The sequence below is a fragment of the Natronorubrum halobium genome (assembly GCF_051351675.1).
Classification (GTDB): Archaea; Halobacteriota; Halobacteria; order Halobacteriales; family Natrialbaceae; genus Natronorubrum.
Window position 1 is genome coordinate 4556505 of record NZ_CP195595.1, and the last position, 54844, is coordinate 4611348.

At 65.0% G+C, this 54844-nt stretch carries 55 protein-coding genes and 1 tRNA gene (2 of these 56 only partly in view); 19 read left to right on the forward strand and 37 right to left on the reverse strand.

From position 1 onward, the window contains the following. Positions 1-415 carry the 3' portion of a YihY/virulence factor BrkB family protein gene (locus ACSFC7_RS22800; protein ID WP_436345192.1) on the forward strand. Its footprint begins 410 nt before the window's first position, so only the last 415 of its 825 coding nucleotides appear in the window; its start codon lies beyond the left edge, outside the window; its stop codon occupies positions 413-415. A 28-nt stretch (positions 416-443) separates the two neighbouring features. Here the strand turns inward: ACSFC7_RS22800 and ACSFC7_RS22805 are convergent, their stop codons facing one another. The 3 genes from ACSFC7_RS22805 to mutS form a co-directional block, all read right to left on the reverse strand. After that, the gene (locus ACSFC7_RS22805) at positions 444-1502 is read right to left on the reverse strand and encodes a hypothetical protein (RefSeq protein ID WP_436345194.1); all 1059 of its coding nucleotides are present in this window, start codon (positions 1500-1502) and stop codon (positions 444-446) included. Continuing rightward, a complete protein-coding gene (locus ACSFC7_RS22810; protein ID WP_436345196.1) occupies positions 1432-2142 on the reverse strand; it encodes a GAF domain-containing protein in 711 nt (236 codons plus the stop codon). The genes ACSFC7_RS22805 and ACSFC7_RS22810 overlap by 71 nt, the downstream gene beginning before the upstream one ends. Positions 2143-2216: 74 nt before the next feature. Then, on the reverse strand, positions 2217-4922 hold the full coding sequence (gene mutS / locus ACSFC7_RS22815) for a DNA mismatch repair protein MutS (protein ID WP_436345198.1): 2706 nt from the start codon (positions 4920-4922) through the stop codon (positions 2217-2219). Positions 4923-5062: 140 nt separating this feature from the next. Here mutS and ACSFC7_RS22820 point away from each other — a divergent pair, with 140 nt between their 5' ends. Further along, the gene (locus ACSFC7_RS22820) at positions 5063-5824 is read left to right on the forward strand and encodes a universal stress protein (protein ID WP_436345200.1); all 762 of its coding nucleotides are present in this window, start codon (positions 5063-5065) and stop codon (positions 5822-5824) included. A 98-nt stretch (positions 5825-5922) separates the two neighbouring features. Here ACSFC7_RS22820 and ACSFC7_RS22825 read toward each other — a convergent pair whose 3' ends face one another. From ACSFC7_RS22825 to ACSFC7_RS22840, 4 genes are all read right to left on the reverse strand, one after another. Further along, positions 5923-7539 (reverse strand): PQQ-binding-like beta-propeller repeat protein, encoded by a 1617-nt coding sequence (locus tag ACSFC7_RS22825; protein ID WP_436345202.1) that lies wholly within the window; start codon positions 7537-7539, stop codon positions 5923-5925. Positions 7540-7680: 141 nt separating this feature from the next. Continuing rightward, a complete protein-coding gene (locus ACSFC7_RS22830) occupies positions 7681-8439 on the reverse strand; it encodes a universal stress protein (protein ID WP_436345204.1) in 759 nt (252 codons plus the stop codon). Then, complete coding sequence (locus tag ACSFC7_RS22835) at positions 8436-9857, reverse strand: APC family permease (protein WP_436345206.1); 1422 nt, start codon at positions 9855-9857, stop codon at positions 8436-8438. The genes ACSFC7_RS22830 and ACSFC7_RS22835 overlap by 4 nt, the downstream gene beginning before the upstream one ends. A 76-nt stretch (positions 9858-9933) precedes the next feature. Further along, positions 9934-10263, reverse strand: a complete 330-nt coding sequence (locus ACSFC7_RS22840) for a tRNA-binding protein (RefSeq protein WP_436345207.1) — start codon at positions 10261-10263, stop codon at positions 9934-9936. 188 nt (positions 10264-10451) lie between these two features. On the opposite strand from ACSFC7_RS22840, the gene ACSFC7_RS22845 reads away from it, so the two are divergent. Further along, positions 10452-11687, forward strand: coding sequence for a cation:proton antiporter (locus tag ACSFC7_RS22845; protein WP_436345209.1), 1236 nt, complete (start codon positions 10452-10454; stop codon positions 11685-11687). A gap of 40 nt (positions 11688-11727) precedes the next feature. Here the strand turns inward: ACSFC7_RS22845 and ACSFC7_RS22850 are convergent, their stop codons facing one another. Together ACSFC7_RS22850 and thiD are read right to left on the reverse strand one after the other, a co-directional pair. Then, entirely contained in the window at positions 11728-12699 is a 972-nt protein-coding gene (locus ACSFC7_RS22850) for a TIGR03560 family F420-dependent LLM class oxidoreductase (RefSeq protein WP_436345211.1), read from the reverse strand. Then, positions 12696-14087, reverse strand: a complete 1392-nt coding sequence (gene thiD, locus ACSFC7_RS22855) for a bifunctional hydroxymethylpyrimidine kinase/phosphomethylpyrimidine kinase (protein WP_436345213.1) — start codon at positions 14085-14087, stop codon at positions 12696-12698. Before thiD ends, ACSFC7_RS22850 begins: the two co-directional genes overlap by 4 nt. A 381-nt stretch (positions 14088-14468) precedes the next feature. On the opposite strand from thiD, the gene ACSFC7_RS22860 reads away from it, so the two are divergent. Next, positions 14469-16040 (forward strand): sensor histidine kinase, encoded by a 1572-nt coding sequence (locus ACSFC7_RS22860; protein ID WP_436345215.1) that lies wholly within the window; start codon positions 14469-14471, stop codon positions 16038-16040. 526 nt (positions 16041-16566) lie between these two features. Here the strand turns inward: ACSFC7_RS22860 and ACSFC7_RS22865 are convergent. Both ACSFC7_RS22865 and ACSFC7_RS22870 read right to left on the reverse strand, forming a co-directional pair. Next, positions 16567-17601: an AIR synthase family protein gene (locus tag ACSFC7_RS22865; protein ID WP_436345217.1), complete on the reverse strand. Its 1035-nt coding sequence runs from the start codon at positions 17599-17601 to the stop codon at positions 16567-16569. Between the two features lie 150 nt (positions 17602-17751). Next, the gene (locus ACSFC7_RS22870; RefSeq protein WP_436345219.1) at positions 17752-18267 is read right to left on the reverse strand and encodes an N-acetyltransferase family protein; all 516 of its coding nucleotides are present in this window, start codon (positions 18265-18267) and stop codon (positions 17752-17754) included. Between the two features lie 606 nt (positions 18268-18873). On the opposite strand from ACSFC7_RS22870, the gene ACSFC7_RS22875 reads away from it, so the two are divergent. The 4 genes from ACSFC7_RS22875 to ACSFC7_RS22890 all read left to right on the forward strand — a co-directional run bounded on the left by ACSFC7_RS22875 (position 18874) and on the right by ACSFC7_RS22890 (position 22095). Beyond that, positions 18874-19977, forward strand: a complete 1104-nt coding sequence (locus ACSFC7_RS22875) for a putative sulfate/molybdate transporter (protein ID WP_436345220.1) — start codon at positions 18874-18876, stop codon at positions 19975-19977. Positions 19978-20303: 326 nt separating this feature from the next. Further along, positions 20304-20429 (forward strand): hypothetical protein, encoded by a 126-nt coding sequence (locus tag ACSFC7_RS22880; protein WP_436345222.1) that lies wholly within the window; start codon positions 20304-20306, stop codon positions 20427-20429. Beyond that, on the forward strand, positions 20422-20895 hold the full coding sequence (locus ACSFC7_RS22885; protein ID WP_436345223.1) for a DUF7384 family protein: 474 nt from the start codon (positions 20422-20424) through the stop codon (positions 20893-20895). Before ACSFC7_RS22880 ends, ACSFC7_RS22885 begins: the two co-directional genes overlap by 8 nt. 78 nt (positions 20896-20973) lie before the next feature. Beyond that, a complete protein-coding gene (locus ACSFC7_RS22890) occupies positions 20974-22095 on the forward strand; it encodes a guanosine monophosphate reductase (RefSeq protein WP_436345225.1) in 1122 nt (373 codons plus the stop codon). Between the two features lie 78 nt (positions 22096-22173). On the opposite strand, the gene arsM is transcribed toward ACSFC7_RS22890, so the two are convergent. From arsM to ACSFC7_RS22920, 6 genes are all read right to left on the reverse strand, one after another. Beyond that, a complete protein-coding gene (gene arsM, locus ACSFC7_RS22895; protein ID WP_436345227.1) occupies positions 22174-23085 on the reverse strand; it encodes an arsenite methyltransferase in 912 nt (303 codons plus the stop codon). A 34-nt stretch (positions 23086-23119) separates the two neighbouring features. Next, on the reverse strand, positions 23120-23509 hold the full coding sequence (locus ACSFC7_RS22900) for an ArsR/SmtB family transcription factor (RefSeq protein ID WP_436345229.1): 390 nt from the start codon (positions 23507-23509) through the stop codon (positions 23120-23122). A gap of 208 nt (positions 23510-23717) precedes the next feature. After that, entirely contained in the window at positions 23718-24269 is a 552-nt protein-coding gene (locus tag ACSFC7_RS22905; protein WP_436345230.1) for an XTP/dITP diphosphatase, read from the reverse strand. Between the two features lie 354 nt (positions 24270-24623). After that, complete coding sequence (locus ACSFC7_RS22910) at positions 24624-24908, reverse strand: DUF5808 domain-containing protein (protein WP_436345232.1); 285 nt, start codon at positions 24906-24908, stop codon at positions 24624-24626. A 101-nt stretch (positions 24909-25009) separates the two neighbouring features. Continuing rightward, entirely contained in the window at positions 25010-25657 is a 648-nt protein-coding gene (locus tag ACSFC7_RS22915) for a pyrrolidone-carboxylate peptidase (RefSeq protein ID WP_436345234.1), read from the reverse strand. Positions 25658-25769: 112 nt separating this feature from the next. Next, the gene (locus ACSFC7_RS22920) at positions 25770-26426 is read right to left on the reverse strand and encodes a helix-turn-helix domain-containing protein (protein ID WP_436345236.1); all 657 of its coding nucleotides are present in this window, start codon (positions 26424-26426) and stop codon (positions 25770-25772) included. A 97-nt stretch (positions 26427-26523) separates the two neighbouring features. Here ACSFC7_RS22920 and ACSFC7_RS22925 point away from each other — a divergent pair, with 97 nt between their 5' ends. Further along, positions 26524-26745, forward strand: coding sequence for a YgaP family membrane protein (locus ACSFC7_RS22925; protein ID WP_436345238.1), 222 nt, complete (start codon positions 26524-26526; stop codon positions 26743-26745). A gap of 49 nt (positions 26746-26794) precedes the next feature. Here ACSFC7_RS22925 and ACSFC7_RS22930 read toward each other — a convergent pair whose 3' ends face one another. The 3 genes from ACSFC7_RS22930 to ACSFC7_RS22940 all read right to left on the reverse strand — a co-directional run bounded on the left by ACSFC7_RS22930 (position 26795) and on the right by ACSFC7_RS22940 (position 29164). Beyond that, the gene (locus ACSFC7_RS22930) at positions 26795-28549 is read right to left on the reverse strand and encodes a bifunctional N(6)-L-threonylcarbamoyladenine synthase/serine/threonine protein kinase (protein WP_436345240.1); all 1755 of its coding nucleotides are present in this window, start codon (positions 28547-28549) and stop codon (positions 26795-26797) included. A 161-nt stretch (positions 28550-28710) separates the two neighbouring features. Further along, positions 28711-28845, reverse strand: a complete 135-nt coding sequence (locus ACSFC7_RS22935) for a 30S ribosomal protein S27ae (protein WP_006090065.1) — start codon at positions 28843-28845, stop codon at positions 28711-28713. Between the two features lies 1 nt (position 28846). Continuing rightward, entirely contained in the window at positions 28847-29164 is a 318-nt protein-coding gene (locus tag ACSFC7_RS22940; protein WP_436345243.1) for a 30S ribosomal protein S24e, read from the reverse strand. A 170-nt stretch (positions 29165-29334) separates the two neighbouring features. Between ACSFC7_RS22940 and ACSFC7_RS22945 the strand changes: the two genes are divergently transcribed. Together ACSFC7_RS22945 and ACSFC7_RS22950 are read left to right on the forward strand one after the other, a co-directional pair. Beyond that, positions 29335-30537 (forward strand): outer membrane protein assembly factor BamB family protein, encoded by a 1203-nt coding sequence (locus tag ACSFC7_RS22945; RefSeq protein ID WP_436345245.1) that lies wholly within the window; start codon positions 29335-29337, stop codon positions 30535-30537. Continuing rightward, entirely contained in the window at positions 30534-31445 is a 912-nt protein-coding gene (locus ACSFC7_RS22950; RefSeq protein ID WP_436345247.1) for a hypothetical protein, read from the forward strand. The genes ACSFC7_RS22945 and ACSFC7_RS22950 overlap by 4 nt, the downstream gene beginning before the upstream one ends. A 6-nt stretch (positions 31446-31451) precedes the next feature. Here the strand turns inward: ACSFC7_RS22950 and ACSFC7_RS22955 are convergent, their stop codons facing one another. Then, positions 31452-32516, reverse strand: a complete 1065-nt coding sequence (locus ACSFC7_RS22955) for a WD40/YVTN/BNR-like repeat-containing protein (RefSeq protein WP_436345249.1) — start codon at positions 32514-32516, stop codon at positions 31452-31454. Positions 32517-32739: 223 nt separating this feature from the next. Here ACSFC7_RS22955 and ACSFC7_RS22960 point away from each other — a divergent pair, with 223 nt between their 5' ends. Next, on the forward strand, positions 32740-34230 hold the full coding sequence (locus tag ACSFC7_RS22960; RefSeq protein ID WP_436345251.1) for a sensor histidine kinase: 1491 nt from the start codon (positions 32740-32742) through the stop codon (positions 34228-34230). 19 nt (positions 34231-34249) lie between these two features. Here ACSFC7_RS22960 and ACSFC7_RS22965 read toward each other — a convergent pair whose 3' ends face one another. Next, a complete protein-coding gene (locus tag ACSFC7_RS22965; RefSeq protein WP_436345253.1) occupies positions 34250-34984 on the reverse strand; it encodes a helix-turn-helix domain-containing protein in 735 nt (244 codons plus the stop codon). 476 nt (positions 34985-35460) lie between these two features. Between ACSFC7_RS22965 and ACSFC7_RS22970 the strand changes: the two genes are divergently transcribed. Next, a complete protein-coding gene (locus ACSFC7_RS22970; protein ID WP_436345254.1) occupies positions 35461-35784 on the forward strand; it encodes a hypothetical protein in 324 nt (107 codons plus the stop codon). 304 nt (positions 35785-36088) lie between these two features. After that, positions 36089-36319 carry a hypothetical protein gene (locus ACSFC7_RS22975; protein WP_436345256.1) on the forward strand — a complete coding sequence of 77 codons (231 nt, stop codon included), beginning with the start codon at positions 36089-36091 and terminating at the stop codon, positions 36317-36319. A gap of 19 nt (positions 36320-36338) precedes the next feature. Here ACSFC7_RS22975 and ACSFC7_RS22980 read toward each other — a convergent pair whose 3' ends face one another. The 3 genes from ACSFC7_RS22980 to ACSFC7_RS22990 form a co-directional block, all read right to left on the reverse strand. Then, positions 36339-37340: a hypothetical protein gene (locus tag ACSFC7_RS22980; protein ID WP_436345258.1), complete on the reverse strand. Its 1002-nt coding sequence runs from the start codon at positions 37338-37340 to the stop codon at positions 36339-36341. After that, positions 37337-37537 carry a DUF4177 domain-containing protein gene (locus tag ACSFC7_RS22985; RefSeq protein WP_436345260.1) on the reverse strand — a complete coding sequence of 67 codons (201 nt, stop codon included), beginning with the start codon at positions 37535-37537 and terminating at the stop codon, positions 37337-37339. Before ACSFC7_RS22985 ends, ACSFC7_RS22980 begins: the two co-directional genes overlap by 4 nt. A 1340-nt stretch (positions 37538-38877) precedes the next feature. Next, positions 38878-38949, reverse strand: a tRNA-Ala gene (locus ACSFC7_RS22990). A 172-nt stretch (positions 38950-39121) separates the two neighbouring features. On the opposite strand from ACSFC7_RS22990, the gene ACSFC7_RS22995 reads away from it, so the two are divergent. Continuing rightward, on the forward strand, positions 39122-40510 hold the full coding sequence (locus tag ACSFC7_RS22995; protein WP_436345262.1) for an ATP-binding protein: 1389 nt from the start codon (positions 39122-39124) through the stop codon (positions 40508-40510). Between the two features lie 57 nt (positions 40511-40567). Here the strand turns inward: ACSFC7_RS22995 and ACSFC7_RS23000 are convergent, their stop codons facing one another. The 9 genes from ACSFC7_RS23000 to ACSFC7_RS23040 form a co-directional block, all read right to left on the reverse strand. Beyond that, complete coding sequence (locus ACSFC7_RS23000; RefSeq protein ID WP_436345264.1) at positions 40568-41275, reverse strand: rhomboid family intramembrane serine protease; 708 nt, start codon at positions 41273-41275, stop codon at positions 40568-40570. A 419-nt stretch (positions 41276-41694) separates the two neighbouring features. Beyond that, the gene (rpsJ, locus tag ACSFC7_RS23005) at positions 41695-42003 is read right to left on the reverse strand and encodes a 30S ribosomal protein S10 (RefSeq protein WP_006090080.1); all 309 of its coding nucleotides are present in this window, start codon (positions 42001-42003) and stop codon (positions 41695-41697) included. Next, on the reverse strand, positions 42004-43269 hold the full coding sequence (gene tuf, locus ACSFC7_RS23010; RefSeq protein WP_436345266.1) for a translation elongation factor EF-1 subunit alpha: 1266 nt from the start codon (positions 43267-43269) through the stop codon (positions 42004-42006). Positions 43270-43564: 295 nt separating this feature from the next. After that, positions 43565-45250 carry a histidine kinase N-terminal 7TM domain-containing protein gene (locus ACSFC7_RS23015; RefSeq protein WP_436345268.1) on the reverse strand — a complete coding sequence of 562 codons (1686 nt, stop codon included), beginning with the start codon at positions 45248-45250 and terminating at the stop codon, positions 43565-43567. A gap of 563 nt (positions 45251-45813) precedes the next feature. After that, the gene (locus tag ACSFC7_RS23020; protein WP_436345270.1) at positions 45814-46761 is read right to left on the reverse strand and encodes a homoserine dehydrogenase; all 948 of its coding nucleotides are present in this window, start codon (positions 46759-46761) and stop codon (positions 45814-45816) included. Continuing rightward, positions 46758-47348 (reverse strand): amino acid-binding protein, encoded by a 591-nt coding sequence (locus ACSFC7_RS23025; RefSeq protein WP_436345271.1) that lies wholly within the window; start codon positions 47346-47348, stop codon positions 46758-46760. Before ACSFC7_RS23025 ends, ACSFC7_RS23020 begins: the two co-directional genes overlap by 4 nt. 145 nt (positions 47349-47493) lie before the next feature. Beyond that, positions 47494-47883 carry a NifU family protein gene (locus ACSFC7_RS23030; protein WP_436345273.1) on the reverse strand — a complete coding sequence of 130 codons (390 nt, stop codon included), beginning with the start codon at positions 47881-47883 and terminating at the stop codon, positions 47494-47496. 120 nt (positions 47884-48003) lie between these two features. Continuing rightward, positions 48004-49374, reverse strand: coding sequence for an LVIVD repeat-containing protein (locus ACSFC7_RS23035; RefSeq protein ID WP_436345275.1), 1371 nt, complete (start codon positions 49372-49374; stop codon positions 48004-48006). An 89-nt stretch (positions 49375-49463) separates the two neighbouring features. Next, the gene (locus ACSFC7_RS23040; RefSeq protein ID WP_436345277.1) at positions 49464-50435 is read right to left on the reverse strand and encodes an ROK family protein; all 972 of its coding nucleotides are present in this window, start codon (positions 50433-50435) and stop codon (positions 49464-49466) included. 148 nt (positions 50436-50583) lie between these two features. Between ACSFC7_RS23040 and ACSFC7_RS23045 the strand changes: the two genes are divergently transcribed. Continuing rightward, positions 50584-51003 (forward strand): hypothetical protein, encoded by a 420-nt coding sequence (locus ACSFC7_RS23045; protein WP_436345279.1) that lies wholly within the window; start codon positions 50584-50586, stop codon positions 51001-51003. A 42-nt stretch (positions 51004-51045) separates the two neighbouring features. Here the strand turns inward: ACSFC7_RS23045 and ACSFC7_RS23050 are convergent, their stop codons facing one another. After that, entirely contained in the window at positions 51046-51510 is a 465-nt protein-coding gene (locus ACSFC7_RS23050; protein ID WP_436345281.1) for a universal stress protein, read from the reverse strand. A 226-nt stretch (positions 51511-51736) separates the two neighbouring features. Beyond that, a complete protein-coding gene (locus ACSFC7_RS23055; protein ID WP_436345283.1) occupies positions 51737-52204 on the reverse strand; it encodes a universal stress protein in 468 nt (155 codons plus the stop codon). 150 nt (positions 52205-52354) lie between these two features. Between ACSFC7_RS23055 and ACSFC7_RS23060 the strand changes: the two genes are divergently transcribed. After that, a complete protein-coding gene (locus tag ACSFC7_RS23060) occupies positions 52355-53095 on the forward strand; it encodes an SDR family NAD(P)-dependent oxidoreductase (RefSeq protein WP_436345285.1) in 741 nt (246 codons plus the stop codon). Positions 53096-53319: 224 nt separating this feature from the next. On the opposite strand, the gene ACSFC7_RS23065 is transcribed toward ACSFC7_RS23060, so the two are convergent. Continuing rightward, positions 53320-53589 (reverse strand): hypothetical protein, encoded by a 270-nt coding sequence (locus ACSFC7_RS23065; protein WP_436345287.1) that lies wholly within the window; start codon positions 53587-53589, stop codon positions 53320-53322. 443 nt (positions 53590-54032) lie between these two features. Here ACSFC7_RS23065 and ACSFC7_RS23070 point away from each other — a divergent pair, with 443 nt between their 5' ends. Further along, positions 54033-54494: an MOSC domain-containing protein gene (locus ACSFC7_RS23070; protein ID WP_436345288.1), complete on the forward strand. Its 462-nt coding sequence runs from the start codon at positions 54033-54035 to the stop codon at positions 54492-54494. 102 nt (positions 54495-54596) lie between these two features. Next, positions 54597-54844, forward strand: the start of a protein-coding gene (locus ACSFC7_RS23075; RefSeq protein ID WP_436345290.1) for a YqcI/YcgG family protein. The gene runs 550 nt beyond the window's last position; the window shows 248 of its 798 coding nt (coding positions 1-248); the start codon lies at positions 54597-54599; its stop codon lies beyond the right edge, outside the window.

Consider the following 54844-nt stretch of genomic DNA (forward strand, 5'->3'; position numbering starts at 1 on the left):
TCTGGTTGCAACGGTCGGCGCCGGATTCGCCGGTGCGACGCTGGCCGCGGTCGACCACTCGTTCGTCGCGGCGCTGACGCCGCTGGCGCTGTTCGTCGCGCTCGCGGTCGCCTTCTTTCCCATGTACTACGTCTTCCCGGCTCCCGACGTCTCGGTTCGCGAAGCTCTCCCGGGGACGATCATCGCGGCGACGGGGTGGGTCCTCCTCGAGGCCGTCTTCGGCATCTACGCGGGCGTCGTCGACACCGTCGGCACGTACGAGACGCTCGGCGCGGTCATCCTGTTACTCGTCTGGCTCTACGGCAACGCCCTCGTCCTGCTGGTCGGCGCGGCGGTGAACGTCGTCGTCGGCGGTCACCACACCGGCCACGAAACCGACGACAGTCAGCACACGCCGGACACCGTTCGCGCCTGAGCGGGACACTCAGTTGGTCCGCTCGAGGCTACCGGGCCCGCTCGAGAACCGTCCGTAATTCGTTGCGATCGGCCGTTTCGCTCGTCTCGACGTAGTGTGCCGCACAGCAGTTACCGAGTGCGAGCGTCGGCCTCCAGTCCCAGTCGCGAGCGCGAGCGACGCCGAGCGCCGCACTGAACCGGTCGCCAGCGCCCGTTCGCCGACGCGGCTCGTCGACCGAGAGGTTCTCGACGACCGTCTCGCCCGCCCGCGTCGCGACCGCCGCGATATCGCTCGCGTGGAGGGCGGCGGCCGTGATCCCGGCCGTCTCCCGAACCGTCGCGAGGCGCTCGAGGGCGTCGTTGTCGTCGCGGTTGACAGTATCGCCCGACGACTCCGAGCGCTCGTCGACCGCCTCGGCCGTGTACTCGAGTTCCTCCCGGTTGATACTGTAGACGACGTCGACCGTCTCGTCGAGCCTTCCCAACGCCGCGAGGAGGTCCGCGACGGCCTCGCGGGATCTCGTACGCACCGGGCCGGGATCGAGGACGAAGACGTCGGCCGCGAGCGGGCCCGCCGCGAGCGTCGACAGCGCCTCTGTCAGCCCCTCGATCGACGCCCAATTTCCGCAACAGATCGCGTCGGCCGCGAGGGTGTCGTGCGGATCACCGCTCGGACGGGCGGCCTCAAGATCCGCGAGCGACCAGGTTTCGACGTCCGCCGACTGCTCGGAGAAGAGGAGGCCGTCGTCGTCGAACGGAAAGACGTCGATCCGTGTCGGCTCGCCCATCGACACCGTCTCGAACGGGAGATCCGCGAACACCGGGTCCTCGAGGTGGCCGAACAGCGTCGTCTCGTCGCCCAGGGCGTGGGCTTGCCGTGCCATATTCACGGCCTGCCCGCCGGGTTCTCGCGAGTCACGCTCGAGCGGAACCGGGGCGGACTCGGCGCTGGCGATTCGATTCCCGAACGTTTCGCGGTCGGTGATCCGGTCGCCCCGCTCGTCGAACGCGGTGTAGTAGGTATCGACGCTGCCGTCAGGAAGCGTCGTCACGCACCGTTCGGCGTCGTCGCTCGCGAGTCGATCTGCGAGTGCGTCGTACCCCATACCGGCTAGGCGTCGGCCGCGTGGAAAAATGGTCTCGCTGCATTCGACGCTCGGGGCATGGTTCCGTCCCCCTCGTCAACCGTCCGCTCGAGGGCGTTCGAAGTCGTCCGCCCGAGGGAGTTCGAGACGGATCGTGGTTCCCGTCGGCCCCATCTCCTCGACCGCGATCGAGCCCTGAGAGAGCTTCAGGATCCAGTAGACGTGCCACGCCGATCACGTCGCCTTCGGCCCGAAGCGTCGCATCCAGCATCGATTCCATACCCAGGGGCTCGAGATAGTCCGGCGACAGCTCCGTCGTTCTCGGGTCGTCGCGGGCGTCGACGGCGCTGATCGAGCGGTGGGAGTGAAGCGCCTCGAAGTACGCGGGGTAGTCCGCCGCGACTAACTCCATCCCCGCGGTGTGATCGTCCGTCCGCGTATCGTAGTGATCGACACAGCGGATCCGGTCGCCGTCGTCGGCGAAGAGCCAGACGCCGGCGCGAGTGGCGTCGACGATGTCGGCGGCCGTCTCCGTAATCGAGCGGACGGCCGCCTCGAAGCGCCCGTCGACGACGTCGTCGTCGGTCAAGAGGTCGAGGACGGCCTCGTGATGCCGTTGACGGGGCCGCTGTCGTCGTCCACCGTCGTCCTCGACTGTCATCGGGTCACCACCCTGTTGCGTAGGATGGAATGAAGCTTTGGGCCACCGACTGACCCGCGCGTTCGATGCGGTCGTCACTCGTCGTTCGCCTCGAGTCGCTCCTGTAACGCCTGGACTTTCGACACCAGTTCGATCGGCGGCGTCGTGTTGACGTCGAGCGTTTCGAGGTCCTCGAGCACGCGTTCGGTCTCGGGATCGAGGGTCTCACCCGTCTCGTCCGGTTCGCCGCCGTCGGAGGGAGCCTCCGACGAGGATCGACTCGCTTCGCTCGTCTCACCGCCGTCGGCGTTGGCCGGGCCGCGAAACTGGCCGTCTCCGAGGTCGAACACCGTCTGGACGGGGTCGCTCGAGCCGCCACCTTTCGCCTCGATGGCCTTCTCCTCGCGCAGACGGTCCAAGACGTCCCGCGAACGGTCGACGACGGGATCCGGAACGCCCGCGAGGTCGGCGACGTGGATCCCGTAGGAGCGATTGGTGGGACCGTCGCGCACCGTCCGGAGGAAGGTGACATCGCCGTCGCGTTCGTCGGCGGCGACGTGAACGTTGGCGACCCGGGGCAGCTTCTCGGCCAGCCCGGTCAGTTCGTGGTAGTGGGTGGCGAAGAGGGTCTTCGCCTGTACTTCGTTGTGCAAGTACTCGGTCGCGGCCCACGCTATCGAAATTCCGTCGTAGGTCGCGGTTCCCCGCCCCACTTCGTCCAGAATGACCAGCGACTCGTCGGTCGCGGTGTGGAGGATGTTCGAGAGCTCGCTCATCTCGACCATGAACGTCGACCGACCCTGCGCGAGTTCGTCGAGCGCGCCGACGCGGGTGAAGATGCCGTCGACAAGGCCGATCTCGGCGTTCTTCGCGGGAACGAAACTGCCCACCTGCGCGAGCAGGACGATACAGGCGACCTGCCGCATGTACGTCGACTTTCCGGACATGTTGGGGCCGGTCACGACGAGAAATCCGCGATCCTCATCGAGTCGAACGTCGTTGGGGACGAACTCCGTCGTCTGTTCGACGACCGGGTGGCGGCCCTGCTCGATCTCGAGGCGGTCGCCCCGATGGAGGTCCGGCTGGACCCACCGGTTCTCGGCGGCGTGGGTCGCCAGACTCGAGAGCGCGTCGACGGTCGCCAGCGCGCGCCCGACGTCCTGTAGCAGTTCGGCCCGCGCGGCAACGCCCTCGCGCAGCTCCTCGAAGAGTTCGTACTCGAGTTCGCCGCGCTGTTCCTCGAGACGCAGAATCTCGCGCTCTTTTTCCTCCAACTCCTCGGTGGTGAACCGCTTCGAGTTCTTGAGCGTCTTGATCTCCTCGTAGTGGTCGGGGACGCCGTCCGCCGCCGACTTGCCGACCTGGATGTAGTAGCCGTCGGTCTTGTTCCGATCGACCGTCACGTGACTCAGCCCGTACTGTTTCTTCTCGCGGTCGGCGAGGGTATCGAGCCACCGCTCGACCTCGTCGTGGCGCTCGATCACCTCGTCGAGTTCGTCGTCGTACCCCCGCTGGAAGAGGCCGCCCTGGGTCACCGTCGACGGCGGGTCGTCGGCGATGGCCTCCTCGAGCGTCTCCCGCAGTTCGCTGGCGGCCTCGCGGTCCGGACGGGCCGCGATCTCGGTCAGCGGCGAGTCGGCGAGATCGGGAGCGGAATCGACGGCGTCGGCCAGCGCCGGGAGCACGGCCAGCGTGTGCTGGACGGCGAGCAGATCCCGCGCGTCGGCGCTGCCGTGTGACGCTTTCGACGCCAGCCGCGCCAAATCGTAGGCGTCGCCGAGCGTCTCCCGAATCTCGTCGCGCGCCAGCGCGGCCGACGACAGCGCCGCGACGCTCTCCTGACGGCGCTCGAGCGTCTCGAGCGACCGACGCGGGCGCTGTAGCCACTCCTTCAGCAGCCGACCCCCGGCGCTGGTCTCGGTGTGGTCGATCGTATCGAACAGCGATCCCTTCCGATCGCCCTGCATCGTCTCCGTCAACTCGAGGTTGCGCTGGGTGGTCGCGTCCAGCGTGACGTGGTCGTCGCCGTGGTGGGCCTGAATGCGGGTCATCGAGGCGAGCACGCCCGTGCCGGTCTCCTCGACGTAGGAGAGGATCGCACCGGCGGCCGCGAGCGTCGACTCGCCGACCGAGAGGCGGTCGACGGTCTCCCGGCCGAACTGCTCGCGGACGGCGTGGGCCGCGCGTTTCGGGGCGAAGCTCTCCGTCTCGTGAAGCGTGAGCGCCGCGTCGACGCGTTCCCGGATCAGACTCAGGACCTCGTCGTCGGTTCGGACGGCCGGCCCGGGCAACACCTCGACGGGATCGAACCGGTACAGTTCCGTCAGCGCGTCGTCCGCGTCGTCGGCGTCGGCCACGAGGAATCGGCCCGTCGTCACGTCGGCGAACGCGAGTCCGTAGCCGCCGTCCGTGGTGCCCGCACTCGAGCCGTCGACCACGGCCGCGAGATACTGCGCGTCGGCGTCGCTGGTCTCGAGCAGCGTTCCGGGCGTCACGACGCGGACGACCTCGCGGGCGTGGCCCGACTCCGTCTCGTACTGATCGGCGACGGCGACCCGGTAGCCGCGCTCGACTAAGGCCTTGAGATACGGTGTAAGGTCTTTGAGCGGGACGCCGGCCATGGGATAGGACGAGCCGTGAGAGGATTTCTGGGAGATTTTCAGATCGAGTTCGTCGCTGACGAGTTCGGCGTCGTCGCCGAAGAACTCGTAGAAGTCGCCACACTGCATCGCCAGCACGTCGGCGTCGGTGTCCTCCTTGAGCGAGAAGAACTCCCCGACGATACCCGTCGCCTCGGTCATACGCGGTGACTATCTTTCCACCGCTAAAATCCTGCGGGTTCCGCGGTGGAACCGGTCACGCGACTCACTCGCGTCTCGCCGTCGACGTGCTGGCGGGGCTATATGAGGCTCACCGTGGTAGCACGACCCAACTGCCAGCCATGTCTTCACCCCGCGATCACCGCGTGCTGGTTCCGGTCGACGTCCTCGAGGGACAGACCGTCCCGTCGACGGTCGTCGACGCGTTCGCGTCGATCCCGATCGTCCTGCTGGGCTATCGCGAGATCCCCGACCAAACCGCGCCGGAGCAGGCACGCGAACAGTACGGCGACCGCGTGCGAGCCGAACTCGAGGAGCTCCGGACGGTGTTCGAAGACGCCGGCTGTGACGTCACGTCGCGGCTCGCCTTCACCCACGACCGACTGAAGACGTTCGAACGCGTCACGGTGGAGGAATCGTGTGACGCCGTCCTGTTGCTCAATCCGGCACCCGTCCTCGAGACGGTCCTCGTCGCGATCCGGAGCGACGTCAACGTCGACCACATCGCTCGACTGCTCCGGACGGTCCTCGACGGGACGGATCTCGAGGTGACGCTCTTTCACGTCGCCTCTGACGAGGACGGCCGGAACGCGGGACGGGAACTGCTCGAGACGGCACGTACGGCGCTGATCGACGAAGGGGTCGACGGCGGTCGCATCGAGAGCACGGTCGTCGTCGACGGCTCGCCGACGACGGCGATCCTCGAGACCGCCGCCGATCACGATCTGCTGGTCGTCGGCGAGAGTCGGCCGTCGATCCGTCGCTACGTCTTCCGGGATCGAGCCGAACGGCTGGCCAAACGGACGGTCGATCCGGTGCTCGTGATTCGAGGGGAGTACCTCGAGGCGCCGGGAGACGGGATGGATGGCGATACCGACGAGTGACGGATCGGATACCGCCACGGACGAACCGTCAGCAGCTGGTCGTACGTCCCGATTCGTCACGACCGATACCACCCCGTTGTCCGAATGACGTACCCTCGTTACTCGGCCGGGTCGTCCCCGCCAGCCCGTCGGCGCAGCCACTCGAGGCCGAGCGCACCGCCGAGTAGTCCCGCGCCGGTGGTGAAACCGGGCGTCCCGTCGCCGTCGTCCGTCTCGTCTTCGGCGTCAGTCGACCCGTCACCCGTCCCGTCTCCGTTACCGGTGTCGCCGTCGTCCCCATCAGCGCCGGTTTCGCTGTCACCTCTCCCGCCGTCGTCAGCGTCGGTTCCACTGTCGTCTTCCCCGCACGAAGATTCGGTTCCATCGTCCGGACAGTCGGGCCCGGCCTCGTCGGTGTCGCCCTGGTCCTCGTCGGTACCGTCCGCGTCTCCGTCGGTATCGTCCGTGTTGTCCGTGTCTCCGTCGGTATCGCCCGGCTCTTCGTCGGCCGTCTGGTCCCGGAGCGCGACGAGATCGCCGTCGTGATCGACGTAGATGGTCGCGCCACTGATCGCACGGATCTCTCCGACCGGCAGATCGTCCGTCGAGAGCGCCCACTTCTCGGTCCCGTCGTACTTGTCCAGGGCGACGAGTTCGCGACTGTAGTCGGCAACTTCACCCCCTGCAGAACGAGAACTGTCTTCGGGGAAGTAGACGTACACCGTCTCGCCGCTGATAACGGCCTCCCCGATATCGTAGTGAATGGATTTCTCCCAGCCGTATTCGGATCCGTCGAGTGAACTGGCGTTGATACTGTGGCTACTTCCGCCGATATAAATCTCGGTGCCGAGCGTGAGGCCCGCGTATTCCGTCCCGGCCCTCTCGATTTCCTCGCCCGTTTGCGCGTCCTGGATCGTCCGCGCGTAGTACGATACCCGGTCAAGGGCGACTGCAGTCGTCGTCGCAAGAGGTTGGCTGCCGCCTCCGGCTCCGCCGGCCCGCCAGACTTCGGCTCCCGTTTCGGGCTCGAGGGCGAGGGTAACCCCCTCGTAGTCGTCGGTAGCGTCCCCCGTTACGGCGTACACCACACCGTTCGCTGCCGCAGTGGATGCGGTAAATTCGTACGCTTCGTCGGACGACTCGGCCGTAACTGGTTCGTTGTCCCACAACACTGAGCCGTCATCGGCGTCGAGCGCGTACAACGCGCCGTCGACGACCACGTAGACCTGCCCGTACGCCACCGTTTGGTCGCTGATCGAGTCCTCGGGGTCGAAGTCGGACGTCCAGCGGACGCTCCCGTCCGACCGGTCGAGCGCCACTACTTCGTCGCCGGTGAGGTAGACGGTTTCGCCGACTACCGACGGCGCGCTCGCATCGACGCTCGAGTTCTCCCAGACGAGGGAGCCGTCCGCCGCGTCGAGGGCGACGGCGCCATCTACGGTAGTCGTATACACCGTCCCATCGGCGATAGCGACGGTACCGTCGTGATCGACGGCCCACGCGGCCTCGAACGACTCGCCGTCGAACTCGTGTCCGTCGTCGATGTACCTGGCGTGGCCGGCATCGCCGCGGTACGACGCCCAGTCTTCGTCCATCTCCGGATTGGGATCCAGCTCCGGATCCGGGAGGGCGCCGGCATCGGATTCGGACGTGGCTGCGCCGACCGACGCGAGTCCGCACCCAACTGAAAGCGCTGCACCTGCCGCAAGTACCGACCGTCGATTCCAGTTCGACATACTGTCGTCAGCACTGGATAGCACCGTTACTATCTATTCGCTATAACGAAGTTGTTCGCTGCACAACTGTTTCAGACGGGATGCGAATTCGATTCTCACTCCGAGCGAACCCACCAGCCCGTGGATCGACCCGGGAACCGCTCACGAGTCCGTGGAATCAGTGTTTTGGCCGATATCAGGCGGTTGAACGCCGCTTTCCGCCGCGTCGTTACGGTCCTCGAGGTTCCGTGCGACGAGCACCGGCGCGACCGACTCGACGGCGATTCGTTCGGCCTCCTCGCCGAGGAGGAACGATCGCAGCGACGGGGCTCGTTCGCCAACGACGATCGCGTCGTGGTCGGCTGCGGCCTCGAGGAGCGCCTCGAACGGCGGCGCGTCGGCGACCAGTTCGGTGCTGACGTCGATTTCGCGCGCCGAGAGGTCTCCGGCGGCCGACTCGAGCAACTCACGGCCGCCGGTCTCGTCGTCGGTCGCCAGAAAGAGCGTGACGCCGATATCGCGGGTGCCGACCACGTCCCCGACGAACGAGCAGATCCGATCGACGGCGACGTCGCCCGTCAGAGACACGAGAAGCCGACCGACCTGTCCGCTCGCGCCGGGAATGGCGTAGGCGTCGGCCGCCGTCTCCGCGGCGATCCGGTCGATCGTCTGCTCCCGATCGTGGGTGAAGACGAGCCGGTGATCGGCGCGACTGCCGCCGACCCGGAGCGTCGAAACGAGGTCCTCGAGCGCGCCGGTCGCTCGCTCCTCGTACTGGACTCTCGCCTGATCGGGCGGCGTCTGTTCGGGCAGGACGTGGTAGCCCAGCACGGTGACGTCGACCGCCTCGAGCAGCGTCGTCAGTCCGGGGGAGACCGATTCGCCCTCGAGGATCGCCAGCGGAACGAGTACCCGCGTCATAGTTCACCTCTCAGGGTCACGTCCCGAGCGTAATAGGCGTACCACCCGGCGGTCACGAGCATGATGCCGACGCCGACGATCTGGGAGGCTGGCTGCATGAACCCGATCAGCGCGAAGCTACAGACCGCGCCGAATGCGGGCACGACGGGGTAGCCGGGCACCCGAAAGTCGGGGTCGTACCACGCCGGTTCGTTGCGGCGCAGGGCGAGCAGCGCCACGCAGATCAGCCCGTACATCACCAGGTGCAGGAACGAGGCGACTTCGGCGAGGAGTTCCACGCGGCCCGTCGCGGTCAGCACGAGGATCGGACCGCCGGCCAACCCCAGCGCGACGTGTGGCGTGCCGTACCGGAGATTGATCCGACTCGCTCCCCGCGGGAGCAGGGCGTCCCTCGAGACGGCGTAGATGGCTCGCGACGTGCTGAGGACCGACGCGTTGGCACTGGACATCGTCGCGAGGAGGCCGCCGAAGACGATCGCGAACGCGCCGGCGGTGCCGAGGTAGTGACGACCGACCTCGACCATCGCCGTCTCGCCGAACCCCGCGAGCGCCTCGCTCCCGAACGCGCTCGTCGCGACGAAGATCGTCACGACGTAGAGAACGCCGACGACGAGCACGGAGCCGACCATCGCCAGCGGCAGGTTCCGACCGGGGCCTTTCATCTCTCCGGCGACGGTCGCGACCTGTGCGAAGCCGAGGTACGAGGTGAACACGAGCGCGGCGGTCGTCAGCACGGGCATCGCGCCGAAGGGGGTGAACTGCTCGGGGGCAGCCGACTCGCCGATCAAGCCGACCGCGTCGAGGCCGCCGTAGGCGAGGAAGACGCCGAGGATCGACAGCAGCAGGGCGACGATCCCGTTCTGGAGTTTCGCCGCGTTTTCCGTCCCCGTCACGTTGAGTACGGTAAAGCCCGCGCCGAACAGCAGCGCGATCGGGATGACGAATCCCGCTCCGATCGTGACGCCGAGTTCGGCGAGCGTGTCGACCGCGTAGTAGCCGAAACCGACGAGGTAGAAGGCCGTCGCGAACACCAGTCCGAACCACAGCGACAGTCCGACGACGGTCCCCGCGAGCGTGCCCAGTCCGCGCGAGATGAAGTAGTAGCCGCCGCCGCTTTTGGGCATCGCCGTCGCCAGTTCGGAGGTCGGCAGCGCGACTAACAGGGCGACCACGGCCCCGATGGCGAACGATCCCGCTGCCGCCGGTCCCGCCCGTCCGGCCGCCAGCCCCGGAAAGACGAAGATGCCCGCGCCGATCATCGTCCCGATCCCGATCGCCAGGCCGCCGGAGAGCCCGAGCGTTCGCTCGAGTTCGGCGTCCTCCGTGATCGTCGCCTCGTCGGTTTCGACCGTCGGTTCGACGTCCGGGGACTCTCCCGCGATGTTGGTCCCCTCCGCCGGCGGCGGTTCGCCACCCATAGTACTCGTGACGATTGCCGGACAGATATCACTACTGTCAGAGTACCCGAGTGACATCGAATCGGGACGGTCCCGATCAGAACAACAGGCCGCCGAGCGGGACGTCTTTATCCGGTTCCACGAGCACCGGATACTCCTCCTCACCGGGGACGCCGACGGTCAGCGCCTCGGATTTGAAGCCCGCGATGCGAACCGATCCGAGATTCGTCGCACAGAGGACCTGCCGCCCCTCGAGTTTCGCCGGGTCGTAGTGGTGATCTAACTGTGCGGCGGACTGTATCTCGCCGCGTTCGTCGCCCAGATCGATCCACAGCTTGGTCATCTTCGGCTTGTTCGCCTCGGGGAACGCTTCCGCCTCCAGCACCTCGCCGACGCGGATTTCGACGTCGAACGGACTTTCGACCATGCGTCTCGGTATCGCGTTCCTCGAGAATGAGCGTTCGGGTTCCGGTACCGTGACAGATCACTTGCAACGTGACATCTGCCAATCGGTTCCGCCGGGTCAGCCTCCGATACCGATACCAACCCGCGATCCGGTCGGTTACATCGGAGTAGGAACGCACTTACCGCCGGGATGTCTACTCGCAGACATCGATGGTCGAAGCTGCTGGTATCGATCTACTCAACCTTCTACTGGTCATCACCCTCGCGTGGATATTCGGGACGCTGGTCGAGCGCGTCGGCTATCCCGCACTGATGGGTGAAATCCTCGCGGGGATCGTCTTCGGCCCGGCGTTGTTGGGTCTCTTGCACCCGAGCGAAACGCTCGAGATCTTCGCGGAGTTCGGGGTCTTCCTGTTGATGATCTACGTCGGCATGGAAGTCGACATTCACGACCTGTTCGAACTCGGTCCCCAGTCGCTGATGGTCGCGTTCGGCGGCTTCGCGGTCCCGTTCGGGCTCGGGTATCTGGTCGGTGGCCTCATCGGCGTGTCAGTCGAACAGGCGCTGTTCATCGGTATCGCGATGGCAGCCACGTCGCTGGCGACGAAATCCCGAATCCTGGTCGACCTCGACGTCCTCGACACGCGGGTCGCGGGCGTTCTCCTCGGCGGTGCACTGCTGTCCGACGTGGGAGTGATGGTCGTCTTCACCGGCGTCATGGGCTTCGTCGAAACCGGCGACGTGACGCTCCTGGGTATCGGACTGGTCGCGGGAGAGGCGCTGCTGTACTTCGCCGCGGCACTCGTCTTCGGCGACCGTTTTCTGCCGTACATCTGGGTCCAGCTCGAAGACTGGATGGAGCGCCACAAGTACGTGGACAAGACGTCGGCGTTCACGGTCGCCCTCGTCGTCGCACTCGTCTTCGCGTTCTTCGCAGCGCTCGTCGACCTGCACATGATCATCGGGGGGTTCATCGCCGGGCTGTTCCTTCGGCAGGCCCAGCTCGATCCGGAAATCTACGATCACATGTACGACGTGATGTACGATCTGGCGATGGGCCTGTTCGCGCCGATCTTTTTCGTTACCGTCGCGTTCGAACTAACGCTCGACGTGTTCACGGAGAGCCTGGGGCTTCTCGCGCTGATCGTGGCGACCGCGTTCGTGAGCAAGATCCTCGGAAGCTGGCTGTTCACCCTCCCGACGAAGCTCTCCTCGAGGGAAGGGCTCGTCATCGGGTTCGGGATGAACGGACGCGGAACCGTCGAGATCGTCATCGTTTCCATCGCCCTCTCGGCGGGCGTTATCGGACAGGAACTCTTCTCGATTCTCGTCTTCACGGCGATTTTCACCACCGCGCTCGTCCCCCCGACCGTCAAGTGGGGTATCGACTGGCTCGAGGAATCGGGCGACCTCGTCATGATGAGGGTGGACTTCGAGGCCGAGTAAGCGATTCCGCTGTGCGATAGCGCGAACCCGTGTTCCGTGATTACGCCAGTTCCTCGGCCAGCAGCGCCAGACTCTCGTCCCCGTCGTCGGCCGCGTCCGGAACCGCGAGCATGACCGTCTCGATTCCGACGTCCGCGTACTCCGCTAGTCGGTCGCGCACCTCCGTCGGCGTCCCCGTCGGCGCCGTCTCGACGTAGCCCGCGAGGAAGAACTCGCGGGGCTCGGTCGGCTCGTCGGGCAGGAACGCGTCGGCGAACTGCGCTCGTTTGGCTTCCGCGGCCTCGGTCGTCTCGCCCACGAAGACGAACAGCTCGGCCGATTTTCGGATCTCGTCGTATCGCGCTTCGCTCTCGCAGTGGTCGCGCAGGACCTCGAGCTTCTCCGCGAAGCCCTCTGGTTCGAGGGTCCCGTAGTTCCAGCCGTCGGCCAGTTCGGCGGTGTATCGCAGGGTGAACTGCTCGCCGCCGCCGCCGATCCAGATCGGCGGGTGGGGGTCCTGGACCGGCTGCGGTTCGCAGAAGGCGTCCTCGAGGTCGACCGCGAGGTGTTCGCCCTCGTGGCTATAGGTCTCGTTTCTCCACAGCCCCTGAAGGATTTTGACCGTCTCGGCGAGCCGTCGGAGGCGCTCGGCCGGCGGCTCCCGGAACTCGTATCCGAAGCGATCGTACTCGGCTTCGTACCAGCCCGCGCCGAGGCCGAGTTCGAGTCGCCCGTCGCTGATCCGGTCGACCTGCGCCGCCATCTTCGCCAGCAGCGCGGGATGGCGGTAGGACTGACTCGTGACGAGCGTCCCGAGTCGTACCTCGTCGGTGGCTTCGGCGAGCGCGGCGAGCGTCGTCCAGGGCTCGTGGGTCTCCCGGCGCGAGTCGCCGATCCACGACTGGAAGTGGTCCTCGAGCCACACCGCGTCGTAGCCGCGGGACTCAGCCTCGAGTGCCGTCTCGCGAACGGTTCCGATATCCGTGCCGTACTGCGGGGGGATGATCCCGACCTCGAGATCGGCGGGACTCATGAACCCACCTCGTCCTCGAGTTCCACGTCGGTCTCGACCGCAGCCTCGAGTGCCAGCACCCGGTCCGCGAGCATCTCCGGATCGCTCGCGACGAGTTTCGTCATCGCTTCCTTCCCGACGTCGCCGCGGTCGATCACGGCTGCCGGCGGCTCCTCGCGGTTGCCGAACGCCTGTCGGGCACCCCAGCCCATCGTGTTGCCTTCGGTCTCTTCGACGTCCGCGGGCTCTTCGTCCCGGTCGTACGCCGCGAGTTGCCACTCGAGGTCCTCGAGGGCGTCCTCGACGTCCGGGCCGAAGCGGCAGTTGACCGCGAACCGGAGGTCGGGATGGAACTCGCGGGCCGACAGCAGGAATCGGGCCACGTGACTCGAGGCCCCGAATCGGACGCCGCGGTTGGGCTGGACGCCCGAGAGCGTCCGGGTAATTCGGCCCTCGACGGCCGCGGTCTCCGCGACGGACTCGGCGGCAGGCGTCGCGCCGACGACGTTCATCCCGACCTCAGGGACGAGGACGGAGACGTCGCGCTCGACGAATCGGTCGACGACTGCCTGCACTTCTTCGGCGGTGAGGTTCCGACTGGCCTCGTTTCGCAGTTCGACGAGGTGGTTGACCGCCCCGTGGCCCCGTCCCACGTCGGAGTAGTATCGCACCGCCCGCGCGAGGAAGTCCGTCGCGCCCTCGACGGCGGTCTCGAGCGGTTCTCCCTTCGCGAGGCGGGACGCGATCGCCGCGGCCAGCGTACAGCCGGAGCCGTGAGTCGCCTCGGTGCCGATCCGTGGGTGTTCGAACGCGCGGGCGCCGTCGTTCGTAACGAGCACGTCCTGAACCGTCTCGCCGGGGACGTGGCCGCCTTTGATCAGCACTGCGTCGACGCCGGTTTCGAGGATCGCCTCACCGGCTTCGCGGGCGCTCTCCTCGTCGGCGACCGTAATGTCGGTCAGTACTTCGGCCTCGTCGGCGTTCGGGGTCGCCAGTGTCGCCGCTCCCAGGAGATCCTCGTAGGCACGTTCGGCTTCGGGCTCGAGCAGGCGGTCGCCGGAGGTTGCAACCATCACCGGGTCGACGACCAGCGGGAACTCGAACGATTTCGCGCGGTCCGCGACGAACCGGACGATTTCCGTCGTCGCGAGCATTCCCGTCTTCGCGGCCCCGACGTCGAAGTCGTCCGTGATAGCCTCGAGTTGGGCTTCGATCTCCTCGAGCGGCAGAACGTGCGAGGACTCGACGCCGCGGGTGTGCTGGGCGGTGACGGCGGTGATCGCGGACGTCCCGAAGACGCCGTGGGCGGCCATCGTCACGAGATCGGCCTGAATTCCGGCGCCGCCGCCGGAGTCGCTTCCCGCAATCGTCAATCCTACCGGACGGGTCTCAGGTGCTGGCATTCTCATACCCGTAGGTATTCCCCGGTTATACAAAGTGGTCGTGGTCAGCGATCCTGAGAATCGTCGTCAGTCTGTACTACTCACCTTCGTTCCGTACCACCCTGTAAAACATCGCTGCGGTGGCGTGTGCGGGACCGCGGTGAGTAGCAAACGAACCGCAGTCCGAACCCACGCGAGGGATGAGCGAGTGAACAGCGTGAACGAGCGAATCGGTTGGGGAGGATGTGGTCTCCCTCGTTGCCAGTGTTAGCAGGACAGCAATGAGGGTGTCATAGAACGGTTCGCACACTTTCTCCGCGACTACCCGGCGAAGGATAAGTACGGAGTGTAGATCGAGCAAGACAATCTGCGTAATGATGATCCCTTTCGAAATAGTAGTAGCCTCCAATGACCGGGTCTGAGACATCGGGTGGAAGCCCTCAGCCAAGCTCTCCAAGAGGTGTCTTGGAGCGTGTAACTGATGCGGTCTTCGCACTTGACGAGGAGTGGCGATTCACATACCTCAATGACCGAGCCGAAGCTATGCTTCAGTGCGAGCAAACCGATCTCACGGGGAAGGTTGTCTGGAAGGAGTTCCCCGCGATGATCGACTCGAGGTTCCAGTGGGAGTACGAACGCGCGATGGAGACCCAGGAATCCGCCACGTTCGAGGCGTACTACTCCCCGCAGGATAGCTGGTTCGAGGTGCATGTCTATCCCTCCGAAACCGGCATTTCAGTGTACGCACGTGACGTCACCAATCCGGACGAGCGACAGCAGGAACTCGAGGAGCGCGAACAGGCCCTCCGGCGCGCCTACGAGGTGTTAGCGGACTCGAATCGGCCGCTCTCCCAGCAGATCGACTCCCTCCTCGAAGTAGTCCGGACAGCGATCGGGACGGACTACGCGACGCTCTCGCGCGTCGATACGGGCGCGGGCGAGTACCACTTCGAACACGTGGCTGTGCCGAACGGGGTCAATCTCGAACCGGGCGACACGACGCCGCTGGAGACCCTACCGAACTGTTCACACGTCGTCGAGACCGCAGAGACGCTCGTGCTACAAGATGTCGAGGCGGAGGCTCCGGAATTAGCTGATCCCGAATGGGGGATCTCCTGTTATCTCGGCTCACCGGTTATCGTGAACGGGGACGTGTACGGAACCTTCTGTTTCTACGGGATGGAGGCACGAATCGAGGAGTTCTCCGACTGGGAAGTGACGTTTATCGATCTACTCAGCAACTGGCTGAGCAACGAACTTACCCGCGAAGTGTACGAGGAGCAGCTAGAGGAGTCGAACGAGCGGCTGGAACACTTTGCCTACGCGGCCTCGCACGATCTTCAAGAGCCCCTTCGGATGGTGACGAGTTACCTGACACTTATCGAGGATCGGTATGCCGACGAACTCGACGAGGATGGGCACGAATTCCTCGAGTTCGCAGTCAACGGTGCCGAGCGGATGCGCAACATGATCGACGGTCTCCTCGAGTACTCCCGAATCGAGACGCAGGGTGACCCATTCGAACCGGTTGACCTCAATAGCGTGTTGACGGAGATTCAAACAGACCTCAAGCTGCTGATCGAGAAGAACGACGCCGAAATCACGGCAGAGGACCTCCCCCAAGTCAAGGGTGATGTGGATCAGCTCCGACAGGTGTTCCAGAATTTGCTGGACAACGCGATCGAATACAGCGGTGACGAACCGCCGCGAGTGTATGTCTCCGCCGAACGGGACGGGAATATGTGGGAGGTCTCCGTTCGCGACGAGGGAATTGGCATCTCCCCCGACGACACGGACCGCATCTTCGAGGTGTTCCAGCGACTCCACACGAACAGCGACCACTCGGGGACAGGAATTGGGCTTGCGCTCTGTGAACGCATCGTCGAGCGGCACGGCGGGGAGATCTGGGTCGAGTCCGAACCCGGGCAAGGGACGACGTTTTTATTCACCCTTCCGGTGACAGACGAACCCGGTTATTAATCACGTGTAGTGAACGGATAGTTCAGTCTAAATGAAGTGAAAGGAACACCATGCGAATCGTTTTATGACACCCTCGGACAGCAATAGTAGTATTAGGAGTGAAGATGACGAGACGTATCCTGCTAACGTGGCTGCTAGGATTCCCACGTCCTCTCCGATTTCTCCTCACGGACGCTGCGGGACGGCTTTGTCGTTATCTCACGGGTGCGACGCACCCGTTCGACTGCTCGCGGAACCTCCGGTTCCGCGCTAACGTTCACTCCCTTCGGTCGTTCGCTCATCCACCGGAGGACGCACTGTGCCTTCCGAGCAGTCGCTCGTTGCATCTGCTCACGGACGCGAAGCGCCCGTTCGCATGGTATGCGGGATCTTCGGTCCCGCACTACTCGCGACGACCTCGCGTAGGTTCGAGCTGCGATTCGCTAATCGCTCATCGCAACTCCGCACGCGCCACCGCACGGGGGTCAGACAGACAGGGTTCGAGCATCGACCGAACGCAAACCACTCGACCAGACCCGAAATCCCGTTACTCGCTCGCCGCGTCGGCCAGGTCGGCGTACGCAGCCCACGACGGGTCGACGTTCGGGTGCTCGAGTCGCTCCCCATCGACGACCACGTCGCCCTCGCCGGCCCCACCGTCGCCAGCCTCGACGCGGCCGATTTCGGCGACGACGGTGCCCCGGTCCTCGAGCGCCTCACGAACTGCGTCGACACCGGCGGGATCGACGGCGATCAACAGCGACCCGCTGCTGGTCGCCGCCCAGGGATCCATCTCGAGGGCATCACAGACCTCCCGAACGCCGGGGCGCATCGGGACGGCCTCGCGGTCGACCGCGAACCGAGCGCCCGCGCCGTCGGCCATCTCGTTGAGCGCGCCCGCGAGTCCGCCCTCGGTCACGTCGTGCATCGCCGTCACGGGACCCGCCGCGGCCGCCGTGAGGGCGTCTCGGACGCAGTAGACCTCCTCGAGTCGGTCCTGTGCGCTCGAGACGACGTCTCGGGGGAGATCCAGTTGGTCGCCGAAGAGGGTACTCAACAGCCCGACGGACTCGACGGCGGGGCCGGTCGTCAGGAGCAGTCGGTCACCCTCGCGTGCGCCGTCGGGGCGGACAATATCCGCGTGCTCGCCGACGCCCATCGCGGTCGCCGCACCGACCCAGGGATGCGAGGAATCCGAGTATCGGGCCGTGTGTCCCGTCACGACGGCCACGCCGAGGTCGGCACACTCCGCGTGAATCGTCTCCCAGACGGTCGCGAACTCGTCGTCGGTCATCGACTCGGGGAGCGTAAAACAGATCGAGAGGTGCGACGGTGCGATACCGCTGACGGCGACGTCCGCGAGCACGAGGTCGAGGGCGAACCGGCCCGCCCGCTCGAACCCCAACGCCGGGAGGATCGAGAGGGGGTCGGTCGCGGTTACCAGCGCTTGTCCGCCGATATCGAGGACGCCGAAATCGACGCCGTGGCGCGGCCCCACTGCGACGTCAGTGCGATCCGCGCCGAGGTTCGGCGCGATCTGCCGGTCGAAGAACTGCCGATCGATTTTGCCGAGGTCGCTCACGCTCGAGTAGTCCAATCGGGGCGGCTTAGGCGTGCTGATCCGACCGAGGTGATTCCGACGGGTGGGCGAATCGGAATCGCTTCGACGTGGTGATCCGCTCGGGATCGCTCAGGCGTGATGACCCGTGCGACGATCAGTCAGGCCCGAGGGTCACACCTCGAGCGCGTAGATCGCAGTCGGGTACCACTCGCCCGCGATTTCGAACTCGGCCGATCCCGTCCGTTCGAAGCCGCGAGCGTCGTAGAATCGGCGGCCGACGTCGTTCCCGTCCAGCATCTCGAGTCGCACACGGTCGATCGATGGCGGCAGGCATTCGAGTCCGCGCTCGAGCAGTGCGGTGCCGACACCCTCGCCCCAGTAGTCGGGTTCGACGTAGATCTCCTTGAGACCGGCCTCGCTCGGGCCGACGAAGGACTTGGTGTCGTCGCCCCAGCGAAAATAGCTGTAGCCGCGGGCGGCGCCGTCGGCGTCGGCGAGAACGATGCCGTCCCGATCGTCGCGCAATCGGGCAGCGTACTCCCGGACGGCCTCGTCGGGTGGATCGGGATCGAACTGCTCGAGGACGTCGGTAGGGAGCAGGTCGTCGTAGGCCGCGCGCCACGCCAGCGCGTTGATTCGAACGATGGCGCGCGCATCGGCCGGTCCCTGCAAGTGACGCAGTTGCATACTGACAATATTCCCGTGACAATCCAAAACAATTTCGTCGCCGTGGCCCCGCTGACCGTTCGCATCGGTCCGCACCACTGGCGCGGGTACGGCAGTTTCGCTCGCAACACGGTCGACGAGACCGATCCTTCGAGTCGTACCACTGCGTTCCGTCCGACGAGTCGCCGATTCTGTTATTCTATATAGCACTCAGAAGTTTACCAGTTCGGAAACGCACTCACACCGGAACCCGTCGGTTCACTCCCGCTCACGCCAACGTGGCGGGATCCAGAACTCGAGTGGCGGCCTCGAGTCTCTGCAACGGTTCGCCGCCAGAGCCGAAGCGACGGCTCTCGACGTTGATCGACAGCGGCGGTGTCGATGCCGCGGCGTTCACGGCCGGCGCTGACGGCGGTATCCACGCCTGGCGTGTACCCGCGCGTGCGAGTGGGATTCAAGGTTACCGAGACAGCCAAACCGACATCACCGTGAACCCGCCGACTTGTAGAACGCCGCCCTCGAACGACGCTCCCGATACGTAACCAGATTACCCGACGAATCCGGAGTGTCGAAACCACACGGAGTTACAGACAACAGTGAAGTGTGTCTTCACCATAGCAGACGTTGATGGCGTACTCGTCCAGTGTCGCTGCCGAATCCGACCTCGAGTTCTCCACGTCCGAACTGACGGGTGCGCTAGGTGATTCGGTTACGGTCCTGCCCTTGCTGGTTGCGCTGGCGGCGACGACGAGCGTCTCCCTGCCACACGTGCTGGTCGGCTTCGGCGTCTTCCAGATCGTCTGGGGAGTCTACTACGGGATGCCGATGTCCATCGAGCCGATGAAGGCCCTGATCGGGCTGGCGATCGTCGGCTCGCTCTCCTATCCCGAACTCGCCGCGGCCGGACTGCTCGCGGGCGGCGTCTTGCTCGCCGTCGGAAAACTGGGACTCGTCGGCCACCTCCAACGGGTAGTCGGTGAGCCGGTGATCCGCGGGATCCAGTTCGCCGTCGCCCTGCTGTTGCTCGAGGCGGCCGTCGGGCTCTCGACTGGAAACCTCCCGGTGGCTGTCGCTGGACTCGCCATCGTCGGACTGCTGGCGCTCGTCGGCTACCGAGCCGTAAGCGTCCTGCTCGTCCTCGCTATCGGCGGCATCGTAGCCGTCGCGACGACGGGCGTTCCGACACCGCGCCTCCCCGAACTCGCGCTCTTTCCCGCGGGGACGCCGACGCTGTCCGGGGCTGCGCTCGAGGGGACCGTCGCCCAGTTGGGGATGACGGTCGGCAACGCTGCCATCGCGACCGCCCTGCTCTGTGGCGATCTCTACGATCGGGACGTCTCGCCCGACACCCTCTCGACGAGCATGGGTGCGACCTGTCTCGCGGCGATCCCGATCGGCGGGGTCCCGATGTGTCACGGCAGCGGCGGGCTGGCGGGGAAGTACGCCTTCGGCGCTCGCACCGGGGGTGCGAACGTTCTTCTCGGGATCGGCTACCTCGCGCTCGCGTTCGTTGCCACCGGCGCACTGTTGGCCGCGTTCCCACTCGCCGTCCTGGGCGTCTTGCTCGTGGTGGTCGCACTCGAGTTGGCTCGAGCGGCCTTCGAACCCGTCACCGGCCATCGATCGCTCACGGTCGTCGTCGGCGTCGGGGCCGTCGGGCTGGCGGTCAACGTTGGCGTCGCGTTCGCGCTCGGTGCCGCGGTCTTCTGGGTGCTGTCCGGCCGGGACTGAGTGCCGTGATGCGTCCGGATTTCGGCATCTGCGAGGCGTTTCGCTCGTTCCTGCGTCGGTTCGGCGTCGTCAGCTCGTCGCAGCGCCGCCAGTGGTTGGCACCGCCGAGCGCGCCCGTGTAATACCGCGCTGTCAGTCGTTCTCGGACCGGACCCGCCGTATCGGGCTCCAGTGTACGGTCTGGGACGCATAGGACAGGTCTCTCGGTCATGAGTAGGCAGTATGCGTCTATCCGCTTCGCCGCCAATACACCTCTACGTGCTATACGAAATCTGCCCGACTCGAGAGACACACCCCTTTTCTCCCCGGCCGCCGAAGCGCTCGCAATGACAGCGAGCTGGGCCGACCTCTTCGAACGTGGGGCGGCGTACGATGTCGCCCTCGAGGAACTGCAGGGTGCAGCGGACGACCTGCCGACTGTGGCCGACACGACGGAGACCGACGATGGCTGAGCAACCGAATCCCGCGCGGATCGTCGCGGATGCCGAGGTGCTCGCTGCCGACCTGCTCGTCGGCGGCGACGCGCGCGACGCCCTCGATCACGTCCGCAGCCACTCCTGGGTCGACCTCGTCGCGAGCGATCCGCTGCTCGAGCGAACGGAACGACTCGTCTCGAGACTCGGCGACTCCGAGTTGGCGGCCGACCATCGGGAGCGACTCGAGGCCGATCGGGTCGCGGTCGATCACCCCGCCGGCGACCACCCGGCGCTGGCGTCGGCCTATCAGGGACGGGCGGCACACCTACTCTCGTACGACGAGGGCCTCCGATCGGCGAAGGCCGGGCTCACGCTCCGGCCCCGCATCTCCGTCAGCGTCCGCCCGCCGGACGCGTTCGCGCGGCTGTTCGATCCCGCCAGTCTCTACGCGGCGGTCGACGGCGGCGAGTATCCGGGGCCGGATCGGGATCCACGCGCCTGAGTGGGGTGCAAGTGTCGGCGACCGGACAGCGACGCGCCGAGACGCTTATCCGATAGCAGCGGTGAGTAGTGAGGGGTTATGAACGATCTTCGCACCGGGTTGAGTTACGGGGACGTGCTCCTCGTTCCGAACCGCTCGCCGGTTGATAGCCGGAGCAACGTCGACCTCTCGACGAATCTCACGCCGTCGATCGAACTGGAGACGCCGCTCGTCTCCGCTGCGATGGACACCGTCACGGAGGCCGAACTGGCGATCGAACTCTCGCGAGCCGGCGGGTTCGGCGTCCTCCATCGATTTCTCACGGCCGCGGAGCAGGCCGAACAGGTCGAACGGGTCCACGACGCCGACGAACGGGTGGGTGCCGCAGTGGGGATCGACGAGGACTACGTCGGGCGCTGCACCGATCTCGTCGACGCCGGCGTCGACGCCCTCGTCGTCGACGTGGCCCACGGCCACTTGGAACGGACGATCGAGGCCGTCGAACGGCTCCGGACCGAATTCCCGGAGACCGATCTCGTCGCCGGCAACGTCGCGACCCCCGCGGGTGTCGAGGATCTCGCGGCTGCCGGTGCCGACTGCGTGAAGGTCGGTATCGGTCCGGGTTCGCACTGTACCACGCGGAAGGTGGCCGGGACCGGCGTCCCGCAACTGACCGCGGTCGACGACTGCGCGGAGGCGGCCGAGGATCTGGACGTCACCGTCTGTGCGGACGGCGGCATCCGCACGTCCGGCGACGCGGTGAAAGCGCTGATGGCGGGGGCCGACACCGTCATGATGGGGAGTCTCTTCGCCGGGACCGAGGAGGCACCCGGCGCAGTGGTCGAGGTCGACGGAACGCGGTACAAACGCTCCCGCGGGATGGCGACCACGACCGCCGGCGAAAAACGCGACGACAAGGAAAACAACGTTCGCGCCGACGAGGGTGTCGAAGCACTGACGCCGTACAAGGGGCCGGTCGCCGACATCGTCGCGAAGTTCTGTGCCGGCATCCAGTCCGGACTCTCCTACTGTGGCGGCCACACGATCCCCGAGGCCCGCGAAAAGGCCGAGTTCATCCGGGTGGCCCCCAGCGCGAAGGAACGCGAGGGGTACCACGCGGACCACGACTGGGAGGGAGTCAGCGTCGATAGCAAAGCGATGGCCGGCAACGAACCGACGCCCGACGAGGTGGCAAACGCCACCGTGGAAGGCGACGACTGACGACCTCTGGGAAGAAACCGATCACCTCGCTGTCGATGCGTTCGACCGCGATCGAACGATCGGCCACACGGGCGTGTCTCAGGTGGGCTTTCTGGCCTCGATCCGCGCGGAGACGACCGGCAGGTCGTCGGACCACTCGCCCTCGGCGGTGATCGAGCCGTCCGCGAAGCCCACGTCGGCGAGCCACGCTTCCAGTTGGTCGATCGTGGCAGCGCCGCCGACGCAGGCGTCGACGGCGTCGGGATTGTCGCGGATTTCGTCGGGTAACGGCTCGGTCGCGACGAGATCCGAAATCGCGAGCGTACCGCCCGGTCGCAGGACCCGATGCGCCTCCGCGAGCACCTGTCGTTTGTCCGGCGAGAGGTTGACGACGCAGTTCGAGATGATCGTGTCGACGGTCGCGTCGGCGACGGGCAGGTGTTCGATCTCGCCGAGTCGGAACTCGACGTTCGCGAACTCGCTCTCGGTCGCGTTTTGGCGGGCTCGCTCGAGCATCTCCGGCGTCATATCGACGCCGATGACCCGTCCGTCGGGGCCGACCTCGCGGGCCGCGAGGAAACAGTCGAACCCGCCGCCGGAACCGAGGTCGAGGACCGTCTCGCCGGGTTCGAGGTTCGAAATCGCGACCGGGTTCCCACAGCCGAGTCCGAGGTTCGACTCGTCGGGCGCGTTCTCGAGGTCGTCGGGGTCGTAGCCGAGCGACATCGCGCGATCCGGATCGGCCGCGATTTCGGTGTCGCTAGCGGAGGCCTCGCAACAGCCGTCGTCGGTCGCCGCAGCATCGTCGGCGGACGTCTCACAGCAGCTGCCGCCGGTCGCCGCAGCATCGTCGGCGGACGTCTCACAGCAGCTGCCGCCGGTCGCCGCAGCATCGTCGGCGGACGTCTCACAGCAGCTGCCGCCGGTCGCCGCGATGTCGCCGTACGTCTCGCGGACGTGCGTTCGCTGGTCGGTCGGTGCGTCGTCGGGGGAAGAATCGTTCTCGGTCATGATTGGAAGTACGGGTCGTCTGTCTCCGTTGCGATCAGCCGTCCGCCGGGACGTCCACGGCGGCCCCCAGATCGAGCAGGTCGAAGGCCGCCGTGTCGGTGATCCGGTAGTAGGTCCACTTCCCCTTCTTGCGGCCCGCGACCAGTCCGGCCTCCCGGAGCGTCCGGAGGTGCGTCGCGACCGTCGACTGGGGGGCCTCGAGGACGACCTGCAACTCGCAGGCGCACAGTTCGCCCTCCCGGAGCGCCTCGAGGATACGGATCCGGTGCTCGTTCGCGAGCGCACCGAAGACGGTCGTCTGGGTCGTGACGGTGTCGTCGGCCGGTCGTCGGTCCTCGAGGCCGGCGACGGTCTCTTCGACGTCGTCGCACACGCCCTCCAGGGACTGGCAGGCCTCCTCGAGGGCGTCGGTGTTGGAACTCATATTGGGTTCGGTCGATCTGTCGTGATCGCGTTCGGCGGGACGGTATCGTTCGGGATCGTCGACGCCACACTAGACAGATCGGCTTGCACCGATATAAAGGTCTAGCCTGCTGAGACCACTCTCTCCGATCAGGGGTTATCAGCCGGAAATCGCCCGTACATCGATTAATAGGGGCCGATTCAGATCGAGAATATCCAATTCATCTATTTCATACGTCGCGGTCGCCGTACCACTCCGCGAACGCGGCGAGCGCGCGTCCCCGGTGAGAGATCGCGTTCTTCTCCTCGGTGCTCATCTCGGCCAGGGTCCGGCCGTTGTACTCGAAGATCGGATCGTAACCGAACCCGCCCTCGCCGCGCGGGGCGACGAGCGTACCGGCGACCGATCCCTCGAACGCCTCGGTTCCGTCCGCATCCGCGTAGACGAGGACCGTCTCGAAACGCGCCCGTCGGTTCTCCTCCTCGCTCGCGAGTCGCCAGAGTCGCTCGACGCCGACGGTGTCCTCGACGTAGGCCGAGTACGGGCCCGGAAAGCCGCCCAGCGCCTCGACGAACAGGCCCGTATCGTCGACGATCACCGGGTCGTCGCTCTCGAGGGCCGCGAACGTCTCGCGGGCGCCGTGGGTCGCGATGTCCTCGAGCGAGTCGCTCTGCACCTCGGTGTAGTCGTACTCGATTCGTTCGACGGTCTCGATGCCGTCGAAGTAGTCGCGCGCCTCGCGGACTTTCCCCTCGTTGCCGGTGACGAATCGGATGGCCATGCTCTACTCGAGGCGGTGGCTCCCGGGCGAATATAGCCGTCGGTTCGCCGATCACCGCTCGGCGTCGGCGGAGATCCTGATCGCCCAGCGATCGTCCGAGAGCACGGACTGTCCGAACCTGACGTTTCCGTCGACGGCGCACCCAGCCGTCCCCGGTGTACTAGCGTTCATCGGAGAACAGTTTCCTCCCAGAACTGTGCTGGTCCGCAACCTGACGGCATATCCGCTGCACTGGCAGCGTAGCAGCCGGTTTACGGCAGCGTTCGGCAACCAGTGCGGCTCACAGGATCGTCGGGTTATCTTCGATATCATCCACAGCAATACAACAGTATCCGCGGCCGTCGCTCGCAGGGGCTAGTTGTCGTCTTCGTCGACGATGACTTCGACGGGTTCGTCCTCGCGGTCCTGACTCTGATCCGAAGCGCCCTGTTCTTGCTGCCACAGGAGCGCGCCGGCGACGAGTACGACGACCCACGATCGCCAGTTGGCGAGGTTCAGCGTGTAACCGACGCCGAAGGGTTTCTCGACGAGCATCCCTTCGCCGGGCTGCCAGTACGACGAGAGCATGCGGCCCATGCTGGGTCGTTCGAAGTTGTACGGTACCCCGAGAATCTCTCCGGAACTCGGTTTGTCTGCCATACGCGAACGTACACCCTCCCCGGATATGAGTATTGGGTACTCGTCTCTCTGCTCGCAAGCAACCCCTCCGCGTCGCGCTCGAGCCGCTATCGACGCCGATTTCACCGTTCCGCGACCGCGCGCTCGAGTCCGGCGACGAGGCCGTCCGCCATCGCCTCGAGCGCCAGGCTGGGCTCGCCGTCGTCGCGTTCGGCCGCCTGTTCGTGCGACAGGGGGACGTGCACGAACCCCGCGCCGAACTCCCGATCGCTCGTTTCGACGAGATGGCGGGCGGCGTAGAGGAAATTGTTGCAGGCGTGCGTTCCGGCATCGGTCGACAGCGTGGTCGGGACGCCCGCCTCGAGCATCGCTTCTTTCATCGCTCGAAGCGCCAGCGTCGCGAAGTAGGCGTCCGGCCCGTCGCCGATCGCCGGCTCGTCGACCACCGTGCGGTCCTCGTTGTCCGGGGTCCCCGCGGTATCCCGGAGGTTGATTCCGACGCGCTCGAGCGAGAGCGTGTTCCGACCGGCGGCCAGCCCGAGTCCGCAGACGATATCGGGGTCGTGATCGTCGATCGCGGCCTCGAGCGCCGGGTGGAGTCGGTCGAACGCGACGGGGAGTTCCCGACCGGCGACGGTCGCGTCGCCGATAGTCGTGCCGTCGAGGCGTTTCGCGAGTCGGCTCGAGGGATTGGATTCGAACTCGCCGAACGGTTCGTAGCCGGTGAGCAGGACGTCGGTCATCGGTCGCACCTCCAACTGATCGGACATGAGTGCCCCGGTTCGTCCGGCGGACGCGACGAGCGTCTCGGCGGAGATGAACCAGCACCGCCGGCCGGTGAGCGCCAGCCGCCGAGCGGTGATCGCTAGTCGCGCATCCCACTCACGGCTCGAGGAGCGCAGCAATCAGCGTCGATTCGGCTTTCTGGAGGTGTTCGGCTGCGGTCGCGGACGCACAGTCGAGTTCGCGGGCGACAGTCTCGGTCGTCGCACGGCGGGGGACCTCGTAGTAGCCGACCTCGAGGGCGGCCTCGACGGCCTCGCGCTGCCGCCGTGAGAGCCGTCCGACCGCGCTCTCGGGGGCGACGGTCTCCCCGCCGACCGCCTCGACGGTGACGTCGACGCCGTCGGGAACGCCCTCGACCGCGCGCTGGATGTCGGCGTCCGCGCCGACGATCGAGAACGTGTTGCTCCCGTCGTCGTTGCAGACGATCGGCGGCACGGTGATGAGACTCCCCCGCGTGAAGTTCTCGAATAGCAGTCGCGCGGCCGCGGCGACCGCGCCCTCGAAGAAGCAGTGACACTCGCGGTCCGTTATCGGCAGGATTTCGTACTCGTCGACGTTCTCGCTGGCTGCCAGTTCGGCCTCGAACCGTCGGTAGTCGCCGCGGATCCACAGCAGGAACGCCGTCGGCGGCGCCGCGACGTTCCAGTTGATGATCCGAACCCGCTCGAGATACGACGCACCGCCCGCGAGCCGTTCGTACAGCGGCGGGGCGTAGTCGCCGGCGGGATCCAGCGTGAGGCGAATGCGTTTCATCGATCGTCCACCAGTTGGGTAGTCGACACGACGTGTAATAAACCGGGGCGACATATTCGGCCGCAGCGTTTCCACTCGGCCGCCCGTAGGAACGCCTATGCAGCGAAACGTCGGCGGTACCGATCGTATCGTGCGCGGAATACTCGGCATCTGGCTGGTCGTGGTGGCCGCGGCGGCCTCTCAGGACGGACAACGCGAGCGGGCCGTCATCGCAGGAGTCGCGGGACTCGGACTCCTCTGGAACGCACTGACGCGGTTCTGCGGCGGGAACTACCTGCTCGGCGTGGATACGACTACGGAGTCCTGTTCGGTCGAGTGACGAGGTCCTCGAGTGTCAGCCCGTCGAACGACGAGGTCCTCGTGCCGACCTACGTCTGGTCGTCGTCGACGACGTACCGACCCCGTCCCTCGACGTCCCGCAGGCGCTCGAGGACTCGCTCGTCACCGACCTCGCGGTAGCCCTCTCGGACCGCCTCGCGCAGCGGGTCGGGATCGTCCGCGGTGCCGACGAGGCTCTGGTCGAAGACGTGGATGTCCATCGCGTAGTCCTCGACGTGGTCGGTGTGGTAGCCGAGGCCGAAGTCGATGAGATAGGTGCGGTCCGTAGCCTGTTCGCGGCCGTCGCTCGCTCGCTCCTTCGAAGACCCGTCGCGTCTCCCGACCCGGACGTTCCGCGTCGTCGGATCCCCGTGGACGAACCCCGCTCGATGCAGTCGCGCGAGGTGGCGGCCGACGTCGCGAACGCGCTCGACCGTGAGGGCGTCGCGAAGGTCGGCGTCGCCGACGTACTCGAGACCGAGGCGCGCCTCGAGTGGATCGACGTCCGACAGTACCGGCGTCGGCACGCCCTCGCGACGGGCGAGACTCGTCAGGCGGGCCTCGAGGGTCGTGCGCTCGCGTCGGAGTCGGTCGTCGAGGGCGGGATGCCGGTAGGTCTTCGACTCGCGGCGTTTCGTAACCCGTCCGGCATCTGGCTCGAGAGTGACGAGTGCTTCGGCGCCGCGGACCCGACTCTCGCTCTCGTCTCCGCCGCGTCCCGCTCCCAGTTCGCGTTCCGCCGTTCTCCAGGTGACCGGCACCTGGTCGGGCCGGTAGTTCGGATCGACGCGCGAGTCCGCGAGCGCCAGCGTGTCGCCCGCGTCGTACATCTTCGCTCCGAGCACGGCGATCATCCCCGCGTTGTCCCGAAGGAATCGGGGCTCGGGGGCATGGAAGTCGGCCCCGCGCTGGGCGCACATCGACTCGAGCATCTCCCGGAGACGAGCGTTCTGTCCGACGCCGCCGCCGAGGACGAGTTCGTCGCTGCCGGTCAGCGAGAGCGCGCGCTCGGCGACCTCGGCGAGCATGCCGAAGACGTTCTCCTGGAGGGAGAAGCAGATGTCCTCGATCGGCACGCCACCGTCGGACTCGCGACGCTCGTCCGACGAGCCTCCGCTCGCACTGCTCGCGGAGACGCCGTCGTATGCCTGCTTGGCAGCGCTCATGATCCCCGAGAACGAGAAGTCCATCCCCTTGACGACGTAGGGGAGGTCGACGTACTCGCCGCCTTCTGCTGCCGCCTCGACCTTCGGTCCGCCGGGGTGAGACCAGCCGACGTGGCGGGTGAACTTGTCGATCGCGTTGCCGACGCCGGTGTCCATCGTCTCGCCCAGCACGCGATACCGGCCGTTTCGGTAGGCCAGCAGGTGCGCGTTCGCGCCGCTCGCGTTCAGGCAGACCGGGGAGTCGAATCCCGAGGTGTGGCGGCCGATCTCGAGGTGGGCGACCATGTGGTTGACGCCGACGAGGGGGACCTCGAGCGCCTGGCTCAGCGCACGCGCGGCCGTCCCGACGATGCGCAGGCAGGGACCGAGACCCGGCCCCTGCGAGAAGGCGACGGCATCTATCGGTGGCTCCGAGGACGGACCGTCGTACGTATCGCGAGCGTGGTCGAGTGCCGTCTCCACGACGCGCGGGATCGCGTCGTGCATGTGTTCGGCGGCCTCACGCGGATGGATGCCGCCGCTGTCGGGTTCGTAGGCGTCGCTCTCGATGAATACGTCGTCGGTAGCGGCATCGTAGACGGCCGCGCTGGCCGCCCAGGCGGTACCTTCGATGCCGAGAATTCGGGTGTCGGAACTCACGTGTGGGTATCACTGTACGAGCGAGGGAGCACCGGCGGTGCGCGCTCGCGGGTCGGTTTACTCCCCGCTCGCGTCTGCCGATGGCCCTCTCGTCGCTCGCTCACGGCTCCTGACGTCGCCGTTCGCGTTTTCGATGCGACTCACTGACGTTCGCCGCATCGCTACTCCCACTCGGTGTACCCGCACTTCCCGCAGTGGGTGCGGTCGCCGTGATCCGCGAGGAAGACGTCGCCACAGCGGGGGCACTTTTCGCGCTCCGTGGTGCCGTCGTCGTTGTAGAGTTCGTGTCGTGCCATTTCAGGCCTCCTCCGCTTCCGGCTCCGCTTCCTCGTCGGCGGCGCCGATCTTGTTGCGCTCGAGCATGTGGTCCTGCTCGACGTCGCGGGCGTTGTCGGCCGTGTCGTAGACCTTCGCCTGACCGACCGTCTTGCGCATCCCGAACTTAGTGTCGAGTTTGCGGACGACGACCTCGTCGGCGTCCTTGTTCAGTTTCGCCGCGAGACTGTCCCGAACCTGCAGACGCGAGGGCGTCGCGTCCTCGTGGGTCAGTTCGAAGGTAACGTCCGTTCGATGCAACATGGGGTTCTCCGTTTCGGAGATGATGTCGACGTCCATGATATCACTCAGTTACACTACTATCCCCGTGTAGCGCCTAAAAGGATTTCGAAGCCTCACCCCGAACGCGCCGTCACCCCGTCGGTCCGGTCCGTGCCAGTCGTCCCTCTCCTGTAGCCGGCCCGAACAGATGGAAGAGATTACATATTCGCGCCGAGACTGCCGAGTTGATGCCCTCCAGACGACGGTTACTCGCGAGCGTCGGGCTCGCCGCCGCCGGTTCCCTCGGCGCTCACGCTGCCATCGCCGCGCAGTCGGACTCGACGACGATCGACTGGCCGATGGACCGATACGACGCCGCCGGAACCGGCTACAATCCCGACGCGTCGGGACCGAAAGACGACGTCGAGATTTCGTGGGCGGCGTCGCTCGAGCGGACCGGGGGGTTCGCGATCGATCAACCCGTCGTCGTCGACGGGACGGTGTACGCCGGCACCGACGAACTCGTGGCGTTCGACGCCGAAACCGGCGACGTTCGGTTCTCCTACGGGAAGGCGTACGGCTCGAGTCCCGCACACGCGTCGGCGTCGGTCTACCGTACAGATACGCTGGCGGTCGCCACGCCGGACGGCATCGTCGGCCTGAACGCCGGCGGCGGAATCGGACTGTTCGGACACCGATTCGGCGCGGAACGATGGCAGGGACCAGGCCGAACGTCGGCGTCGTTTTTCGGCTCGCCCGAGACGCCGGCGCCCGTCGCGGTCGGTGAAACGGTGTACGCCGCCGTTCCCGACACCAGCGACGTCGTCGCACTCGAGGCTGGCAGCGGCCGCGAACGGTGGCGACGGCGTATCGAGTACGACGGCGGATACGGCGCCACACCACACCGGCCGGCGGTGAGAGACGGAACCGTCTTCGTCACCGCGCAGTCGGCGCTGATCCGTGCGTTCGACGTCGAAACGGGCGACGAGGAGTGGCGCGGCGAACTCGAAGACCCGACGATCCTCGCACCGACGGCGACCGAAGATGGCGTCGTCGTCCCGACGCGAAACGGCGCGGCAGTGTTCGAGGCCGACGGAAGTGGCATCCGCTGGGTACGAGACTTAACGGGAAACGCGACCGACGGTGCCGCTGCCGTCGCCGACGGAACGGTGTTCGTGACTGATGATGGAACCGACGGTTCGTTACACGCGCTCGACCTCGAGACGGGCGACGAGGAGTGGTCCGTCCCGTTCGGTCCCGGGGTCTTCCCAGTCGTCGCCGACGGCGTCGTCTACGCGACGGACGGCTACGAACTGGCCGCGTTCGATGCCGAGACTGGCGAGGAGCGATTTACGTACGAACCGGAGTGGTACCTCTCCCCGCCAGCGGTCGGCGACGGCGTGCTGTACGTCGTCGACGGTGATCGGGTCCTCGCCATGGAGGACGCATGACCGACGAACCGGTCGACTCGAGGACGGACGGTACGACCTCACGGACGCAATCGGAGACTGACGGCGTGGAGACGCCGATCTATCATCCGGGTTCGAACGGCGAAGTTGATACTGATGGGGAAGCCACGACTGGCGGCTCGTCGCCGCCTACGCCACTCGCGGCAGCGATAGGGCGGATACGACGGGATCCGACGCTCGCACTGCCGTTCGTTATCGCCGGCGTCCTCCTCGCCGTCGTCGACTGGGTCCGGCGACACGACCCGCTTCCGACGCTGGTATCCGACGACGGCGAGGGGATCTCGATCAGCGTCGAGTTCGTCGGCTATCCGACCGGAATCTCCGAGACGACGCGCTCGATCGAGTCACTCGTCGATCTGTACCTTCCGTATCTCGCCTGGGGGATCGGTCTCGAGGTCGCCGCGCTGGCGGTCGTCGCGGGCGCCGGGACCGTGACGATCGCTCGCGCCCTCGATGAAGCGGGTACCGCTACCGGTAGTGACGTGACGGGCCGGATTCGTCGACTGCTCGCGTATCTCGGACTCGTCGCGTTGTTCGCCTCGGCGGGGCGCGTGCTCGGATCGGTCGGGGAGGTCGGACCGGTCCTCGGACTTCCGCTGTTCGTCGCCGTCTGCGTCGCGCTAGTACGCTTTTTCGTCGCACCCGCGTTCGTCGTCACGGGCTCGGGACCGATCGCGGCGCTCCGTCGGAGCAATCGCGTCACTCGCGGCTCCGGGTGGTCGATCTTCGCGCTCGTGCTCGCGTTCGGACTCGCGGCGTGGCTCCTCACGCTCGTCCCGCTCGCGTACGCAGGACCCGTCCTGAGTAGCGCGCTCGTCGCGTCGGTCCACGCCGTCACGGTCGCTGTCGTCTGGGAACGCGCGGACGAGGCGGAGACGAGCGCCCGCTGAAGCGCATCAGGAAAGCGCGACCAGTCCGCGCGGTGCCTGCGTTTCGAGGCCCTCGTCCCAGTCGATATCGACGCGCTCCCAGCGGCCGCCGAAGTCTTCGCTCACGTACACGCCGCGGTTGTTCAGCGAGTAGACGACGCCGTCCTCGGTCGTGTCGAAGACGGCGCGAACGACGCCCTCGCCTACCGGAAGCCCGTGATCGTCGAGCCGTTCCCAGGGCTCGTCGTCGGTGCGGCGGTAGACGTACGACTCGGCCGTCCCGGCCGTGTGCGCGCTCCGAGCGCCGCTCGCACTCGAGACGATGATCGAGTCCGGATCGTCCGGATCGGCGGCGACTCCCCAGCAGTAGGTGTGCTCGAGGCCGTCCTGTGGATGCCGCCAGGACTCCCCGCCGTCGTCGCTCTCGGCGTAGCCGTCGCCCGCGGCCGTGTAGACGCGACCCTCTCGGTCGGGATGGATCGCCAGCGTGTGGTTGTCCCGGCGAGAGCCCTCGGGTCGTTCCTGCCACGTCTCACCGCCGTCGGTGCTCAGGACGAACGCGCCGGCCTCGATGCCGACGTACAGTCGGTCGGGGTCGAACGGATCGACCTCGAGCCAGCGGACGTGGTGGGTGTGCGGGCGGGGCGGGAAGTACCACTCCGCTTCGGAGGGGAGGTCCGTCAGTCCCGGCAGGTGCGTCCAGGAGTCGCCGCCGTCCGCGGAGCGGTAGACGCGACTCGGCTCGGTCCCGGCGTAGATCACGTCCGGGTCGTGGGGGCTGATCGCGAGCGACATGACCGCGTCGCTGACGAACTCGGTCTCGAGACGCTCGAACGACGGCGCGTCCGCGTCGGCGTTCGGTTCGTCAGCCCCGTCGTTCGTTTCGTCAGTCTCACCGTCCGTCGCTCGAGCGCGAAAGAGTCCGTCTTCGAAGGTGCCGACGAACGCGCGATCCGGCTTGACGGGGGAGGCGGCGACGCACTCGAGGTCGTGGCCCTCGAGTCCGGTCGTCACCGACCAGTCGGTATCGGTACGTCCGTCGGGCGTGCACACGAGGAGTCGATCGCGGAGTGCCGCGTAGAGGGTCGACATAGTGGGATAGACGGGCGCCACCTACAAACGATACAGGGGTGACCGCACGAACGGCGCGGGATGGTCGACGCGACGCGTACCGATTCGAGGATACCGGACGGACCCGTACCGATTCGGGAGCGACGAGCGAGGGACGTCCGCAGTCGATGATGGACGACGAGGTGTCGACGAGGTTGCCAATTGATTTATCATCGCCGTCTCCCCATCGAATAGTGTCCCAGCGATGATCTCGAGTGCTCGCTCCGCGGCGACAGTCGTTCGCGAGTACTCGGTTTCGAGCATCGGAATCGGATTACTCGGTATCGTCGGCGCGTACGCGCTCGTGTTCGGCGGCCCCCTCCCACTGCTGGTCGTCGAACTGCTGGTCCCGGGACTGATCGGATCGGGACTCGTCTGGTACGGGTTGCGAACCCGCGACCGCGAGAGCGGAACGCAGCGGGCGGATATCGTCACCGCCTCCTCGGTCACCTGCGGTGCGATGGTCGCGACGTTCTGTGCCTGGAGTATCTATCTCCTCTCGGTCAGAGTCGGATTTACCGGCGGGTTCGCCCAGCCAGTGATCAGTGCACTGAGCACCGGCATGGCCTTCGGCGGCCTTCTCGGCCACGTCTACGTCGAGTTCGCACACCACTACCGCGAGAACGAGCGACTGTCGCGGGCCGTCGACGCCTCGATGGACGGCATCGCCGTCATCGTCGACGATCAGCACGTCTACGTCAACGACGCGTACGCCTCCCTCTACGGCATCCGTGACGCCACGGCCCTCGAGGGAACGAACTGGGAAACGCTGTATACGAACGCCGCACGGACCACCATCGAACGCGAGGTCCTCCCGGCGCTCGACGACCGAAACTACTGGCGGGGAACGCTGACCGGCAAACGCGCCGACGGCACGACGTTCCCACAGGACGTCACGGTGAGCGTCCTCGAGTACGGTTCCGTCGTGGTCGCCCGCGACGTGACCGAACAGCGCGACCGCGAGCAGCGCATTCAGGTGCTGAATCGCGTCCTTCGCCACAACCTCCGGAACGCCGTCACCGTCATCCAGGGCCACGCGTCCCTCGTCGGTGAGCGGGATTCGATCCTCGAGCGCCGCCACGTCGCCCCCATTCTCGAGGAGATCGACGATCTGATGGCGACGGCCGACAAGGCCCGGAGCATCGAGCGGACCCTCGATCGGAACGGCACGACCGATCTGGTCGAAACCACGACGGTCGTCCGCTCGGTCGTCGACCGGGCACGAGCGGCGTACCCCGACGCTCGAGTCGTCTCCCAGGTCGACGAGCAGGGGTCGGACGCGACCAGACCGAGCGTCGACGGCAGCGTCGTCGACGCCCTCGACGAACTGGTCGACAACGCGATCCAGCACAACCGGTCGAACGACGACGGTCCAGTCTCGGGTGCCGGGGACGACCCGACCGTCGAAGTCGCCGTTCGAACCGTCGCGTCCGAAGCCGAGTCCAGAGTGGAGTTTACGGTCACCGACGACGGCAACGGGATCCCCGACGCCGAACGTCGCGCGGTACTCGAGGGGCGGGAGACGCAACTCGATCACAGCTCCGGGCTGGGGCTGTGGCTCGTCAACTGGATCGTCCAGAACGCCGGCGGCGACCTTCGCTTTGCGGATCGTCCCGACGGTGGCACGGTCGTGACGCTCTCGTTCCCACGCGAGCACACCGTCCCGTCGGACCCGACGCCGAGAGCGTCGCTGTGAGCGGACTCGTCGCTGACGCCTACCGACCCGATTGCGGCCTCGTCTCCGTATTCGAATCCTCCTCCGAGGTCGATCTGCGCTGCGCGGCCGACTTCTCCCCGGTGATCACCGTCGACATGAGCTGGGATTCGATCCGACGGAGGTGCTGGCCGACGGTGCCGGCAGAACAGCCCAACTGGTCTGCGAGATCCTGATACGTCACCTCGCGCGGCTCCTGATAGTAGCCCGCCTCGATCGCCACGGACAACACCTCGCGCTGGCGGTCCGTCAGTTCGACCAGCGGCTGGCCGTCCGACGGATCGTACCTGCCGAGCCGTTCGATCTCGAGGTCGACGATCCCTCGCGTCTCCGCGACGAGCGACTGGAGTTCGCTCTCACAGCCAATCTGGGAGACGCGGAGTCGCGCGTTTCCCGGTCCGGTGTACTCCATCGGATAGTCGAGCAACACGGCGTGTCGCTGGTGGATCTCGAGGAGGTCCGACGTCAACTCGCTCGGCTGGTAGTGCATCTGCAGGATCGTACCGCCGTCGACGTCGCTGAGCAGGTACTCGAAGATCCTCGAGTCGGGATGCTCGAGTGCCCGGACGATGTCCCCTCGGTCCCCCTGGATCTCTCGTCGCGTGACGATCGTTCCGTCGGTGAGGTAGTCGATGTCCTGTATCGTTCTGAGGGTGACACCGCACTCGCACAACAGCGCTTCCCCCGGATCGAAGTGTCCCCGTCGGGCCGTGAGTACGTATGTCACGTATCGCATATCAGGTTCCAATATCGTACTCTCTAATAATATTTCTGTCTATCTATGAATTTAATAAATATATTAACATAAAATGACGAAGAATCGGGCGCGGGCTAACGGCTATTGGCAATAGTGGCACTCCGTCGCCGGAGGATCTCGCCCGGTTATTTCGGTGCGACGTGCGGACCACGGCCGTACCCGGCGGCCGTATCGCTCGCGGTCCGGGCGAACGAGCGGAAGCGAGTTTTCGTTCGAGCAGCGCAAAATATGTCGCGATTGACGGCATCGCCGGTCGGTCCGGGACTCGCGCGCGGTCGACTGTCGAACTCGCCGGTTCCAGTAGGGGTGGTCACGACCCAGGGTGCCCCTCGTGAATCCGGGATACCGGGAACTGCAGTGGGAGCCGACTCGATCCGGTCGTGTTTCACGGTAGTCACGATAGCGAGACTTCCACCAGAATTAATACTCCTCGAACGCCAACCAATGGCTCGACAATGACCGACCGGCCGCCGTCCCCGCCAGCGCCGACCGCCCTCCCCGCGACCGCCACCGACGAGGATCGTATCGTCGCGACCACACCCCAGCTCACCGCGCGCATCGAGGACGCGGTCGGCTGTCGACTCGACGAGAGCGTCCTCGAGGAGTTGCTCCTCGAGTTAGACCGCGGCGAGTACGTCGAGTGGGTGACGATGACTCGAGACGGCGAGTACGTCTGGGACCTGACCGAGTCGCCCGACCGGATCGCCGACGCCGTGGCGACGGTCGTCGTCGAGCGGTTCGAGGGGTGGGTCGAGGGACAACTGACGAGCAGTTCGTAAGCGACGACCGACACCACTACTCGAACCGGGTCACCGTTCAGTAGGCGCTCCGACAGACTCGGTCGTCGATTCACGGATAGCGTCCCGGATCGCAGTTCGGCGGGACGGATTCCAATCGACGCGTTTCCCCGTCGAGCACGGCTCGAGCGCGTCGCTCGCGATCACCTCGAGTCGGAGGGCACTAACACGCAGTTCGGCGAATTCGTGCGAGAGAGTCTCACTGTCACAGGATTGATAGCCGCTATCACACATCGAACACGCCTGACACCAACGGGGTTATAGCGACCCAGTTCGGACCGCTGGTATGACACTCCCCGCCTCCACCGCCGACCCCCCGGTAGCTGGCAAGACGACGCTGTACTGTTTCAACTGCGGTCACGAGAGCCCTATCGAGGGAGACTGGAACCGACGACCGGACGGCGACACGGTCGAGTACAGCTGTCCGGTCTGTCGGACGACGATCACCACCCGGCCGCGCCGGGATCGACAGCACCCGAGCGGCGAAGCGAGGGTGCTTCACTGCTCGAGCGACTGACCGACCCGTTACTGCGAACTCAGTCCCCCCGGAGCACGAGCGGCCCCATCGCGGACGTGCGCTTCGCGATCGTCGCCAGGCGGAGGATGTACGAGACGAACAGTAAGAACGGGAGGAGACAGGCCGTGTACGCGGCACAGATCGCCCAGAGCCGGATATCGGTCCCGAGGAGGGAGCCGGTGAACGTGGAGACGTCGACGAGCATCACCATGCCACCGGCGACGACGAGTGCCGGCACCGCGAGATACAGAATCCCCTGCGAGAGTTTGACGAGCGACCACTGGAAGTAGAGCGTCTTGATGTACTCGCGGGCGGGGCCGTACATCGTGAGCGCCTCCAGCGTCTTCCGCCCCGCCTCGCGCTGCTCGTTCGTGAGGCCGTCTTCGTGCTCGTTCAACAGCCAGCGCAGATCGTACATCTTCCGATCGTAGTTGTAGTTCAACGCCGCCTTCATCACGGCGAAGGAGCCGAAACTGGCGTCTTCTAGCTGGTCCGTCGCTATCCGCGCGTTCTCGAGGAGGTCCTCGACGTAGGCCTCGGTGTGCATCCGAAGCTCCTCGTCGTCGCTCCGTTGGACCGCCTCGTCGAACGCGCGGGCTCGGTCGCTGGTCGCATCGATGAGTTCTTTGAGGAACAGCGCGGGGTTGGCGGGGCTGGGGAACTCGAGCAACTCGTCGGTGTTCTCGTAGAAGTCCATCGCGAGGTCCATCCGCTGGCGTTGGCCGCCGAGCGGGCCGATCTCCTGGGAGAGGACCAGCTGATTGATCGAGACGACGAGCGTGGCGCCCGTGATGAGCGCCCCGATCAGCGCCTGAAACGCCATCTTGACCCAGTCGGTGGTCAGCAGGACCCGCTGGGCCGACGGCGGGCGGGACGCGCCCCAGATCATCAGCGCCGCGAAGACGCCGAGGGCGATCGCGGCGGTGAGCCACCACCGATTCGCGTTGAGCAGGACCCAGAGCTTGTAGCGGTTCTCGTCGGCCCGACCCCGCATCGTGTTGGCGGTCGAGAAATCCTTCATCTGGGTTCGTTCTCGAGGGACCGCTCGAAGATCAGGTACTTCGTACCGCCGCCGTCGTAGGAGACGGTTTCCACGAGTCGCCACCCCTCCGCGGCCAGTTCGTTGAGTCGTTTTTCGGGGTTCGCGGACTCGCGTTTCGTGAGTTCCGTCGGGGGCTCGATGGCTTTGTACTCCCAGTCGGCGGACTCGCTGGTCATTTTCGTAGACGATTACTCGGTGACAGGTGACGGTTGTCCCTGCACCTGATAGAGGTATTTGGGGTTAGGTTGAAGTCGGGGGTTGCGATATAGATTGGCGTGTTCAACGTAGTAATTAGGGTAAAGACGCAAGCAAGTGGTTAAACAAAACAATACTATGGTTGTTTTCTGTACATATCCTATCGATTATTATGGGTGTGAAAATTGTGGATGGGTTTTAATTCTCTTGGGGCATTTTCTCGTCGACCGCTGATTGTTTTTCACTCTCTGAATCTGGTTTAACTCTCTCCTTATACGTTGCCTTCATATCTTCTCGATTAGAACGATTCCTGTGCTTAAGGACAGCACTCACACCAGTGAAACCAAATCCACTAAACAAAAGTCCAATATATACCAAGTCAAGTAATATTATCGTCAGTATCTCTAACAAGACAGCGGATGAGGTTCTGGGGGCATCTATTTGGCCTGTAATAAGTGTACGATAATATATCGCAATTATAAACAGCCCAAGCCCAACGAAAAATGAAATAGCTCGAATACCATAATATCTATTTCTGCTACCTTTATACCTTATTTTGTTATTTGTATGTGTGGACTCTATTGACTTCGACACAATATACGACATGAGTAGAAGTAATACCGGCGTGAATGTGACCAATTCAAAAATTGACTTCAGCATGTCTATCCAACCTTCTGTTCCCCCAACTGTTAACGTGATGAATTCTCGTAATATGATAGACAAAATACCAATTGCCAGAAGTGCAAATCCTAGAATTATTAGATTGTATACAATAAGCCCCCATTTTATACCAAATAATGTTCTGTATGCCTCTCGCGTAGAATTATATGGGAGCAAATCACGCACAATAAGAGAGACTAATTCATCTAGACTTTTCATAAATCATCTACACATTTGACTAAGGGTACAAATCATTTCCGGAGTGCACAGATGTCATCTTCCAAATACGATGTCAAGAGACTTTAAAAACGGAACCAGAACCAGATGCCCAAAATCTCTCGTGATGACAAAAAGTGCATAGCGTCTTCCGGACCACGACTCCCAAGGCATCAAATCTGCTTCGACGATTTGCGCCGCTCGCGGATTTGCTCGCGGCGCAAAATAGTGGACTCGCTGGGATTGAGCAAACCCGAAGGGTTTGCGATGTACAGCGAGTCCACGACTGATGCGAACGAAGTGAGCGGAAGGAGATGGACTCGCTGGGATTTGAACCCAAAGGAAGACGGTCGCTCGCTTCGCTCGCGCTGCGACTTCCAGGGCTTCAAATCCCAGCTCGACGACGATGTGCGCCGCTCGTGGATTTGCTCGCGGCGCAAAATAGTGGACTCGCTGGGATTTGAACCCAGGGCCTCTTCCTTGCGAAGGAAGCGATCTACCACTGATCTACGAGCCCTCGACCGTTCCTAACCTCGGTTTCTATTTGTAGCTTGTGTTTCGTGGACGACTCGAGAGTCACCACCACTCGAGTCGCCCCACTCACTCGAACCCAGATAGTAAAATCGTAATTAGTATAATTGTGATTTTGTAATCACAATTATTATTGTCGTGGCCCGCGAGAGACCGGTATGAGTCAGCCACGGTTCGTCGACCGCGAGGACGAACTCGAGCGTCTGGAATCGGGGTTCGAGAGCGACGCAGCCGAGTTGCTCGTCGTCTACGGCCGGCGACGGCTCGGAAAGAGTGCGCTCGTCCGGGAGGCGATTCGAGACTGCGACGACGCGATCTACTGGCAGGCAACCGAGGAAACGGCGGCCGCCCAGCTCGAGAACTTCGTCGAGACGGCCAGCGAGACGGTTCCGATGCTCGAGGACATCAAGCGCGACTGGGAGGCCCTGCTCCGGGCGCTCGGACGACAGGACGCGATTGTCGTCATCGACGAGTTTCCGTATCTAGTCGAATCCGATGACGCGCTGCCCTCGAAGATCCAACGGGTCTGGGATCTACACCTCGAGGAGACGGCCGCGACGCTCGTACTCGTGGGATCGTCGATCAGCGTCATGGAAGAGAAGGTCCTCGGCGGTGGCAGCCCGCTGTACGGCCGCCGGACGGGGACAATCGATCTTCCGCCGCTCGAACTGCGGGACGCACGGCAGTTCTATCCGGAGGACGATCCCGATTCGATCGTCCGGACGTGGAGCGTGTTCGGTGGAACGCCGTACTATCTGCAGGCGCTCACCCCCGATGCGTCGCTGGCCGAAAACATCCAGTCCCACGTGCTCTCCGAACACGGCGTCCTCCACAACGAACCCGAGTTCCTGTTGCGAACGGAGTTCGGCATCCGAGAGCCCCAGACGTACTACACGATCCTCCGGGCGATCGCGACGGGGAAGCGAGAGTCGAACGAGATCGCGGACTTCGCCGGCGTCGACTCGAACGCACCCAGCTCGTACCTCTCGAAGCTGCGCCGACTCCGGTTGATCGAACGAGACATTCCGGTAACGGCCAATCCGAACGCGACCCGAAAGAGCCGGTATCGGCTGAACGAGCCGCTGTTCAACTTCTGGTTCCAGTACGTCTACGGACAGGAGGGGAAGATCGCCCAACTCGGCGACGACGCCTACGAACAGTTGGTCGAACCAAGCTTTTCGGAGTACATGGGGACGATGTTCGAGCGCGTCTGCCAGAACGCGCTCCCGTCGCTCCTTCCCAAAACCTATCAGGGAATCGGCTACTGGTGGCACGACCACCACGAACTCGACGTCGTGGGACTCGCGAGCGACGGGACCCTCGTCGCTGGCGAGTGTAAGTACACCACCAGAGAGATGACGAAGAGCGATCTGACCGCTCTCGAGCGACGGACGGCTCAGGTGCGGTGGACGCCACCCGAGGGCACCGAGCTGACACACCACTACTGTTGTTTCTGCCGGTCCGGATTTTCGGAGGAACTTCGAACGGTCGCCGAGGACCGAGACGACATCTCGCTGTTTACCCCGGCGGATATCGTCACGGACTGATTTCGAGCGCAATCCGACGGCGTACAGAACATACCACAATTCGTCGTGCTCGACCAACTACACCCTCGAGCCGCGCCCACCTGACCCGCCGACGTGCAACACGCGAGCCCGCCCGGCCAACAGCCCCAGCAAAAAGCCGGTGAAGTGCGCGAGCAGGGCGACGCCGGGACCGCCGGTCGCCAGCGTCACAGCAATCGCCAGTCCGACGAATACCACCACGGCCAACCACTGCGGGACGTCCACGAACGAGGCCAGCCCGGTCGACAGCCGGTTCGAGGCGATCAGGTAGCCCAGCAGGGCGAAGACGGCCCCGCTGGCCCCGAGTACGCCCTCGGTTCCGGGGACGCCGAGCAGGGGCGCCGACGACGCCACGTTCGTGAGGACGATCTGGGAGATGCCGGCGATCGCGCCCGTCACCAGGAAGAACGTGTGGAATCGAAGTCGGGTGGTCGCTCGAGCTACGGGCCAGCCGAAGACGATCAGCGCGAGGCTGTTCGACACCAAGTGACCGAGTCCGCCGTGGGCGTAGACGCTCGTCACGATCGTCCACGGGTTGGTCGTCAACGGCGGCGCGAGGACGAACAGGCCGGCCATCACGCCGATTCCGATAATCGCCGCCACCTGTTGGGCGACGAAGACGACGACGAAGACGATCAGGAGTTCGACGATGGGGCTGCTCGAGCCCTCTCTCGACCCGTCGTCCGTACTGGAGTCGGACCCGAGGTAGGTGCCCGACTGTGACCGTGACCGCGAGCGCCTCGACATACGGGTCACTGCGACGGGGACCGACAAAAGCCTCCGCACTGACCCGTGGGAAGTGAGAATAGCGGGTGCGACTCGAGTGGATTGTTACTGAATGCGTGAATCGGACTCCGAGGACGACCCGAGCGTTCTGTGCACGCTGGCGGCGATGGTTGCCACGTCCTCCCCAGCCGATTCGATCGCTCCTTTCAGTCGCTCACTCATCCAGTGGAAGACGCAAGCGTCTTCCAAGCCATTCGCTCGTGCTACTCGAGAAGACCTCGCGTGCGTTTGAGCGACGGTTCGCCGTCGGCGAACCGTAGCCCAGCACGCGCCACCGCACGTGGATCAGTCAGTATACACACAGTAAACGATTGAACCACACAGCTATCGCTGCAAGCCAGAATCGACGTGCAAAAACGGTGAAAAACGCGAATCGACCGTTAGTCTTCGAGGACGATCTCGATCGAGACGTCGTTCGGCACCTGAATGCGCATGAGCTGGCGGAGTGCGCGTTCGTCGGCGTCCAGATCGATCAGGCGCTTGTGGACGCGCATCTCCCAGTGCTCCCACGTGGCAGTGCCTTCGCCGTCAGGCGACTTCCGGGTCGGCACCTCGAGGGTCTTCGTCGGCAGCGGGATCGGACCGCTCAGGTTGACGCCGGTATTGTTCGCAATCTCGCGGACGTCGTCGCAGATGTCGTCTAAGTCTTCTGGACTCGTGCCCGCGAGTCGAACGCGTGCCTGCTGCATTTATTCTTTCTCGTGAACTTCGAGGACCTTTCCGGCCGCGATGGTCTGACCCATGTCGCGGATGGCGAAGCTCCCGAGTTCTGGGATCTCGCTCGATGGCTCGATGCTGAGTGGCTTTTGTGGTCGGATGGTGACCACAGCAGCGTCACCCGACTGGATGAAGTCGGGGTTCTCCTCGGCGACCTCGCCGCTTGCTGGGTCCATCTTCTTGTCGATGGATTCGATCGTACACGCGACCTGTGCCGTGTGGGCGTGGAAGACCGGGGTGTAGCCAGCCGTGATGACGGACGGGTGCTGCATGACGACGACCTGAGCCTGGAACGTCTCGGCGACGCTCGGTGGGTCGTCGGACGGGCCACAGACGTCACCGCGGCGGATGTCGTCCTTGCCGATGCCGCGGACGTTGAATCCGACGTTGTCACCGGGCTCGGCTTTCGGCACCTCTTCGTGGTGCATCTCGATCGTCTTCACTTCGCCGCCCACGTCGCTGGGCTGGAAGGAGACGTTGTCGCCGATGTTCATGACACCGGTCTCGATACGTCCGACTGGGACGGTACCGATACCCGAGATCGTGTAGACGTCCTGGATCGGGAGTCGGAGCGGCGCGTCCGTCGGTGGCTCCGGCGCTGGGAGGTTGTTCAGGGCCTCCAGCAGGGTCACGCCGTCGTACCACGGCGTGTTGTCGGACTCCTCGGCGATGTTGTCGCCTTCGAACGCCGAAATCGGGATGAACGAGGCGTCGTCGGTCTGGAACTGCACCTGCTTGAGCAGCTGGTTGACTTCGTCGACGACCTCGTTGAAGGTATCCTCTTTGTAGTCGACGACGTCCATCTTGTTGATGCCGATGATGAGTTCGTCGATACCGAGGGTTCGAGCCAGGAAGACGTGCTCCTGGGTCTGGGGCGCGACACCGTCGTCAGCGGCGACGACGAGGACGGCGTTGTCCGCCTGGGATGCGCCCGTGATCATGTTCTTCACGAAGTCGCGGTGACCGGGACAGTCGACGATGGTGAAGTCGTAGGCGTCCGTCGAGAACTCCTGGTGGGCGATGTCGATGGTGACACCACGCTCTCGCTCCTCGGCGAGGTTGTCCATGACGTAGGCGAACTCGAAGCCGCCCTTGCCCTTCTCTTCTGCTTCTTCGCGGTGCTGTTCGATGACGTGCTCTGGTACGCTGCCTGTCTCGTACAGGAGGCGTCCCACGAGCGTGCTCTTCCCGTGGTCAACGTGGCCGATAATGGCCAGGTTCTGGTGTTGTTCGCTCATTGTTGTAGCTCACGCGCAGAGGCGCTTATATCGGTCTCTTTTGCTCGTTGCGGTTAAAACCATTTCGAAAGCGTATTCTGCTGACCCCGGCGCCTTCTTGCGGTTTGCCTAGCATTCACACGATATGGGCAGTTCGATCGAGGACTGCCGTCGGCCGGCTGGCACCGAGAGAGACAGCGGTTAGGGCCCGTTCGCACTGCCAGCGAGGCGTCGATCGGTCGGTTCGCGAGTGGACTGGAAGAGCGTTCGGTGGCCTCGATCGGTCGCGGTAGAGACCCGGCGTATACAGGCGGTATCACGTCGGGATCCGTATCGAAACCCGAGTCCCGTCCGTCCCGGTGTCGAACCTGATCGAGGCCGCCGAGCGATCGATAATCCAGTGAATGATCCAGAGACCGATACCGCTGCCGTGTTCCAGTGGCGTCTCCTCGCCCTGTTCCAGCACCGCGAGTTCCGATCGGGGGATGCCGGGGCCGTCGTCGTCGATCGTCACGGTCGTCCGGTCGGTCGCTCGATCGACGCTCACCTCGACGGTCGGGTGGGAGCCGTCGTGGTGGTCGAGGGCGTTTTCCAGCAGGATGTCGAACGCGCTCTCGAGCCACGGGTCCGTCTCGAGGAGACACTCGGGTGGAGCGTCGAGCGAAACGGTCGCGGCCGAATGGGTCCCCCGATACTCGCGAACGAGCGAGTCCAGCATCGCCGAGAGGTCGACGGTGTCGGCGGTGTCGTCCCGATCGACGACGCGTTCGATCGTCCGGGCTTTCTGACTCGTCGCGAGGAGGTCGTCGCTCGTGTCGACGATTTTCGTCGCCATCGTCGCGGTGTCCCCGTCGGCCTCGTCGGCGATCGACGCCGCGTAGCCGCGGACGACCGTCAGATCGTTCCGAATGTTGTGTCTGAGCACGCGAGCGAGCACCTGACGCAGGAATTCGAGTTCGGCTTCCCGTTGCTCGAGCGCCTGCTCACGGCGTTTGAGTGCCGTGATATCCCGCAGGACGATCAACCGACCGGCGGCAGTCGTCGATCGCGAGTCGTCGAGTCGAGAGACCTTCAGGTGGAGGTGCCGACGCTCCTCGTCGACCGTGATCGTGACCTCGGTATCGACCCCGTCTTCGCCGGAGAACTGGCAGATGGGATCGGGAACAGTACCGAAGAACTTCTCGAGGGAGACACCGACGTAGTCGCGGTCGAGGGTGGACAGGCGACGCGCGGCCGGGTTACACTCGACGACGCGGTCCTCGGCGTCGACGACGATGGCGGCGTCGTCCATCTCCTCGACGATTCGTTTTCGGCCGACCGGGACGACGTCGAGGAAGTCCATCCGAAACAGCGCCCACGCGACCACGAACGCGCTGGTGACGACGCCGAACGGGAGGATCGAGTAGACGTATTCGTCGATCACGTAGATGTCGACTACCGTGATGAGGAGCGTGGGAACCCCGGCGGCGACGAGGGCACCGCTCTGTCTGCGCCGGACACCCGTTGCGGTCACGGCGTCGGCGACGAGCAACAGTGCGGCCACCGTTCCGATAGCTAGCGTGGACAGGACGATGAGCCGCCCCACCGGGCCGGCGGCCGCCGTGTTCACGACCGGGCTGGCCGTCGTTCCCCACAGGTGATAGTGCAGGGGGTCGGTGAGCGTAAGGAACTGGACGAGAATCGGAATCGCGGCGACTCCACCGACGAATCGCGGCGTGAGTTCGAACAGACCCGTGTACTCGATGGCCAGCAGCAGGTAGCCAAACGCCGCGAGTTGACCGCCCAGAATGACGAACGAGCCCAGTCCCAGAACCGTGAGATACGACGACGCCGAGAGAGCGAGTCCGTAGGCCATCGTCCAGATCGAGAGGCCGACGAGCGCCACGATCAGCCCCGTGCGACCGGGTTTCTCGCCGTGAGTCCGACTGTAGGGGACGAGAAAGAGCGGCAGTAGCCCACCGCAGAGATACGCGATGGGAATCAGCGACGTCGGGTCGATCATTGGATTCAATCGAAGACAGAACTATCACATAGAAATACGTTCCTGTTGTTGTGTCGATACCAACACGATCGAGACCGTCGCGGATACCGACTCGACCGCCGGTCGCACCGATGCGGAGTACTGTAAGATCGCGGTTACTATCGAGAGTCGCGAGATCAGCTGCGGTCACGACGGACGATCAGCGCCGAAAGTGCGTATCGAGTCTCACGTCCCGTTTGTGCCGGTCTCGAACGTGATCGACGCGAGTTGGCCCCGAGTCCGACGAGCGTGTCGAAAACGAGGAGCGTCGAGGACGCCGATTCTACGAACAGCAGGCCGATCGGAATCGCCCAGTCAACAGTCCGTCGAACTGACGAGGAGCCCCGTGCGGCCGGGCTCTTCACCGGCGGACCGAACAGGGGGGACGAGCGCGATCGGGAGCAGTCCACGGCGGACGTACGCGATAACTAGAATCCGTGGAATCCAGTTTACACGGAGAAACGAACGATGGACGAGAGTGAGTCGGCGGCGTGCTGCGGGACTCGACCGATCGGAGCGGCAGAACTCCCTGCAGGATCGTCCGTCTACAGCGGCGGGAGCCGCCCCACGTCCGAGAGGACCGCCGTCGCCGTCTCCGGGCCGCCCGCACCGCGTCCGCTCGAGTGGAGCGACCCCGCGTTTCGCGTCTCGATCTGGACGATGTTTCGGGTTCCGGTGACGGCCAGCGGGCCGTTCTCGGGGACGAGTCGCGGTCCGACGCGGATGCCGTCGCGGGTCGCCTCGCCGATGAGTCGGATCGTCCGGCCGTCCTCGGCCGCGAGGTCGAGCGCGCTACCGGGGATGTTCTGGATGCCGTCGACGGTCGCGTCCTCGAGTGCGAAGCCGCCGTCGGCGAGCACGTTCGCGAGGATGACGAACTTGAGCGCGGCGTCGGTGCCGTCGACGTCGAACGTCGGATCGGCTTCGGCCACGCCGAGGTCCTGCGCTTCCGCGAGGACGTGTTCGTAGTCGAGCCCCTCGGCGGCCATCCGCGTGAGAATGAAATTCGCGGTACCGTTGAGGACGCCTCGAACGGCCGTGACGGCCTGTGGCGTCGAATCTTCGATCGTCGAGAGCACCGGAATCGCGCCGCCAACCGTGGCCTCGAACCGGATCGAGCCCGCGCTGTCTGCCTCGAGCGCGCGGAGTTCCTCGTAGCGCTCCGCGACGGGTCCCTTGTTCGCTAACACGACGTGGCGGTCGGCCTCGAGCGCGCGTTCGACGTGCGAGAAGCCGGGTTCGGCGTCGCCCAGCGTCGTCGGCGTCGCCTCGACGAGGACGTCGTACTCGGTCTCGAAGACGGCCTCGGGATCGCTCGAACCCATCGCGTCGCCGCCGACCTTGCGCTCGAGTGCGCCCTCGACGTCGATCCCGTCTGGGTCGACTGCGGCGGTCGTGGAGTCGGCGAGCGCGACGACGTCGTGGCCGTAGTCGCCGGCGAGGTCGGCCACCGAGCGGCCGACGTCACCGGCACCGAGGATTGCGAGTTTCACTGGGAATCACCTCCGAGGAGGGGTTCGACGGTAGTGAGTTGCTTGTCCGAACCGATGGTGCGGATCGTCTCGAGCGTCGCGTCGGTCTGGCCGGAGTCGATGGCCAACCGAATGCGGGCGCTCGAGACGGCCTCCGTCCCCTCGGGTGCAGAGAGCGAGAGATCGCGGACGACGGCGTTGGCCTCGGTCTCGATTCGCGAGAGCGTATCCGAGAGGTCGTGTTCGACGATGTTGCCGACCAGCACGACGCTGATCTCCTCGCCGTAGTGTTCCGCGCCGGCCTGAATGACGTTGACGCCGGCGTCGCGCAGTGCGTCGACGATGCCGTCGAATCGGTCCGGCGGCGACTCGAGGTCGACCTCGACGGGGATGTGACCGCGAGGCGTCATGTTGCCGCGTTCGTGGTGGATGCTCAGGAGGTTCCCCCCGTTGTCGGCGATGGGTGCGAGCGTGCGAAGTAACTCGCCGGGTTCGTCGACGAGTTCGAGGCGGACGGTGTAGGCACGAACGCCGCCATCCGTCTCAGTCTCGTCCTCGTCGGCGGGGTCGTCACTCACTGCTGTCACCTCCCGGTTTCGGGCGTCCACACGTCATCATGGTATACGACTCCGTAATGGGCGCGTAAAAGGATATAGGAATTCCCAAAATGCTCCGGCCCTGTTACCGTCACGCACACCGTGCCGGAGGGAGGTTCAGTCGATCGGTCGAACGAAATTCGAAACGATTCGAAACTCAGAGGTGGTCTTCGCCCGGGTTCGAGGATCCCCAGTCGCCGCGGCCGCCTTCGGTGCGGTCGACTCCCATGATCGATTCCGCCTGATCGGGGCCGCCGAGCGTCTCGCGGGGGTCGGGAACGCGGACGGTGATGTCGTCGATCTCGGGCCACGTGAGGAGTTCGGCCTCGATGTTGCTCGACGTGATACCGCTGACCGAACAGCCCTCGCAGCCACCGCCGAGTTCGATGATCACTTCGCCGGTCTCGGGATCGGCTTCCCGGACGGCGCTCGTCCCACCGTGCATCTGGATGATCGGCATCTCTCGGGCGAGCCAGGACTCGACGCGCTCTTTGAGCGACGGCTCACCGTCGGTGTCGGCGTCGGATACCGCGTCGGCGTCAGTCATTACTCGACCTACGGGCTCGAGCGGTGAATAAGGTTTTGACAGCTGCTACCATCCATCAGGATCGATCCTGACGGTTAGGTGGGTCCGCGTGGGTGTCGTCGACCGGCGACGGGACGTGGCTCATCGATCGTCGCCGTCGCGATCGCGGCGCAGCCACTCGAGTGCGACGGCCCCGCCGGCGAGACCGGCGACACCGGCCACGCCGGTGAATCCGGGAATCGAATCGAGGAGCCCCTCGGACGCGTCGGTCGGGAAGGTGTACAGCGCCCCCTCGGTCTCCGCACCGGGAATGAGCGGCGTGCTGCTCGCGACGAACGTGTCGCCGGCTTCGGCGACGCGAGCCGTCCAGAACCCCGCTACGTCGGTGTCCCGCCAGTGGACGAGTTCCTCGGGGTCGGCCGGATCGCTCACGTCATGAATCTTCACGCCGCCCTGGTACCACGACGAGTAGAGCCGACCGTCGCGCAGTTCGAAGTTGTGGGCGGTCGTCCACTCCTCGCCGTAGTAGGACGCGTCGTCGGCAGGGGGTGCGTCGATGGACGACAGTGGCTCGGGGGCGGACGGATCGCTCACGTCGTAGAGGTCGATCCCGCCCGGGCCGTCGGGTTCGTCGCCACCCGTCGCCCAGGCCTCCCGGCCGACCGCGAGGAGGTCGCCGGTATCGTCGACCGCCGAGTAGTGGTCGTTGCCCGGGAGGCCGATCTGGGCCTCGTCGTCCGCGAGATCCAGCGTCTCATCGAGGTCGAGATCCAACACTCGCGAGCGGTACTCGGGGTCGGTCGGGTCGCTGACGTCGATCAGGTAGGTGCCGGCGTTCCAGTGGGCGAGATAGGCGATCTCGTCGTGGACGTAGACGTCGTGGTTGTATCGGGCGAGCCAGTAGACCTCCTGCCACTCGGGTTCGTGCTCGACGAGCGACCAGCGACCGATTTCTTCGATTTCGTCGTCGCTCACGTCGAAGATGACGAGCGGGTTCGCCTCCTCGCCGTTGGCGACCACGTAGAGCAGGTCGTCCGCGAGAAAACAGTTGTGGATGTGGTAGCCGGTCTCGTAGGGATCGCCGACGGCGACGGGATCGGCGGGGTCGCTCACGTCGTACAGTTCGAACCCGTGGAAGACGTCGTCGTCCCGCTGGTTCGCCGGACCGGCGACGACCAGCCGATCGCCGTCGACTTTCACGTCGAGGATCTCCCGAAACGGCCTATCGTCGACCTCGAGCGGGAATCGCTCCTCGAGAACCGCGGGCTCGGACGGGTCGCTGATATCGACCGTCGCGAAGCCGTCGGTGGCGGCGAGATAGACCGTCTCGCCGTCGTCACCGACGACGGCCTCTGCGGCTCCGGTGATCTCGACGCGCCCGAGCGGTTCGTAACCGTCGGGCGTGGCCTCGGCCGCGGCCGCCGTGGTCGTTGCCCCCGTCACGACGGATCCAGAGAGCGCCAGCCCGATCCCGCCGGCCGCGCTCCGTTGGAGGAAGTCTCTCCGCTGCATACGTCGAAGACGAACTGGGTATCCAAGTAAGGCGTGGTCGTCCTGCGTTTCCTGACAGTCACTCCCGAGTCGTGAACCGTAGCGGCCCTTCACAGTCGCTGGCGGTCGCCCGTTCCACCGGTCAGGGCGCTCGCGAGTGCCCCCTCGACGACGACGTCGTCGCCCTGATCGGTGACGCGGATCTCTGGAACGTTCGTCATCACCATCTCCGCGACCCGTTCGCGGATGGGGTCGACGACCAGTTCCTCGTTGTGCAGGGCGACGGCGCCGCCGAAGGAGACGACGATCGGCGCGAACGCGTGGATGACGTTCGTGACGCCCATCGCGTTCCAGTGAGCGAGCTGGTCGATCACGTAGTCGGCGAGTTCGTCCTCGCCGGCCAACTCGAAGACGTCTTTCGCCGTGAAGTCGGGCCCGTCGAGCGGCAGATCGGTCTCGATCGTCGGATCGTCTTCGGCGAGCAGTCGAGCGTAGTCCGGAATCGCGTTGCCCGAACAGTAGGCTTCCCAGTGGCCGTCGCGGCCACAGCCACAGGTCAGGCGACCGCGCGGGTCGACGACGTAGTGACCCACCTCGCCGGCGTTGCCGTCCCAGCCGCTCACCACGTTCCCGTCGCAGCAGACGCCGGCGCCGACCCCCGAGGAGATGGTGATGTAGACCATGTCGTCCGGGTTTCGGTCGGCGTGAAACCGCTCGCCGATGACGCCGGCGTTGGTGTCGTTGTGGAGGTAGACCTCGTCGCTGTCGATCAGTTTCTCGATGGGACCCGTCAACGGGATCCGGTCGATCGAATCGGGGAGGTTCGCGGGATCGATCACGGTCCCTTCCGCGAGATCGAACGGACCAATGGAGCCGATTCCGGCGGCGACGATCTCCGTCGGCGTGATCCCGGCGTCGCCACACGCACCGCGGAGCGTCCGAAGGACGCCTTCCGTGACGTCGATTCCCGTCGGACCGCGCGGCGTCGCCCGGCGGTCTGTGCCGATCGTCGTCCCGTCGTGTTCGGCGACGACCGCCCGGACGTTCGTCGCGCCCAGATCGACGCCGGCATAGTAATCCATGCTGTCCTAGAAACTGCCGTCGCCGTACTTAACTACACAGATCGTACTCGGCAACGAGTAGTAATTCCAATAAATGTGCCGTCCGGTCGTCGACGACGGCGTGGCTCGCGGCGACAACTGTATGGCATAGAATAACATAGTTTCGGCTATGGCCACCGACGACACATCCACCGAAGCGGGGGCAGTACCCGACCTCACCGACGCGGAGTGTACGGCGCTTCACGAAGTCGAACTCGGCCTCGAGTGGTTCCAGCGCGCGCAGGGATCTCTCCTCGAGTTTCACCACGCGACGGGCCACGGGATGGACCACCTCCGCGAGGCCGAAACCCTGCTCAGGGCTATCGGCCGCGACGATCTCGCCGACGCCATCCGGGACGACCTCTTACCGCACGGCGTCGTCGACGAGGATCGCTGGTCGTACGACGTCCTCGAAAACTATCAGGGGACGTTACTGGCCGAATCGCGGGCACTCGAGCGACGGGTGCGCCGAGAACTGGCTGACGGGGAGCGACACGTCGAAGAGCGTCGACAGGAGCGAGAATGGAAAGAGCGGTCGTCCAGCCGATAGCAACCGTGTGTGACGCGAGCGAAGACGGGTGTGCCTCGGCGGTTACTCCATGACGTCCAGATCGCGGAAGTACGTGACCGGACAGGGTGCCTGCAGGATGATCTCCTGAGAGACCGATCCGAGTACGGCCTTCTCGGCGGGCGAGCGGCGCCGGCCGCCGACGACCATCCGATCCGCGTCGACCTCGATCGCCATATCGACGACCTTGCTGCTAACCTCGCCGAGTGCGCCGCGTACCTCGTAGTCGACGCCGGCGTCTGCGAACATCTCTTCCAGATCCCCCACCGGTGCGCGTCGGGCGGCGACCTCGTCGGGATCGACGTCCTCGGCGCGGGCGTCGAAGCCGAGGTCGTCGCGGACGTCCTCGTACTCGTCTTCCGTGAACGCGTGACCGATCACGACCCTCGCATCGAGCGGTTCTGCGATCTCGAGGACGGTATCCGCGAGTTCGCCGGCGCGAACGGTATCCATCGGCCCGACGGCAAGCAGTATCGTATCGATCGCCATACCAGCACACTGCTGGTGCCACCCGCTTAAGTATTCTCGTCGTCGCAGTATTCCCGAAACGGCCGAAACAATCCGACGGCGCAGTCGTACCAGTCGGTTCGAAATCGGAATAGCAGCGTAACTACGGGCGTCGAGGGACGGCGATGTGACTGCAGGCGTCGAGAAATGGGAGTGTGTCTGAAAACCGAGAGGGAGCGGCGTGACTGCGGGTCGAAGACGTGGCCGGTCACTCCTCGTCGAAGTCGTCGCTTCGGACGAACGTCACCGGACACGGCGCCGACAGCAGGACTTCCTGCGCCGTCGAACCGAACACCGCCTTCCCGGTCGGCGATCGGCGACGGCCGCCGACGACCACCCGATCGACCTCGTCGCTGGTCGCGAGATCGACGATCGTCGGCCCGTGCTCGCCGATCGCGCCCTTGACCACGTAGTCGACGTCGTGCTCGTCGAGCACGTTACGGAGGTCGATGATCGTCTGGTGACGTCGAGCGACGTCGTCGGGATCGACCTCGTCGGTGGCGCGGTCGAACTCGAGTCGCGTGAGCACGTCGTCGTACTCGCTGCTGGTGAAGACGTGTGCGAGGATGACGGTCGCGTCGGCCGGCTTGGCTACTTCGACGACCGATTTGGCCAGTTCGTCGCTGCGATCGGCGTCGCCGGGTCCGACGGCGAGCAAGACGGTTTCTAACTCCATGCTGGAATCATTCCCAACGGAGTACCGTAAAGCCACGTTTTTGCGAACTTCGCTCACCGCCCAGTTCACCCGCGTTGCACCACGTACACCGGACAGTGACCGTCGTTCCGGGCGTTTTTTCCACGCAGTCCCCGATGAGAGAGACGAGACATGAACGGACCAGACCTCTCGGATCGGACGGTGCTCGTAACGGGGAGCGGAAAGGGTGTCGGCCGGGCACTCCTGTTGGCGACGGCCGACTGCGGGGCGAAGACGGCCGTTCACTACCACACGAGCGCCGACGCGGCCCGCGAGGTGGCCGACGCGGCCCTCGAGCGCGGCGCGAGCGACGCGATGACGGTTCAGGGGGACGTGACCGCTCCCGAGAGCGTCGACGGCCTCTTCGCGGCCGTGGAGTCCGAACTCGGTCCCGTCGACGTCCTCGTGAACAACGTCGGCGACTTCGCGCCCGCCCACTGGGCCGACCTCGAATTCGACACCTGGAACCGGGTGCTCGAGACCAACCTCAACGGCACCTACCTCTGTTCGAAACGCGCTCTGCCGAACATGCGCGAGGGTGAGTACGGCCGGATCGTCAACATCGGCTACGCCTCGAGCGAGAAGGGCCTCGTCAGTCCGAAGAACTTCCCGTACTTCGTCGCCAAGGCCGGGGTGTTGATGTTCACGCGGATGCTCGCGGCCGATACGCAGAACGACGACCTGACCGTCAACGCGATCTCGCCGTACGTCGTCGAGAATTCCGACGAGTTCCCCGAGGAGCTGCCTCGCGACCGGCCCGCGAGTTTCGAGGACCTGATTCAGCCGCTGTACTTCTTCCTCGATCCCGAAGCAGGGTACATCAGCGGTGAGAACGTTGAGGTCGACGGCGGCTGGTTGCCCGAGACGGTATGAAAGACGGTCAGGTAGTTGTACCGCGGCGCGAAGCGCCGCGGGACGTTTTTGGACCAGGTTTTTGCGAGGAGAGGTCTCGAACGGAGTGAGAGACCCGACGAAGTAAAAAGGTGGGTGGAGAACGTTGAGGTCGACGGCGGCTGGTTGCCCGAGACGGTGTGAGGAGGAGTAACCGATTGCCAGTGGCGTATCGACGATCGATCGTTCTCGGCTCGGTTCTCCAGTTACAGGGCTTCGAGATCGGCTCCAGTATGGCTACTCGAGATCCACGTCCGGTCGTTTTCCTCGACGAACGCTGTGAACTCCCAGACGGACAGTCCGGCCCGTTCGGCGGCCTTTGTGAGCGTTATCTCTCCATCGGCGAGTCGCTCACGGAGTCGTTCACGACGCCGGTTCTCGAGTCCTACCGTGAGGAGTTTTCGAACGGCCGTACTCCGATCGAGACGCGCGTTTTCCAGAAGCTCCTCGAGGGCTGCCTCGAGTTCCTCGGCCACTCGGATCGAAATCGTCCCCGTGCGTAATCGTCGTATCCAGTGTGCCGTATATATTACTGTTAGAATACAACTCGTGCGTACTTGCCCGTCACGTGTTCGCCGTGAGTGCGATGAAAATGGGCGTTTCTGCTGTCGCTGGCGGCGGTGATTGCCACGTCCTCCCCATCCGATTCGCTCATTTCATTCGCTCATCCATAGAAAAACGCTTCGCGTCTTCCACGCAGTCGCTCGGTTCACTCGCGACGACCTCGCACGGCTACGAGCCGCGTCTCACGGTCCGTTCGCCGCGGCTCAGCGTGCGCCACCGCACGTGGATTTCAGTTCCAGCAGAATGTACGCCACCTGTACTGATCAGTGAAAGCTCCGATTAGACCACTTTCGAAGTATTTCGAGATAGCCGCAAAATCACATCGTATAACTCGAGTCACCCCCACGAGACACGTATGACCGGCCACGTACACACGATCCACGTCGCACCCGAACAGGGCGCGCCGATGGAACGACTCGAGCGAGTAGCCGCCGTCGCCAACCAGGGGCTGGAGGGCGACCGCTACTTCGAAACCGACGGGACGTTCGCGGATCGGGACGGCAGCGATCTCACGCTCATCGAACGCGAAGCGCTCGAGGGCGTCGCGAAGGAGTACGACATCAGCCTCGAGCCGGGCGTCCACCGACGGAACGTGACGACCGAGGGAGTCGCGCTGAACCACCTCGTGGGGGAACGGTTTCACGTCGGCGACGTCGTCTGTGAGGGTATCGAACGCTGCGAGCCGTGTTCGTACCTCGAGCGACACCTCGAGAAACGGGGTGTCCGCGAGGCGCTGGTCCACCGCGGCGGGCTTCGAGCGCGGATTCTCCAGGGCGGATCCCTGACCCCCGGCGCGACCGTCGAACGGGTCGACTAGCGGACAGACCGACCGCGGATTCGGAATAATGACCACATATGTTCGGGAACTGGCGGTCGACAGAAACAAAAGCTACATTTTCGTGAGGACGAAGAACCACGTATGAACGAGCCGGGTATCCAGTCGTTGATGGATCAGGAGACGCTCGAGCGGCGGGTACAGGCCGGCGAGACGCCGGCGTGGGTCGCCGACCACTGGGAGACGTTTCGCGACGGACTGCTCGGCGAGCGAAACGGGACGCCGTTCCCGTGTTTCTTCGGGGCCGAATCCGTCCAGCAGGGCGACCCGCTCTACGCCGCCGTCCCCTCGATGAGCGACGCGGACGCGTTACTGACGCTCCGGGATCGGAT

What these genes read in the sequence shown, in the direction of transcription:
- ACSFC7_RS22970 (WP_436345254.1), top strand. Translation starts at nt 35,461, where the DNA reads ATGACCGACCGGCCGCCGTCCCCGCCAGCGCCGACCGCCCTCCCCGCG.
- ACSFC7_RS23055 (WP_436345283.1), bottom strand. Translation starts at nt 52,204, where the DNA reads ATGGAGTTAGAAACCGTCTTGCTCGCCGTCGGACCCGGCGACGCCGAT.
- ACSFC7_RS22975 (WP_436345256.1), top strand. Translation starts at nt 36,089, where the DNA reads ATGACACTCCCCGCCTCCACCGCCGACCCCCCGGTAGCTGGCAAGACG.
- ACSFC7_RS22840 (WP_436345207.1), bottom strand. Translation starts at nt 10,263, where the DNA reads ATGGTCGAAAGTCCGTTCGACGTCGAAATCCGCGTCGGCGAGGTGCTG.
- ACSFC7_RS22900 (WP_436345229.1), bottom strand. Translation starts at nt 23,509, where the DNA reads ATGAGTTCCAACACCGACGCCCTCGAGGAGGCCTGCCAGTCCCTGGAG.
- ACSFC7_RS23045 (WP_436345279.1), top strand. Translation starts at nt 50,584, where the DNA reads ATGGCCACCGACGACACATCCACCGAAGCGGGGGCAGTACCCGACCTC.
- ACSFC7_RS22890 (WP_436345225.1), top strand. Translation starts at nt 20,974, where the DNA reads ATGAACGATCTTCGCACCGGGTTGAGTTACGGGGACGTGCTCCTCGTT.
- ACSFC7_RS22805 (WP_436345194.1), bottom strand. Translation starts at nt 1,502, where the DNA reads ATGGGGTACGACGCACTCGCAGATCGACTCGCGAGCGACGACGCCGAA.
- ACSFC7_RS23040 (WP_436345277.1), bottom strand. Translation starts at nt 50,435, where the DNA reads ATGGATTACTATGCCGGCGTCGATCTGGGCGCGACGAACGTCCGGGCG.
- ACSFC7_RS22820 (WP_436345200.1), top strand. Translation starts at nt 5,063, where the DNA reads ATGTCTTCACCCCGCGATCACCGCGTGCTGGTTCCGGTCGACGTCCTC.
- ACSFC7_RS22860 (WP_436345215.1), top strand. Translation starts at nt 14,469, where the DNA reads ATGACCGGGTCTGAGACATCGGGTGGAAGCCCTCAGCCAAGCTCTCCA.
- ACSFC7_RS22905 (WP_436345230.1), bottom strand. Translation starts at nt 24,269, where the DNA reads ATGGCCATCCGATTCGTCACCGGCAACGAGGGGAAAGTCCGCGAGGCG.
- ACSFC7_RS22830 (WP_436345204.1), bottom strand. Translation starts at nt 8,439, where the DNA reads ATGACGCGGGTACTCGTTCCGCTGGCGATCCTCGAGGGCGAATCGGTC.
- ACSFC7_RS22985 (WP_436345260.1), bottom strand. Translation starts at nt 37,537, where the DNA reads ATGACCAGCGAGTCCGCCGACTGGGAGTACAAAGCCATCGAGCCCCCG.
- ACSFC7_RS22885 (WP_436345223.1), top strand. Translation starts at nt 20,422, where the DNA reads ATGGCTGAGCAACCGAATCCCGCGCGGATCGTCGCGGATGCCGAGGTG.
- ACSFC7_RS23070 (WP_436345288.1), top strand. Translation starts at nt 54,033, where the DNA reads ATGACCGGCCACGTACACACGATCCACGTCGCACCCGAACAGGGCGCG.
- thiD (WP_436345213.1), bottom strand. Translation starts at nt 14,087, where the DNA reads ATGAGAATGCCAGCACCTGAGACCCGTCCGGTAGGATTGACGATTGCG.
- ACSFC7_RS22965 (WP_436345253.1), bottom strand. Translation starts at nt 34,984, where the DNA reads ATGCGATACGTGACATACGTACTCACGGCCCGACGGGGACACTTCGAT.
- ACSFC7_RS22935 (WP_006090065.1), bottom strand. Translation starts at nt 28,845, where the DNA reads ATGGCACGACACGAACTCTACAACGACGACGGCACCACGGAGCGCGAA.
- ACSFC7_RS22960 (WP_436345251.1), top strand. Translation starts at nt 32,740, where the DNA reads ATGATCTCGAGTGCTCGCTCCGCGGCGACAGTCGTTCGCGAGTACTCG.
- arsM (WP_436345227.1), bottom strand. Translation starts at nt 23,085, where the DNA reads ATGACCGAGAACGATTCTTCCCCCGACGACGCACCGACCGACCAGCGA.
- ACSFC7_RS22845 (WP_436345209.1), top strand. Translation starts at nt 10,452, where the DNA reads ATGGTCGAAGCTGCTGGTATCGATCTACTCAACCTTCTACTGGTCATC.
- ACSFC7_RS22950 (WP_436345247.1), top strand. Translation starts at nt 30,534, where the DNA reads ATGACCGACGAACCGGTCGACTCGAGGACGGACGGTACGACCTCACGG.
- ACSFC7_RS22915 (WP_436345234.1), bottom strand. Translation starts at nt 25,657, where the DNA reads ATGTCCGATCAGTTGGAGGTGCGACCGATGACCGACGTCCTGCTCACC.
- mutS (WP_436345198.1), bottom strand. Translation starts at nt 4,922, where the DNA reads ATGACCGAGGCGACGGGTATCGTCGGGGAGTTCTTCTCGCTCAAGGAG.
- ACSFC7_RS22980 (WP_436345258.1), bottom strand. Translation starts at nt 37,340, where the DNA reads ATGAAGGATTTCTCGACCGCCAACACGATGCGGGGTCGGGCCGACGAG.
- ACSFC7_RS22810 (WP_436345196.1), bottom strand. Translation starts at nt 2,142, where the DNA reads ATGACAGTCGAGGACGACGGTGGACGACGACAGCGGCCCCGTCAACGG.
- ACSFC7_RS23050 (WP_436345281.1), bottom strand. Translation starts at nt 51,510, where the DNA reads ATGGCGATCGATACGATACTGCTTGCCGTCGGGCCGATGGATACCGTT.
- ACSFC7_RS22825 (WP_436345202.1), bottom strand. Translation starts at nt 7,539, where the DNA reads ATGTCGAACTGGAATCGACGGTCGGTACTTGCGGCAGGTGCAGCGCTT.
- ACSFC7_RS23060 (WP_436345285.1), top strand. Translation starts at nt 52,355, where the DNA reads ATGAACGGACCAGACCTCTCGGATCGGACGGTGCTCGTAACGGGGAGC.
- ACSFC7_RS22920 (WP_436345236.1), bottom strand. Translation starts at nt 26,426, where the DNA reads ATGAAACGCATTCGCCTCACGCTGGATCCCGCCGGCGACTACGCCCCG.
- ACSFC7_RS22835 (WP_436345206.1), bottom strand. Translation starts at nt 9,857, where the DNA reads ATGGGTGGCGAACCGCCGCCGGCGGAGGGGACCAACATCGCGGGAGAG.
- ACSFC7_RS22910 (WP_436345232.1), bottom strand. Translation starts at nt 24,908, where the DNA reads ATGGCAGACAAACCGAGTTCCGGAGAGATTCTCGGGGTACCGTACAAC.
- ACSFC7_RS22925 (WP_436345238.1), top strand. Translation starts at nt 26,524, where the DNA reads ATGCAGCGAAACGTCGGCGGTACCGATCGTATCGTGCGCGGAATACTC.
- ACSFC7_RS23000 (WP_436345264.1), bottom strand. Translation starts at nt 41,275, where the DNA reads ATGTCGAGGCGCTCGCGGTCACGGTCACAGTCGGGCACCTACCTCGGG.
- ACSFC7_RS22850 (WP_436345211.1), bottom strand. Translation starts at nt 12,699, where the DNA reads ATGAGTCCCGCCGATCTCGAGGTCGGGATCATCCCCCCGCAGTACGGC.
- ACSFC7_RS23030 (WP_436345273.1), bottom strand. Translation starts at nt 47,883, where the DNA reads ATGACTGACGCCGACGCGGTATCCGACGCCGACACCGACGGTGAGCCG.
- ACSFC7_RS23035 (WP_436345275.1), bottom strand. Translation starts at nt 49,374, where the DNA reads ATGCAGCGGAGAGACTTCCTCCAACGGAGCGCGGCCGGCGGGATCGGG.
- ACSFC7_RS23015 (WP_436345268.1), bottom strand. Translation starts at nt 45,250, where the DNA reads ATGATCGACCCGACGTCGCTGATTCCCATCGCGTATCTCTGCGGTGGG.
- ACSFC7_RS22875 (WP_436345220.1), top strand. Translation starts at nt 18,874, where the DNA reads ATGGCGTACTCGTCCAGTGTCGCTGCCGAATCCGACCTCGAGTTCTCC.
- ACSFC7_RS22940 (WP_436345243.1), bottom strand. Translation starts at nt 29,164, where the DNA reads ATGGACGTCGACATCATCTCCGAAACGGAGAACCCCATGTTGCATCGA.
- rpsJ (WP_006090080.1), bottom strand. Translation starts at nt 42,003, where the DNA reads ATGCAGCAGGCACGCGTTCGACTCGCGGGCACGAGTCCAGAAGACTTA.
- ACSFC7_RS22955 (WP_436345249.1), bottom strand. Translation starts at nt 32,516, where the DNA reads ATGTCGACCCTCTACGCGGCACTCCGCGATCGACTCCTCGTGTGCACG.
- ACSFC7_RS22870 (WP_436345219.1), bottom strand. Translation starts at nt 18,267, where the DNA reads ATGCAACTGCGTCACTTGCAGGGACCGGCCGATGCGCGCGCCATCGTT.
- ACSFC7_RS22880 (WP_436345222.1), top strand. Translation starts at nt 20,304, where the DNA reads ATGACAGCGAGCTGGGCCGACCTCTTCGAACGTGGGGCGGCGTACGAT.
- ACSFC7_RS22995 (WP_436345262.1), top strand. Translation starts at nt 39,122, where the DNA reads ATGAGTCAGCCACGGTTCGTCGACCGCGAGGACGAACTCGAGCGTCTG.
- tuf (WP_436345266.1), bottom strand. Translation starts at nt 43,269, where the DNA reads ATGAGCGAACAACACCAGAACCTGGCCATTATCGGCCACGTTGACCAC.
- ACSFC7_RS22945 (WP_436345245.1), top strand. Translation starts at nt 29,335, where the DNA reads ATGCCCTCCAGACGACGGTTACTCGCGAGCGTCGGGCTCGCCGCCGCC.